This is a genomic window from Soonwooa sp. T0.1_25, assembly GCF_057652215.1.
Window position 1 is genome coordinate 1 of sequence record NZ_JBYFBZ010000004.1, and the last position, 57671, is coordinate 57671.

Sequence of the window (57671 nt, forward strand, 5' to 3'; positions counted from 1 at the left end):
CGATCATAACTGTATAATGTTTAAAAATAGTAAAAAGTTATTTGGCTTCGCCGAACCACTTCGTTAGGTTTCCGAAATTTTTTTTTTGAGCTTTGAGGGCTCAAAATTTTTCAGAATAACTTTTCAACTTACACAGTTAGTGAGATACTACCCATAAAAAAATCCGATTCAGTTGAATCGGATTTTTTTATCTTGTAAACTAGAGAATATTAACTTCCTACTTTTACTAATTCTACATCGAAAATCAACCAAGCATTAGCCGGAATTACCCCACCAGCGCCTCTTTCGCCGTAACCAAGGCTTGCAGGAATCAACAACGTTGCTGCTTCGCCCTCTTTAAGCAATTGTATACCTTCGTCCCAACCTTTGATTACTTGTCCAACACCAATCGGAATTTGGATAGGTTCGCCTCTTTTGAAAGAGTTATCGAATTCTTCTCCATCAACCAATTTACCAGCGTAATGTACAGAAACTACATCGCCAGTTTTGGGCGATTTTCCAGAAGGATTTTGCTTTGTTATTTTGTAGAATAAACCTGACGGCGTTGACTGCATACCAGCTTTCAACTCATTAACCAATTTATCTTGATTTGCTTGGAATTCTTGTAACTTTTTAAGACGATCAGCTTCTTCTTTAGCAGCGAAAGCTTTGTTTTTTTCTTCGATTTTAGCTTTTCCTTCTTCGAAAGTTTTTGCAGGATCGTATTTTTTATATTGATCTCCTTTGCTGAAAACTGTTAATTTTTGAAGAACGATATCTTCTTTTGGCTTGTCGTTAGGACCTTTTTCAACATTTGCGATGGTGTCGATAACGTCTTCACCTTTCACTACTTTCCCGAAGATTGTATGTCTACCATCCAACCATGGCGTCGCAACTTCTGTAATGAAGAACTGAGAGCCGTTGGTATTAGGACCAGAATTAGCCATAGAAAGGATTCCTTTTCCTGTATGTTTTAGGTCGTTTTTTTCATCAGCAAATTTATAGCCTGGATCGCCCATTCCCGTCCCTTGTGGATCTCCACCTTGGATCATGAAATCTTTGATAACACGGTGAAAAATTGTCCCATCATAAAATGGTACTTTATCCGCTTTAGCTTTATTTGGGATTTTACCTTCCGCTAATCCTACGAAGTTAGCCACTGTAACTGGTGCTTTTTCGTCTTCTAATTTGATTAGCATTTCACCTTTTGATGTTTGCATTTTCGCATACAAACCATCCGAAAGACTGTTGTAAGTTTCTTTGTCTATTTCCAATGTTTTACAATTTAATAATGTTAATACTACCGGTACAAATAGTAATTTTTTCATATATATCTTTTAATTAAAGTGTCTTTATTTTAACAATAATCGGCATATCACTGCTTATCTTATCATTATCACCATAGGATCCAAAAGCTAATGCTGATGGGATAAGAAGTGTTGCTTCCGATCCTTTCTTCATGTGTCGAACTGCATCCTCTACAGGTCTTAGTTCATCAAACTTTCCTAATTCTTGATCTTTAATTTGTTTGGCGTTTTCGTATAATTTAACCATATCAAAATCATAGATATCGTAAGTATAACTAACTTTTTCACCATCATTTTTCTTCGGTTCCGAAGCTAGGTTTTCGATATCCACCCAATAGTTCATGCCCATTGGATAGTATTTTTTATCCTGACTTTTAATCCATTCTTGTATCTGATGGCGCTCTTCATTATTCAAGTTTTTATTTCTTGTTTTTGAAGCTTCCATCTCGTCATGGCTAACTTCATTTGTCGTGGAGTCGTAGATTGGACTTTGCTTTGCGCAAGAACCCAACATTGCAATACTGATAAGAATTATTTTTTTCATAAATACTGTGCGAAAATAAGAAATTATTAGTCATTTCTTCACATATATGGACACAAAAAAAGTCGGTTAAAACCGACTTTATGATATTTTAAGAGATATTTTAGTATTTTCTATCAACCTTAACTCTCCATCCGAATGGATCTTCAGCGTGGTTTGTTTGGATATCAACCAAAGCTTTTTTAAGGATGAAAGCAAAACTATCTTCGTCTGCCAATGTAGGAAGCGCAAACTTCTCATCACCATAACCAATAGCTTCGAATCTAGTTGTTACAACTGCTGTACCAACGCCCCAAGCTTCTTTTAGACTACCATCTTTAAGTGCTGCAACAACATCAGCAACTTTAACGTCACCAACAACTACGTCGATACCATTACGCTCTGCTAATTGTAAGAAACTATCTCTTGTAACACCATCCAAGATCTTTTCAGAAGTTTTTGGTGTGTAGATTGTATCGTTGATACGTACAAAAACGTTCATCGTACCACTTTCTTCGAAATATTCGTGTGTTGCGTCATCTGTCCAGATTACTTGGTCATAACCTTCATCAATTGCTAATTGCGTTGGATAAAAAGATGCTGCATAATTACCAGCTGCTTTTGCAAAACCAACACCTCCGTTAGCTGAACGAGAATAATAATCTGAAATCTTTACAGATACTGGCGCAGAATAATAACTCTTAGCCGGCGTTGCAACAATCGCAAACATATATTTGTTAGACACTCTAGCTTTTAAAACTTCTTCCGTTGCAAAAACTACTGGACGAATGTATAATGACATCCCTTCTCCTTTCGGGATCCATTCTCTATCGATATCAACCAAAGCATTAAGCCCGTCGATAAAAGCTTCTCTTGGAATTTCTGGAATCGCAAGACGCTTTGCTGACTTATTAATTCTTTCAAAATTCTTTTCAGGACGGAATAAGAAGACATCATCGTTTTCGTCTTTGTAAGCCTTCATCCCTTCGAAACAAGCTTGCCCGTAGTTAACTCCCATCATCGCTGGCGTGAAAGGAAGTGGTCCGTAAGGAACTAATTTAACATCACCCCATTTTCCGTTTTCGTACTCACAAATAATCATGTGATCGATAAAAGTATCTCCGAACGAAAAGTTATTAGGATCAAAAGTAGGTAGCTTAGAATTTTCTGTCTTTTGAATTATCATTTTTGAAATTTTTTATGTAGTCTTACAAATATATAATAATTTTTTAAATCTCAAAAATTAAGTTTATATTTGAAAAAAAAGAATATGAATCGCGAAATTATCACGACTCTAGATGGAAGTAAAACACTATATATCAAAGATTTAAACGAAACCTACCATTCGCACAACGGGGCTTTACAAGAAGCAGAACATGTATTTATCAAAAATGGATTAATAAAAATAAATCGTTACCAATTTAACATTCTTGAACTAGGATTTGGGACAGGTCTTAACGTTTTAGTAACAATTAATGCATTATTACGAAATGACAAAAATCATATAATTCACTACTTTGGTATCGAAAAATATCCCATTTCCAATGACGAACTTCTTGCCTTAGATTATGCAAAACTTTTTGACAATCTCGAAATTTCTGAAATTGAAAAAAAAATTCATGCGGCTAATTGGGGTGAAGCAACGGAAATTATCCCAAACTTTTTTTTAACAAAGATAAAAGCAGATTTCTTCGATATTAAAAACTTGGAACTACCAAAAATTGACTTGGTATACTTCGATTGTTTTGGTGCGAAAGTGCAACCAGATCTTTGGGAAAAACCTCTTATCGAAATCGTTGCTAACACCATGAATCCAGATGGACTTCTAACAACATATTCTTCTAAAGGTAGTCTGAAACGCGCTTTAAAAGAATTAAACTTTGATGTAGAAAAACTAGCCGGCCCTCCCGGAAAGCGCGAAATGATCAATGCTAGAAAACTTTAGTCAATTATTTAATTCAAATTTTCAAAATTTTATTTTAAATAAAAGACCTATATTTATAAAAGAAAAATTTAACAATGATAGATAAGATTAACCTTCGCGTGTACGGAATCTGTATAAAAAATCAATCGGTATTGGCTCTACATGAAGAATATGCTGGCGAACATCTTCTTAAACTTCCTGGCGGTGGATTAGAATTCGGTGAAAGTGTTATCGAATGTTTAAAAAGAGAATTCAATGAAGAATTAAATCTTGAAATCAAGGTTGTAAGTCACTTTTACACACAAGAAGATTTTTTAGTATCGAGATTTCGAGATAATGAGCAATTAATGACTATATATTATCTGTGCGAAATCATCAATGAGGAAGATATGTTGATTATTGACCCTTGCATCGAGACAGCAGAATGGGTTCCCTTTGACCAAGAAAACCCATTTCCATTACCAATCGACAATATTGTTTTTGAAAAATTAAAACAACAATATCTATAAATAACTAATTACTATTTTCCTATTTTAAAATCTTGATAACCTGGATAAGGTTCTAGATAACCATAATTCCAATTACTTATCAAAAGGCTTTCAATAAAATTATCTTCACGATATTTATGCGGATCATAAGGGGTTTTTAAACTTACATCTGCCATATTTCCCTTAACATTCCACCAAAAAGCACTCCAACCACCGCGTAGCTCACGGATAATTTCGTATACCGTTTTGCCAGTAGCACGATTCATCAATTTTGCAAAAACCTGACCTTCTGTTGTTGTCAAATCGCGTAATTGCTTTTCATATTCGTTCGCCAATTCTTCTTGACGTTTTTTAATATACTTAGCTTTCGACCTTTCGTCCATTGTAGCCGTTTCATTCACTAAGCCTCGATATTGTTCAAGTGCATGTACAAATAAAGGATATACCCGGTTTAACTTTTTATTTAGAAAAAAATAAAAATTACGATCTAACTGGTTATTAAATTTTGGATTAGCTCTTATCAACAACTCATCCATTACAATCACTTGCTCCCCATTGATATCATAGATTTTAGCTTTTTGAACTTCATCATAATAATACCAATTCCCGAACTCATCTTTTTTTAGTTTGTCTTTTGGCATTTCGCTTAGCGCTTTAGGAACCTGATTAAGATCAGAATCATTTTGAGCCATTGCAAAAGCGCCTACAAAGATGCTTAAAACTAAAAATAACTTATAAAATTTCATTACTTTTACCTCACAATTGGAGTTTGTCAATTATCAAAAATCATTCCTATTATGAAATTTGAAAAAAAATCATTAAAATTTTTACAAGAATATCTTAATGTAGCCTCTCCTACTGGCTACGAACACGCTGGACAAAAAATCTGGACAGACTATATCAAGAACTATGTCGATAAGATAGAATACGATCATTACGGAACCGCTTATGGCATTATAAATCCCGAAGCCGACTTCAAAGTAGTGATTGAAGCGCATGCCGACGAAATCAGCTGGTATGTTAATTATATTACAGATGATGGTTTAATATATGTTATCAGAAATGGTGGATCAGACCAAACCATCGCTCCTTCCAAAGTGGTAAATATCCATGGTGAAAAGGGCTTAGTGAAAGGCGTTTTCGGTTGGCCAGCAATCCATACCAGAAGTGCTAATCAAAACGAACCAACACCAAAAATCGAAAATATCTTTATCGATTGCGGCGCAACAACCAAACAAGAAGTTGAAGATTTGGGAATATATGTTGGTTGTATGATCACTTATCCAGATGAGTTTTTTGAATTAAATGACCGTTATTTTGTTTGTCGTGCTTTAGACAACAGAATCGGTGGTTTTATGATTGCCGAAGTTGCACGTCTTTTAAAAGAGAACAAAAAGAAACTTCCTTTTGGACTTTACATCACCAATTCGGTGCAAGAAGAAGTTGGTCTTTATGGTGCACAAATGATTGCCGACACCATCAAACCAAATATCGCGATTGTCACAGATGTTACGCACGATACGACCACACCGATGATCGATAAGAAAAAAGAGGGTGACCAAAAATGTGGCGATGGACCTGTTGTTTTCTTTGCGCCAAGTGTTCATCACACGATTAGAGAATTGATTGTTGACGCAGCAAAAAGCAAGAAAATCCCTTTCCAACGCGCAGCAGCAAGTCGTGCAACAGGAACAGATACTGATGCTTTCGCACATTCTAATGGTGGCGTACCAAGCGCATTAATTTCTTTGCCTTTGCGTTATATGCACACGACGGTAGAAATGGTTTCTAAAGAAGATGTTAGCAATGTTATTAAATTAATATACGAAAGCCTTCTGAAAATAAAACCAGACATGAATCTAAAATATCATTAAATAAAATCTAAAACTTAAAAAGTAAATCTAATTTGTAAAAATGAAAAATAAATTAATCGCACCATCGCTTTTATCAGCAGATTTTGGAAACCTGCAACGCGACATCGAAATGCTAAATGAAAGCCAAGCAGATTGGTTACACGTTGACGTGATGGATGGTCGCTTTGTACCAAACATTTCTTTTGGTTTTCCTGTGATGAAAACCGTGCAAGCACACGCAAAGAAATTTGTTGACGTTCATTTAATGATTGTTGAACCAGAAAAATATGTGGACGAGTTCATCAACATGGGCGCAGACTTGGTTTCTGTACATTTGGAAGCTTGCACGCATCTTCATCGCGTGATTAATCAAATCCAAGATAAAGGCGCAAAAGCGGGAGTTGTACTTAATCCAGCTACGCCAGTTATTTTGTTGGAAGACATTATCAAAGAAGTTGATTTGGTTTTAATAATGAGTGTAAACCCAGGCTTTGGAGGACAAAAATTCATTGAAAACACTTATAAAAAAGTGAAAGAAACCAAAGACATGATTTTGGATAACAACTCAACAGCATTAATCCAAGTTGATGGCGGTGTTAATCTAGACAACGCTTCTAAGTTATTTGACGCTGGCGCAGATGTTTTGGTTGCGGGTAACGCCGTTTTCGCTTCCGAAAATCCAGCAAAAACCATCGAACTTTTAAAACTTTAATTTTAATTAAAGTTCTAAACAATAAAAAGCGACATCCAAAAGGTGTCGCTTTTATTTTTCTTTAAAAAATTTCTTAGAAAATTTCTCTTCCAGAAAAATGGAATTGCGCTTCGATTAAAGCATTCTCATCAGAGTCTGAACCGTGTACAGCATTTTCTCCAACGCTTCTTGCAAACATTTTTCTGATCGTACCTTCCGCAGCATCAGCAGGGTTAGTAGCACCGATTAATGTTCTGAAATCTTCCACAGCATTATCTTTTTCCAAAACTGCAGCAACGATTGGTCCAGAAGACATAAAATCTACCAACTCACCGTAGAAAGGTCTTTCTGAGTGAACTTCGTAGAATTTCTTAGCGTCAGCTATTGTAAGCTGAGTAAGTTTTAAAGCTTTGATCTTGAATCCTGCTTCTGCAATTTTCCCTAAAATAGCACCAATATGTCCATCTGCAACCGCATCTGGCTTAATCATGGTGAATGTAATTTTTCCTGACATTGATTTTTTAATTATATACTATGCAAATTTACAATTTTTTATATATATTTGTCACTGAATTTCTCAATAAGAGATAGTAATAATTTTTGGCACACAGTTTGCTACTATTATTATGATTCTCATGTTTAATTTGAGTTTTCATGGTTATTAGTTTTTACCCAGCTTCGGCTGGGTTTTTTGTTTTATAATAATTAGCCTGGAAAACCGCATCAACACGACAAAAATTCTTTGGGCGCCATTTCCAGCTGTCACTAGTCGCTTTTTTTAGTATGGCTAATTCTAGGAGGCTACTGAGCGGAGTCGAAGTACCAAAGCCATCTCAAAAAGGAGCTCCAACATGCCGTTCCATCTGGGCCGCAACAATCTGCTGGTTTTATTGCGTTTTACTTCATAATAAAAAAAGGCTTTCAGGGTTTTAAACCCTGAAAGCCTTTTCCAATTTTCTTCTCAACAGAAAAAAATGTTATAAAATTTATTTTACTTGTTGTTCTTCCGCTTCTTCCATCAATTTTAGATAATTGATATAGCGACTGCCTTCGATTACGTCATTTTCGACGGCATCTAGAACAGCGCATTTAGGTTCATTAATATGTAGACAGTTATGAAACTTACAATTCTGCGACATTCTAAAAATCTCTGGAAAATAATGTTGAATCTCCTCTTTTTCAACATCAATAAGTGCAAACTCTCTAACGCCAGGCGTGTCAATCACACTTCCTCCAAAATTCCAAAAGTGCATTTGTGCAAAAGTTGTCGTGTGTTTTCCTTTAAGATGAACATCCGATATTTCGCCCGTTTTAATGTTAAGGTCAGGTTGTAAGGCATTCACCAAAGTTGACTTTCCACTTCCCGAATGACCGAAAAACAAAGACGTTTTACCTTTAATAAAGTCTTTTAAAGCTTCAAGATTAAGATGTGCATAAGAAGAAATTTCAAGGCTATCATAACCAATTTCAGCATAGATTGCTTGCATCTCGTTTAAGATTTCCAACTCCTCATCAGAAAGAACATCGACTTTATTAAATAAAATTAACGGTTTTATATCATAGGATTCACAACACGCCAAAAAGCGATCTAAGAATCCTAAAGAAGTCTCAGGACGTTTTAGTGTAAAAATAATACAAGCTAAATCCATATTAGAAGCGATAATATGCGCTTCCTTAGAAAGATTAACCGACTTTCGGATGATATAGTTCTTGCGAGGAAAAATTTTAGTAATCCACGCAATATCGTCTTGCTCCAAATTAAATTCCACAGAATCGCCCACTGCCAAAGGATTTGTCAATCTAGTTTTAATCAATTTGAATTTTCCTCTGATGCGTGCTTCATAGATTTTTTTCTCAGATTCCTCCAAAACCTGATACCAACTTCCCGTGGATTTAATGACGATTCCTTGCATTAATTTTAAATAAAAAACTTCACTTTTAGAACGTTGACAAAGCTAAGGATTTCTAATCGCTCTCGCAAAATCAACATCATAGAAGTGAAGTTTAAAAATTGACGTCAAAAACGTTTATTTATTAATCATAATTTTATTCTGAACTTCAATCGATTCTTCATGTATCGCTTTGAAAACTTTTTCGATAAACTCGTGACTCATACCAGATTCATTGGCTTTTTGTGCGGCGTAATCTGCAATAATTCTCCAACGTTCTGGCTGGAAAATCGCAATGTTATTTTCTTTTTTCAAAGTTCCAATTTTCTCAGAAATCTTCATACGTTGCGACAACAGCTCAATCAATTGAAAATCCAAATCGCTAATCAAAGTTCTATGTTTTCCCATCTCGTCTTCGTAACCAGAAATATCAGATTTACGAATCTGGATACTGTTAATCATATCCGCCAAAACTTCTGGTGTAATCTGTTGTGACGCATCACTCCACGCTTCATCAGGATTACAATGACTTTCAATAATCGCACCTTCGTAACCAACATTGAAAGCTTCCTGCGTAACGCCCGCCAAACCTGTTCTGTTTCCGCAAATATGGGACGGATCGATAAACATTGGAATATTAGGGAATTGATGCTTGAAATCTAAAGCAATCTGCCAGTTCGGGATATTACGATATTTGGTCTTTTGGTAAGTTGAGAAACCTCGGTGAATAACACCTAAATTCTTAACATCTTGACCTAAAAGTCTTTCTAAAGCGCCAATCCACAAAGTCAAATCTGGATTCACTGGGTTTTTAACCAAAACGGGCTTATCAATACCACGAAGCGCCTGCGCAATCTCCTGAACCGTGAAGGGATTAACCGTCGAACGTGCGCCAATCCACAATACATCGACATCCGCTTCCAAAGCTGCAAAAACATGGTGTGCATTTGCCACTTCCGTTGCAGTTTTGAAACCATATTCTTCTTTCACTTTTTTAAGCCAATTAAGACCAATAACGCCAACACCTTCAAAGCCGTTTGGCTTAGTTCGAGGTTTCCAAATCCCTGCACGGAATACAGAAACGTCGGCATCACTTTCTTTAAGTCTTTTAGCGGTTTCTAACATCTGGCTTTCGCTTTCCGCAGAGCATGGGCCTGCAATAATGACAGGTTTTTCGAAGCCTTTTATCCACTTATTTTCTAGTTGGTTTAAGTTCATTTTATCTAAATATTTGCTGAGTTACTACACGTGTTAATCTGTTATAAATAAAGATTTATAATTCTTTTCCAAAAAAATGTCGTTTAAAAAATATCTTAAAAGATTATTGAAATGCGAAAAACGCACTTTTTTTGAGAAAGAAATTTAGTTAGCTGTACCAATAATATCGGTAAGAACTTCCAAAATTTCTATAATAAGAAGCACCAAAAAAGCTAACCAATCCACCAAAATTAACGGCAGATCCTAAAGTTATTGAATATGGAAATTGGTTTAATTCCATTGATAATTCCTTTATCAGAAAGGTTTTATTAGCTATTTTTGATTAAATAATCTACCACACTTAGGCAGAAATACAATACAAAGGTAAAATTTTATCGCAAATACAAAGTATCTTTTTTCATTTTTTTAAAATAAATGAAATCTAGATAAAAATCTTAAGTCAAATCAAAACGCATCAAATCGTTAAGATCCTTTAGAACAGGATTAATCTCAGCAAATTTCTCGAATAATTTTTTCTTCGTCATCACTTCTTGTACAATCGTTTTGTCTTCTTTAAAGTGAAGTTTTATTCCATAATTTTTTACTTTATGTTTAAAATGATTCACAAATTCTCCGGCAACTTTATCGAATTCTGCTTTCGCAGTTGATGACGAAAACAATACTTCAATTTGATCTTCGTGGGTTTTTGTCAGTCTAAAATTGTTAATGGCGTTGTAAGCCACAGAATCTATTTTAGATAACTTTAAAAGGAAAGCTTTCCACTCTCTTTCGACATCAGGTTGAGAAAAATGCTCTTTTGGTAAATCTTCTTCCGCAGGTGCAAAAAGTTCTTCCGTCTCTTCTTTTTTGTTCATAAATGCATTAATGCTGAACTCCGAAGATCTCGCTTGTTGTTGCAAAGGTTTCGATGCTTTTTCAACTTTTGGACGTTCTTCAGGAAAAGTAGGCGCAGATTTCTTAACCTCAGTTTGTACTTTATTTTGAGGCACTTGTGGCGTTGAAGTAGTTGGTGTTTTAAGATTAGCTTGAAGAAGTGGCGCTAATATTAAGAACTTTTTTTTTTAGCTTCCAAGCCAGCAGTAAGACTCGAAAGTTGCATTAAAGCAATCTCGACTGTCAAACGTGGATTTTTTGAATTTTTATAATTAATGTCCGCAAAGTTGCAAATTTCGATGGCGTCAATTAACTGTTGTGCCGTCCATTTTTGACTTTGGTCAAAGAATTTTTGTTTAGTCTTCTCCCCAACTTCGATTAATGCTAAAGTTTGAGGATTTTGTGACATCATCAAATCACGGAAATGACTTCCCAATCCCGCAATAAAAACATGCGGATCGAATCCTTTTTTAACAATGCTATCAAAAGCGGTTAACACTTCTGGAATTTTATTTTCTTTTGCTAAGTCAACAATGTTAAGATATTGGTCATAGTCTAGGATATTAAGAACTTCCGCCGCTTTTTCTAAAGTAATATTCTTTTGGGAAAAGGTTGATAATCTATCAAAAATCGATAAAGCGTCACGCAAAGCGCCATCCGCTTTTTGTGCAACCATATAAAGTGCGTCGTCTTCATAAGTTACCCCTTCTTTGTCAGCGATTTTTCTAAGATGATCTTGGATGTCCTCAATGGTGATTCTTTTGAAGTCGTAAATCTGACAACGTGACAAAATCGTCGGAATAATCTTGTGTTTTTCCGTTGTTGCTAAAATGAATATGGCATGCGCAGGTGGTTCTTCCAATGTTTTAAGAAAAGCATTAAAAGCAGCCGTTGACAACATGTGAACCTCGTCAATAATATAGACTTTAAACTTCCCGACTTGTGGTGCAAATCGCACCTGATCCGTTAATTCTCGGATATCATCAACTGAGTTATTAGATGCGGCATCCAGCTCATAGATATTTAAAGCAAATCCATCGTCATCGCTTGCGCCAGATTTTTCGTTAATTTTTCTTGCTAAAATTCTCGCACAAGTCGTTTTACCAACACCACGAGGTCCACAAAACAATAATGCCTGTGCCAACTGATTTTCATCAATTGCATGCTCCAATGTATCTGTAATGTGAGATTGACCAACAACGGTATCAAACTCCTGCGGACGGTATTTTCTAGCTGAAACAACGAAATTTTCCATTGCTCAAAAATAGGGAATATATTTGAATTTTAAAATCTTTATCCAATTTTTAGCGCAAACAAAAAAGTCGACTTTCGTCGACTTTCACTTCCAAAACTACTAACTATAATGTTGTCACGCGGACATCAATTCTTCGATTTTTAGCTTTACAATCTGGCGTATCATTCGCTTCGCATACAGGGTGCTCTTGTCCATAACCTTCAGTTTCAATACGATCGGCAGCAATTCCGGACTCTGTCATCTTTAGTTTTGCAGCATTTGCTCTTTCTAGAGATAATTTTTTATTTCCCTCAACATCACCTGTATTGTCGGTATAACCACCAAGTTTTACATTTACATCCGGAAAATCCTTCATAATCGAAATTAGGTTATTAAGTTGCGATGCAGATGAAGCTTTCAAATTGCTTTTTCCAGATTCAAAATAAAGATTTTCAATTGTAAACCAAGCCGTTTTATCAACTAAACTCGCATCTTTTACTTTAAGTTTTTTATACAAATCATAAAGTTGACTATTGGCACCAAGCTTAATGTCTTGACCAGAATTTAATGTAACTTTTTCAAGATCACCAAGTTCATAAACAAAGTCTCCATCGGCATTTATCGTTCCTAAAACAACTGGCTTTTCTTCAATAATTTCAATCTTTTTGTTAGAACCAGAAATTATTTTAGAATTGAGATTTTCAATTTTTTCTAAACGTTCTTTAATAATTTTGTCTCCGAACATATTTGCCAATGTTGGTGCAATTACCAAAGAAACAATAGACATTAATTTAATTAAAATATTCATAGATGGTCCAGAAGTATCTTTAAATGGATCACCAACTGTATCGCCCGTCACTGAGGCTTTATGCAAATCCGAACCTTTATAATAAGTTACGCCATTAACGACAACACCTTTTTCAAAAGACTTTTTAGCATTATCCCACGCACCACCAGCATTATTTTGGAACATTCCTAACAGAACGCCACTCACAGTTGCACCTGCTAAAAATCCGCCCAAAACTTCGGGACCAAAAGCAAAACCAATAATTAAAGGTGATAAAATTGCAATTGCACCTGGCGGCATCATTTTTTTAATAGAAGCATCTGTAGAAATGGCAACGCATTTTTCGTATTCGGGTTTTGCTTTGCCTTCCAGAATACCTGGAATTTCTCGGAATTGTCGTCGAACTTCCTCAACCATGGCCATGGCAGCTTTACCAACTGCTGTAATCGCCAAAGACGAAAATATAAATGGAATCATCGCACCAACAAATAATCCAGCCAAAACATCAGCGCGATAAATATCAATGCCATCAATACCTGCTATTCCAACAAAAGCCGCAAACAGCGCCAAAGCCGTCAACGCAGCCGAAGCAATTGCAAAACCTTTACCTGTCGCAGCAGTCGTATTACCAACTGCATCTAGAATATCAGTTTTCTCACGAACTTCGCTAGGCAGCTCGCTCATTTCTGCAATGCCGCCTGCGTTATCAGCGATTGGTCCAAAGGCATCAATCGCCAATTGCATCGCCGTCGTCGCCATCATCCCCGCTGCGGCAATCGCAACACCATAAAGTCCAGCGCACAAATAGGATCCATAAATTCCTCCAGCTAAAACTAAAATCGGAAGCATCGTAGATTCCATACCGACAGAAATTCCGCCAATAATATTAGTTGCGTGACCTGTACTTGATTGTCGAACAATGCTTTTAACAGGACGTTTGTCCATTGCTGTATAATATTCTGTAATGATACTCATAAGTGTACCGACAACCAAACCAACGATAATTGCTCCGAAAACGCCATTTCGAGTAAACTCAAAACCGCGAAGTATCATTTTTTCTGGTAAAATATATTGAACTAAAAAGTAGCAAGCAATTGCTGTGATAACAATACTTCCCCAGTTACCCAAGTTAAGCGCATTCTGAACTTTAGAAGGATTAAGCCCTGCAGAATCACTTATTTTAACAAAGAAAGTTCCGAAGATTGAGAAAAGAATACCAAGACCTGCAATTAACATTGGTAAAAGAATTGGCGCAAAACCACCAAACTGATCGACAGATAAAGTTTCTCTTCCCAAAACCATTGTCGCTAAAACCGTTGCGACATAAGACCCAAACAAATCGGCTCCCATCCCAGCAACATCACCAACATTATCACCAACATTATCGGCAATAGTCGCAGGATTTCGAGGATCATCTTCAGGAATACCCGCTTCTACTTTACCCACCAAATCGGCACCAACATCGGCAGCTTTTGTATAAATACCGCCACCAACACGAGCAAACAACGCAATAGATTCTGCTCCCAACGAAAAACCAGTAAGCACTTCGATAGCGCGTTCCATCTCGTGAGAATTGACCAGTGCATCTGGCGCAATCAAATGTTTAATAATAAGATACAATGAACCAAGACCTAAAACCGCTAAACCAGCAACGCCCATTCCCATGACCGAACCGCCTGTGAAAGAAACTTTTAGTGCTTTAGAAAGACTTGTTTTAGCAGCTTCCGCTGTTCTAACATTGGCTTTGGTTGCGATTTTCATACCGATAAAACCAGCTAAAGCGCTGAAAACCGCACCAATAACGAAAGCTAAACCGATTGACCAATGCGAATTAGAATTCGAAAAACCCATAAAGCCAAGTAATAAGGCGACAATAATGACAAAATAAGTGAGAACTTTGTATTCTGCGGTTAAAAAAGCCATCGCACCGTCGGCGATGTAACCACTAATTTCTTTCATTCGGTCATTGCCTGCAGGTTGCCTGCTAACCCAATTACTCTGAAAAAAAGTATACAATAAGCCGACTACTCCAAATAGAGGAACTAAATAAAATAAATCCATAGTTTATTGTTTTAATATTAAAAATATGATTGGTTTGATAAATATATAAAAAATACCAAATACTAAAGCAAAAACAATAATTTGGAAATTTATTTAAAATCTTATTGAATTTTAAAAATGAATCTGTATTAAAATTTAATCAAAATCCATTAAAAACAAAAAGAGCAGACAAAATGCCTACTCTTCTATAAATATTGAAATTTTATTTTAAAAATTATCCACCGTAATTTTTAGCATAATCTTTTTGAGAAGCTACAATAACTTCTTTTGCATGATCTGCACCGTAGATCTCATCGATTCTACAATTTGCAGGTTCGAAAGGTAAGTTTTTGTAAGTCAAAAAGTAATGTTGTAATCTAGAAACTTCAGCTTTCGGAAGTTCAGAAATGTCACGAATATGACCATATACTTGATCGTCAACTAAGACAGAAATAATCTTGTCATCAGCTTCTCCTTTGTCAATCATCTTGAAACCTCCGATTGGAATAGCATCCATCAAAAGTCCACCTGAATGAATGTTATGTGAGCTCAACACCAAAATATCTAGCGGATCGTGATCACCTTCTGTAACATCTGTAGAACCTCTCTCGATAGCCAGTTTTTTTACCTCTTCATCACAATAAGTTCTTGGTACAAAACCGTAAACCGCTGGGATAATATTTGAAAATTTTTGAGGACGGTCCACTTTAAGGAAACCAGTTTCTTTATCTACTTCGTATTTGATCGTGTCAGAAGGTACGATTTCTACAAAAACCGTTACTACATTTGGTGCATCTGGTCCAACAGCAATTCCGTGCCAAGGATGCGATTTAAAATTTGGAATCATAATTTTATTAAACTATTTATCTTTAAATTAATTTATTAACATCATTTCTTAAGCCGTCAATGCTTTCGCTGATATAGTCTTCATCATTGACGTAATTCATTAAGAAAACCGTTTTAAAATCCTGGAGTTTTGAGTCCTCGCTGAGATTTTCGTAAGTCTTATGAAGTAGCTGTATGACATTATTTTTAGACGTTACAATGTTATCCCATGAAGTTTGGCTAACGTACAATTGTTGTGATGCGTTGTACTCAAACTCTTCGTTAATACTTTTTTCAACTAAAAATAAAAACTCATGAACGGCTAGGTTTTTATCAAATTTCATCACAAGATTCGAAGGTTTTAGACGTTCTAAAAACAGTGTCATTCTTTCGTAAGCTTGTAATTTAATATCGTTATTAGACTTCCCTGAGATTAGTTGTAACTCCTTCTTCTTAAGGTTAAGAAAGCCATAGACAAACTGTTTTGCAAACACCAAAAAAGGTATGGCAATCAAGATTGTTACGGCATAAGGAAAATAATCTGAGTCGAACATTTTATTTTAAATAAGGTGGCAAAATTAATAATAATTATGCTTGTTTTTACTAAAACATTTAATAAAAGTTATTTGCTTTACAAAAGCTTAATATAGATAGGAGATTTTTAGAAAAATAATTTGAAAAAAGCCTTTTGGATCACTTTAGATTTAGGATTCGAAAAACTATGGTAAGGCTTTAGTTCTGGGCGAAATCCACGGAAAAACTCTTCAACATTTGGAAGTTCGCTCCCTTCAAAATCAAATATTCTATGTTCCACATTTAATCTTATGGCGTCGTCTATTAAAACACAAGCACCACTAAGTTTGACAAATTCTTTATCATTAAACGTCCCCAAAAGTATCGCCGAAAAGGCATCTTCGTACATGGCGATCATATTAATCCATTTGTTATGGTATTTAAAACCATAAAACTTAACGAAATTTAATTTATGAAATTCCTCAAAACGTAAAATAAAATTATCCAAATCTTGACCTTCAACACCAGTACTATTATTTTGAATAAAATTTTTGATTTCGGAAAAATCAGTGACCAAAATACGTTCAGAATTATCCAAAACCTCTTGATCTAATCTTAATTTACGTTTTCTTTTTGGTGAATATTTTTGTCGAATTCCTTCATAATTTCCAACAGGAATCAAGAAGTTCTTCCTTGAAACTAAATCGGTTTTTAAAACATTAACATCATTAAAAGCATAATACCAAACCGCATAATGCTTACGCAGAGCCTCATAAAACTCTTGATTAACATCAGCATCATCAATCTTTGAAAATACACCAAGTTGTTGACAAAGTTTAGGAAGAATCACGAATTGCAATCCCATTTTTTTTTGTAGCGGCACTGGCATAACTGCTTCGTAATCACCTTTTACAAGGATTTCCCAGTTGCCTTTACCAGCTACGACATCAAGATAATGTGGATAAGCATAACTTTTCCGTTGTACTGAAGTGTTTAAACATTTTTTATAGTTTTCAAAATCAATATCTTGATATTTTACTTTTCTAATCATATCTACAGCATATTTTCGTCCGCAAAACTGAAATAAGATTTTTGCGAAAGAATCAAATGATCTAGCAGTTCAATTTTTAATAATTTTCCTGCTTCTTTTATTTCTTTGGTTATTTTAATATCCTCGGCACTAGGTTTTAGACTTCCTGACGGATGATTGTGCGCTACAATAATACTGGTTGCAACGTGTTCTAATGCTGAACGAAACAACAATCGAATATCGACAACAGCTTGCGCGATGCCACCTTGCGACAAGCAAGATTTATGTATAATTTTATTACTTTGATTTAAAAATAAAACCCAAAACTCCTCATGTCTTAATTCCGAAAGAAAGACTTTAAAAACTTTGTAGGCATCATTACTAGAACCAATTTGTATTTTATCAGGAACTTCTTGCAAAGTTTTACGATTTCCGATTTCTAAAGCTGTTGCAATAGAAATTGCTTTTGCTTCGCCAACACCTTTAAATTTCATCAAATCCTGAATAGATAAAAGACTCAATTGATGCCAATTGTTATCGACAGTTTCCAAAATACGTCGCGCTAATTCTACAGCAGATTCCTCACGGTTGCCACTTCCCATAATAATGGCAAGCAACTCCGAGTCCGACAACGCATTTTTACCTTTTAGTAAAAATTTTTCGCGCGGACGATCATCTTCAGCTAAGAATTTGATACTCATTTTTTGAATTAATTATAAGCTAACAGAATAATTCTCTTCGACGAATTGTCAATATACTTTTCTACTAATTTAAAAAAATTATCAGACAACATCGGACATCCCACAATAAGACAAATTGGATCAGTTTGTTCTTTATCTGGCACACATTTTAATTTGTGCAAAACAATAGCACGATCAAATGCATTGCTGTTAGAATCGTCCAAACCATACAATCTGTAAGACTTTCCACAATCGCCTACATAACTTTCGCCAACAACATTTTTACCAAGTGACGAACGATAAAAACCTTCTACATCACTGAATTTCAGAGACTTTTTTGTTTTTCCTTTGTCTGAACCAGAACCGTGAGCTACCAATCCTTTTTCAAGGATTTGATCATTTTTAAAATCGTAAACAAAAAAACGAAATTCTCCCGAAGCTTTAGTAAAATCAATTAAAAAAGCTAAATCTTGGTTGTAATTTGATGATTTTAGAAAGTTTTTTAATTCAATTACATTTTTGCTAGATGCTAAATCTGCGTTCGTTTGCCCTTTGCTTAAACCCGAACAAGAAAGCAATAACAGAAATACAAAAAATGTAAAAAAGGAACGCATGTTTTAATCTTAAACAATTAATCCATCCTTCATCACCAACTTTCTGTCGGTACTTTCAGCCAAAATCGTGTTATGGGTTACAATCACAAAAGTCTGATTGTATTTATCTCTTAAATCAAAAAATAATTGATGTAAATCGTCTGCATTTTTCGAGTCCAAATTACCAGTCGGCTCATCCGCATAGATGATTTTTGGAGAGTTAATCAAAGCTCTTGCAACCGCAGCTCTTTGCGCTTCTCCACCCGACAATTGTCCTGGTTTGTGATGCATTCTACTTTCGATATTAAGATCTTCAAAAATTGAAATCGCTTTATCTGTCGCTTCTTTCAAGTTTTTGTTTGCAATTCTCGCAGGAATCAAAACATTTTCTAAAGCTGTAAATTCTGGAAGCAATTGGTGAAACTGAAATACAAATCCAATATTTTGATTTCGGAATTTTGACAATTCTTTATCTTTCATATTTAAAAAAGATTGCCCATCCAAATCAATTGAAGTATCAAATTTATTGGGTGTAGAAGGCGTATCCAAAGTACCCAAAATCTGTAACAACGTCGATTTACCAGCACCTGATTCTCCAACAATAGAAACCACTTCACCGTGTTTGATATGGATATCTACACCGCGAAGTACCTCTAAACTTCCATAAAATTTATGAATATTTTTAGCTTTAATCATATTGCAATATAGGAATTAAATCTTCGTAAGTTTTGCGAATTTTAAAATTAAATTTTTCTCGCCCTCGTTCGCGAAATGAACTTTAGCTTTTATATTATTAGGATCTGTTCCGTCTAAGAAAATGACTTCTCCAACACCAAATCTATCATGTCTTACATGATCTCCAACTTCGATATCTTGCGACGATTGTCCTGATGGATTAATGATTCTGGCAGTTGCAACAGGTTTTAGATTTTTCGGAACCGCCTCCTCTTTTGGTGCAGAACCAATCGTACGTTTTGCTTCTTTCTTTTTAAAGAACGGTTTTTCGGAAGTTGGTGATTCATCAAAAATTGAAGAACTAAGTCCCGAACGGTTAATTGTACGGCGCTCCATCGCAGGATTAATAAATTCTAAAAACTCCGAATCGATTTCACTTAAGAAACGCGAAGGCTCAGCATCTGTAATTTTTCCCCATTGGAAACGCGAAATTGCATATGTGAAAAAGGCTTGCTTTTCGGCTCTTGTTAAAGCCACATAAAAAAGACGTCTCTCCTCCTCCAATTCTTCTCGTGAAGAACTACTCATAAAGCTTGGGAAAAGATTTTCTTCCAAACCAACCAAATGTACAACAGGGAATTCCAAACCTTTGGAAAGGTGAATCGTCATCAACGACACCATATCTTCCTCGTCATCGTTGCGTTGCGTATCTGCGGAAAGTGCAATGTTTTCTAGAAAATTAGACAAACTAGCATCACCATCTTCCAATTGCTGTTGCTCTTCCAAAAAACCCTGCATAGAGTTTAACAATTCTTGTACGTTTTCAACCCTCGAAATGCCTTCTGGCGTTTGGTCGTCTTTTAGAAGTTTGATTAATCCACTTCGTTTCGAAACTTCCATCGCAACATTATAAACATTATCTTGTTTTAACATCACTTGGAAAGCTTTAATCATCGACCAAAACTCTCCCAATTTATTAAGAACACCATTATTAAGTCCTAATCTTGGCGCATAAAAACCTAAATTACTCAGCAGTTCCGCAATCGAAATATTATTTTGATCAGCAAAAACAATCAATTTATTTTGTGTCGTTTCGCCGATGCCTCTTGCAGGATAATTGATAACCCGCAACAAAGCTTCGCTGTCATTTTCGTTAACTAAAAGTCGTAAATATCCAATTAAATCTTTAACCTCTTTACGTTGATAGAACGACAATCCGCCATACACACGATACGGAATATTTCGTTTTCTCAAAGCATCTTCGAAAGCACGTGTCTGCGAATTGGTACGATACAAAATCGCAAATTCTTCAAACTTTCGTTGCTCACGATTGCGGATTTCCCAAATATTAGATGCCACGAAATTCGCTTCATCAGCATCAGAAAGACTTCGATAGATTTTTATCTTTTCACCTTCTTCATTTTCACTAAAAACGTTTTTCTTAAACTGTTGTAAGTTTTTAGAAATAACAACATTAGCAGCGTTGACGATATTTTGCGTCGAGCGGTAATTTTGTTCCAAAGAAACGGTATGCGCGTCAGGATAATCTTTTTTGAAATTTAAAATATTGTAAATATTCGCACCACGGAAAGAGTAAATCGACTGTGCATCATCACCAACAACACAAATATTTTCAAATTTTGAAGCTAATGCTTTGACAATCAAATACTGAGAATGGTTGGTATCTTGATACTCATCAACCAAAATATAACGAAAACGATCTTGATATTTAGCTAAAACTTCTGGAAATCTCGTCAACAACTCGTTGGTTCTTAACAACAAATCATCAAAATCCATCGCACCCGATCGGAAACAAGTGTCGACATATTTGCGATAAATTTCGCCCATCAATTTCATATTCGCACGTTCGTCAGCCTCGATTATTTCGGGATTATTGAAATATGCGTTAACTGTAATCAGGTTATTTTTGTATTGTGAAATTCGTCCCAGAACTTTTTTAGGTTTATAAATATCGGAGTCGATATTCATCTCTTTTAAAACCTTTTTCAGAACGTTAAGACTATCTTGTGTATCGTAAATCGTAAAGTTGGACGGAAAACCAAGATAATGCGCTTCACTACGTAACAATCTTGCAAAAACCGAGTGAAAAGTTCCCATCCAGAGCGACCTTGCATCACTTTCGCCGACAACTTTTGCGATACGTTCTTTCATCTCGCGCGCCGCTTTGTTGGTAAAAGTCAAAGCTAAAATATTGAAAGGGTCAACACCATTTGTAATGAGGTGCGCGATGCGCATCGTCAGCACACGCGTCTTGCCAGAACCAGCGCCCGCCAAAACCATCAACGGCCCTTCTAATGTTGTAACTGCTTCGTATTGAGACTCATTTAATCCTTTCAAATAATCCATGTCGTATCCAAAATTTCGGATAACAAAATTAGGGAATTTTTATGGGATTAGTAAGTGACTGATTGGCTAATTCTTAAACTTAAAAACATAGGTTCTAGTTTTAAGATTTTTAAGATTTTGAAAATTTAAAAATCGAAGAATAAAGAATTATTTTATCAAATTTAATAAAGTTCGTTCAGCTTCTGCTCGAACTTTTTCTTTTGAAAAATCAGAAAATAGATTTTTTTTATGACGTTTTAATTCTTCAAATTGGGACCAAACATCTTCTTTTTCGTTATAAATAAAATCTAAATCTGTTTGATAATACGACGGAAAAACAGCTTGTTTTCCATATTTTATGGCGTCGCCGATATTACCCGTCATTTTGGAAATTCCATAAAACTCTGAAATGCCTAAAAATTCAGTTTCTTTTTGAATAGGACACCATAGTACATCTGCTTTTTGCATCCAAACATCAAAATCAGTTTGCGAAACTTTCTCTTTAAAACTGATAATTTCAACTTTCGAATCTAAAACAGGCTTTTCATTATGGATCGCTTGTTGAATCTCAAAACTAGCTTTTCCGAGAAAAACAACTATTATTTTACAAGTCGGATTTTTAATATTTTTCAAATTTTCTAAAATGTGAAAATAATCGCGACGACTTTGTGAAGCAGCTCCAGGAACGACAATTCTCAAAACCTCATCTTTATTTTCATCATTAAAATATTGATTGAAAAATAAACCCAAATATCGAAATCTCTCATTAGAAAATGTTTTATCCAAAACCAAAAGACTTTGATCTTTCCGGTACAAAGCTGGTGCAGATAACAGACTTTCTTTGATGAGAAGTTTTAACCGATAACGAAGATCCTTCAGAAAAACAGATTTTAACAATTGAGCTATCGAAGCTTTAGTAAAATTAAGATTGTGACAAATAATCGCTGAATTATACTTCGACCGAATCGCTAAAAATGTATTAAAATAACGGTGCGCCGTCCCAATAATCACCAAATCATAATTTTGTTTTGATAATTGATTCAAAATAATACTCGGTTCCGAAAGTTTAACATGATTCGCTTTAACATCAAACATTTTGTAAACTCTCTCCGACAAATAAAAATCAACTTCAAAAATTTCGGAATCTTTAAAAAGTTGGTAAAAATTCTTTGCAATTTCGGCGTGCGTATCAAGCTCAATATAAGCGATTTTTTTCATCTTACTTTGATTTTAGATACTTTTTAAACATCGATTGCCAGCGAAGTTGACGAATATAAAAGATTTCGTCGTTTGTCAAAACACGCTCTTGATTTTGTTTAAAATAAGATTTAATTGTAATAAAAAATTCAGAAAAAGACTTGGATTTCATCGCGGATTTTGCGGATGAAATCATCGCCAAAGGAATATCTAAACCGATATTGTAAAAATATTCGCCAAGTTTTTCAGCTTTTTGTTTTTTATATTTATAAGCAGTTGGACGTAGATGCTTCACCCATAAGTCTTTGATTGTTGCAACCTCCCAACCTGCCTTTTGTGCCAACATTACATCAATATTATCCCAACCCAAAATAGCGCGAAGTCCCTTCATTGCTTCAAAACATTCTTTTCGATAGGCTTTAATTGGGCCGCGAACATGATCTTTTGACGACAAATTTTCAAAAACCCAATCGCCTTTTTCGTTTTGAATGTAAACCAAACCGCTTAACATTCCCAATTTGGGATTTTGTTCGAAACCTTGACTTATTTTTGACAGATAATCTTGTGGAAAAATAATATCTGCATCGTACTTACAAATAATATCAACATCGGACAAATCTTCATATTGAAGACCTTTTTCAAAAGTTTGAACCACTTTTGCGCCAGGGTGATGCTCGGATTTGGGAAGATTTTTAATCCAAAAATTAGAGTGTTTTAGTAAAAACTTTTCAACCAATTCTTGCGTTGAATCTGCCGAACCATCATTAACCACAACACAACGAAAATCCTGAAAACTTTGCTGAGCCAAAGACTCCAAACACTGCAAGATACAAGCTTCCTCGTTGTGTGCGGGAATTATGATAAGAAATTTCAAAATTTATTTTATTAAAATGAATTCTGTTTAACCGAAATTTTAAACAATGATTCTGGCGTTTTTGGACTTTCAAAAGTTTTGGTTTTAAAATTTCCTTTTACAAAAACTGCGCACATTGTATTTTCGACATGATATAGATGTTGATGACACTCTGCGGGTAAGGCGTCCAAAATAGCTTTAAAAACCTCATATCTAACTTTCTCAGGATTGTAAGCGTAATCGTGCCAAACAACAACGGTATTCTCGTGCATTAGATTCTCAAACACCTTTTCTGTATCGTGTTTTACCATGTCGTACGAATGATCGCCATCGATAAAAATAAGGTCAAATTTTTGATCCAAAGATTTAAAATCAAAAGTCTTGGTATTTGATTCTAGATGCTTAATGTTTGGGTTCTTTTTCGACAAAACACCATGCAATTCTGCATACTTGGGATTCCAAACTAAATCCATCATTTCCTTTTTAGAAAGGTTTAGCGTATAGCAATTGTGTATATTCTTGGCAACATTCCAAACACTTTCGCCACGCCAAGTTCCGATCTCAAAATAGTTTTTCTTATTTTGAGACAAAGACTTTAGAAGTGCAATGTCTGTTGGTAAAGAACCTCCATCTAGCACAAACAAATCAACATCCGCATCCAAAGGAGCACCTAACAACTCGTCAAAAGATAATTGTGGTAAGGTCTTTAGATTAGGATATTTTTGAAAATGCTCTTGTTCGCGAACAGAGTTTTCATCTAGTACAAGATTGAGTAAACTTGGTTCACTAATAATATTTTGGGTAGCTTTTACTAACTTTTTTAGTTTAGACATTATAATAAATTATGAGGCGACAACATATTGGCAGGATCAAGAATAGCATCTAGTTTTTCTTGTGTTAAAATCTGATATTCTAACACCAAATCGTAAACACTTTTACCAGTTTCTAAAGCTTCTTGCGCAATTTTAGTTGAATTTTTGTAGCCAATATACGGATTTAAAGCGGTAACAATACCAATACTGTTTTTAACCATATTAAGACAAACTTCTTTATTTGCAGTAATACCAACAATACATTTCTCACGAAGTGTATCTAAAGCGTTGCACATAAAGTTATTACTTTCCATAATCGCATGGCAAAGCACAGGCTCCATCACGTTAAGTTGCAACTGTCCGGCTTCTGCGGCAAATGTTACTGTTAAATCGTTACCAATAACTTTATAACATACTTGGTTAACAACCTCCGGAATAACTGGGTTAACCTTCCCTGGCATAATTGAAGATCCGGGTTGCATTGGTGGTAAATTAATCTCAAAAAATCCTGCTCGTGGTCCAGAAGCTAGCAAACGTATATCGTTACAAATTTTTGACATCTTAACTGCTAGACGCTTCATCGCCGAAGAATAAATAACGTAAGACCCAGTATCAGGCGTAGCTTCCACCAAGTTAGGCGCAGTTACCATCGGCATCCCTGTAATCTCGGCTAAGTTAAGAGCACAACGTTTTGCATACATTGGTGGCGCATTAAGGCCTGTACCAATCGCTGTTGCACCCATATTAATTTCAACAAAGAGAAGTGCATTATTATTTAGTTTAGAAATATCTTCCTCAAGATTAGCTGCATAAGCTTCAAACTCCTGTCCCAAAGTCATCGGAACAGCATCTTGAAGTTGCGTTCTTCCCATTTTGATAACATCGTTAAACGCTACACCTTTTGCACGGAATGCATCAATGGTTTTGATTAATTTTTCAACTAAAATAGCATTCATATTATACAAAGCTATCTTAATAGCGGTAGGATAAGCGTCGTTAGTAGATTGCGACAAATTGATATGATCATTTGGCGAACAGAATTGATAATCGCCACGCTCTTTCCCCATCATTTCTAAAACACGGTTAGCGATAACTTCGTTAGCATTCATGTTAACAGATGTACCTGCGCCACCTTGGATCATGTCGATTGGGAATTGATCATCAAATTTACCTTCAACAACCTCATCACAAGCTTTAACAATATATTGATAAAGTTCTTCATCAAGCAAACCTAGCTCATAATTAGTCCTAGCAGCACCTTTTTTAACATATCCTAAAGCTTTAATAAACTCAGGAAATTGCGACAAGGTCTGTCCAGAAATTTTGAAATTGTTAATAGCTCTTTGGGTCTGCACACCATAATAAGCCTGCGCTGGGACTTGTAATTCTCCTAATAAATCACTTTCTATTCTATAGTCTGTCATACGATCAAATTAATGTGGAAAGTTAAAATATTTTTGAAGAAAGGGAAAATTTTAAACTTTCTTTTTACAGATTTTTTTTGAACGAAATTTTAAAGAAAAATGAACAAAAATTAATTCCACCAAAAAGACAATAAAAAAGCCACTTCAACTACGAAGTGGCTTTTCCGTCGGGGCGGCAGGATTCGAACCTGCGACCTCCTGGTCCCAAACCAGGCGCGATGACCGGACTACGCTACGCCCCGAGGTCAACGAAACTTTAATAAAAAAACTCACAAACAAGTTGTGAGTTTTTTGTGAGCGCGACAGGATTCGAACCTGTGACCGTCTGCTTAGAAGGCAGATGCTCTATCCAGCTGAGCTACGCACCCTTCGAGAGATTACTCTCATTATTTTTAAAAAGTCGGGGCGGCAGGATTCGAACCTGCGACCTCCTGGTCCCAAACCAGGCGCGATGACCGGACTACGCTACGCCCCGAAATATAATATAAGTGCGGAGGGTGTGGGATTCGAACCCACGCGACCCTTTCGGGTCGACAGTTTAGCAAACTGCTCCGTTAACCACTCCGGCAACCCTCCTTACTTTTATTTAATTTTAATGATCGTTTAACTGCTGAATTGCGAGTGCAAATATAGAACACTTTTTAATATCTACCAAATTATTTTTGTAATTTTTTTTCATATTTTTGACCAAGTAAAACACAATAAAAGCCCCGTGTATGCGTAATTCATTATATGTCATAGGATTAGGAATCACTTTAGTTTCTTGTGGTTCTCAAAATAATTCTAAAAAAGTTGCAGCAACGCCAAAGCCAGTTGCTAAAACTCAACCAACAACTCCAACTACACCAGTTGTAAAGCCACCTGTTAAACAAGAAGAAGCCGACTTCTACAAAGTGAACATTGCTGACATTACAAAGAATGACAATACCATTAGTTATGGATCAATTGTTGCTGCAAAACCTAATAATTATAAAGTTGTAAAGACATATTTTCCTGCAGTTGCACAAAATTTTCGTCAACGATATGTCATTTTACACTACACTGCTTTGGACAATGATAAGTCTGTATCTGTACTGACGCAACAATCTGTAAGTGCACATTATCTTGTAAACTCTTACGATGATAACGAAATTTATCTTTTAGTTGATGAAAATAAACGTGCTTATCACGCTGGTGTTAGCAATTGGAGAAATGATCAAAATCTTAACGACACCTCAATTGGTATTGAAATCGTAAATGGAGGCTGGGCAACGGATGCAACAGGAACAAAAAGTTTCCCTGGTTTTCCGGAAGAGCAAGTAAAAAAAGTTGCTAGCCTTGTTAAAGATATTGCAACACGTTACAACATCCCTCCTACTAACATCCTTGCACACTCCGACATTGCGCCAACTAGAAAACAAGATCCAGGACCTATGTTCCCTTGGAAAAAGTTGTATGATGAATACCAAGTTGGTATGTGGTATGATGATGCAACAAAAGCTACATTTTTGTCAACGATTACAGAAGAAGATTTTTTAGCACAATATAGCACACCGCAATTTATTTATAAAATACAAACAGCGTTAAATAAGTTCGGATACAAACTTGACAATACAACTGCTTGGGACAAGCAAACAAAGCAAACGATAGAAGCTTTTCAGTATCATTTTCGACCTGAAAAATCAGACGGAGTCTTAGACATGGAGACTTGGGCTATCTTACAAGCTTTAATGCAAAAATACCCTTCTAAATAAGTTTTAAAAGATAGCGTTTCGTTTCGAAATTTTGTTATTTTGTTATTTTTAAATAAAATAAGTCCAAATCAGGTTTGGGCTACGGATATTACGTATGTCCCGGTTCGGGGAGGCTACCTGTACCTGTGCGCCGTGATCGATCTTTACAGCAGATTCGTACTGTCCTGGAGTTTGAGTAACACGATGACTTCGGAATGGTGCAGGGACCCGCTGAACGAGGCCATAGAAAAGTATGGAAAACCCGAAATCATCAACACCGATCAAGGTGCGCAGTTCACCTCGGAGTTGTATACCACCTATGTGGAAAAATTGAAAACGGTGCACCTAAGCATGGACGGAAAGGACGCGCGCTGGACAATATCTTCATCGAAAGGCTTTTGCGCAGTGTGAAATACGAAAACATCTATCTTTACGCCTACAGCGATGGCCGAGAATGCTACCGGGGACTGGCAAGATACTTCAGCTATTACAACCATAACAGGCGGCATCAAAGTTTAGAATATAGATTCCCGGCAGAAGTTAATCTCAAAGAAAACGGCTCAACACCTCAAGAAATATAAAGTTTTCATTTCTTTATAGTTTGTTTGTTCGTCCGGGAAGCAATTTCCGGACGTTTTTTTGACAAATGTCAAAAGATATAAAAACCTGCGGTCGTACCTTTGAGTCATCATTAATCAAAAAAAAATTAATTATGAACACAACCGAAAATCACAGAAAAGTAAATCATCAACCTGATGCAAGCCAAACGCGGCTACAGAATTTACCCACCAACACAATGCCTTTTCCCGATCAGATTGGAAATTACCAAAGAAATATCGGACTTCCGGATGGCAAATTTAAGGACAGCAAAGTTTACATTGTCGGCAGCGGAATCGCCGGACTTTCTTCTGCCTATTATTTCATTCGCGACGGGCAAATTCCTGCCGAAAATATTACTTTTTTAGAGCAGCTCAATATTGAAGGCGGTTCTTTGGACGGCTCGGGAAATGCGGAAACAGGATACATTATTCGCGGTGGACGTGAAATGGATTTTACCTACGAAAATTTCTGGGATATGTTTCAGGACATTCCCGCTTTGGAACTTCCGAAACCGTATTCCGTGCTCGATGAATACCGTATTGTAAACGACAACGACCGCAACCATTCCAAAGCAAGGCTCATTCACAACAAAGGCGAAATAAAAGATTTCAGCAAATTCGGGCTCAATAAAAAAGATCAGTTGGCGGTGATGAAACTTTTGCTCGCGAAAAAAGAAGATTTGGACGATTTAACGATTGAAGATTGGTTTTCCGAAACCTTTTTGGAAAGTAATTTCTGGTGGTTTTGGCGCACTATGTTTGCTTTTGAAAACTGGCAAAGTTTACTGGAACTGAAACTCTATTTTCACCGTTTCCTTCACGCTATCGATGGTTTGAATGACCTTTCGTCGCTGGTTTTCCCAAAATACAACCAGTATGACACATTCGTAGTGCCTTTACGAAAACATTTACAGGAACTTGGGGTTAAAATTCAGTTTGGAACCGTGGTGAAAGATTTGGATATTGAAATAAATGCTGACAAAAAAATCGTCAGAAACATTATCACGGAACAGAACGGTTCTGAAGTAAAAATTGCCGTACGCGAAAATGATTTTGTGATCGTCACTACTGGATCTATGACGGAAGATACACGCTACGGCGACAATGTTACGGCGCCATTGGTAGATTTTACCAAAGAAAATTCCGGCAAATCAAAAGGATGGACTGTTTGGAATAATCTGGCAAAAAAATCTAAAGTGTTTGGCAAACCTGAAAAATTCAATTCGGATGTTTCCAAATCGGCGTGGATGTCGGCAACGCTCACCTGCAAACCGTCTGCTTTTGTAGAAAAACTGAAAGAGTATTCGGTGAACGACCCGTATTCCGGCAAAACCGTTACAGGCGGTATTATTTCGATTACCGACAGCAATTGGGTGATGAGTTTTACCTGCAACAGACAGCCCCATTTCCCGAATCAGCCGGATGATGTTTTGGTAATCTGGGTGTATGCTTTACTGATGGACGAAAAGGGAAATTACGTTCAGAAAACAATGCCGGAATGCACCGGTAACGAGATTTTGGCAGAGTTGGCCTATCATTTAGGTATTGAAAATCAACTGGACAATATCATACAGAATACGATTGTGAAAACCTCTTATATGCCGTATATCACCTCGATGTTTTTACCGCGTGCCAAAGGTGACCGTCCACAGGTGGTTCCCGATGGTTGCGTGAATCTCGGACTGGTCGGACAGTTTGTGGAAACCAATAACGATGTGGTTTTTACAATGGAAAGTTCGGTGAGAACGGCGAGAATTGCGGTTTATGAACTTCTTGACAGCAATAAACAGGTCCCTGATATCAATCCGTTGCAATACGACATCCGTCATTTGTTGAAAGCTGCCAACACTTTGAACGACGGCAAAGGTTTTCCGGGAAGCGGAATTCTGAACAAAGTTTTGAAGAATACCTATTTTGAGCATATTCTGCCGGAAATTTCGCACGACGAACACGATGGTTTTTTCGCGCAGCAATGGGACAAACTGAAAGGTCTCTTTGAGCATAAGCAAGAAGGGGAGTAATTATTTAACCTGAAAAACCTGAGAGGTCTTAAATACCTGTAAGGTTTTCTAAAATTTAAAAAAAATGACAACAATAAAAAAAATCACCGTAGCCGGAAGCGGCGTTTTGGGTTCGCAGATTGCTTTTCAATCCGCACTGCACGGCTATGACGTGACCATTTACGACATCAACGCTGAGGCAATTGAAAAATCCAAAAAACTGATTGATACTTTTCTGCCCCGATACAAATCGGACCTTCAGATTTCATCTGAAAAACTGGAAGAAGCCTATCAAAAATTGCAGTTTTCCATCAGCCTTCAGGAAGCGGTTTCCCAAGCGGATCTTCTGATTGAAGCCATTCCGGAAAGTATCGGGATTAAAAAGGAATTTTACCGAAATTTATCCAAAATAGCTCCCGAAAAAACCATTTTTGCCACCAATACTTCCACACTCTTGCCGAGTTTATTGATGGATGAAACCGGAAGGCCGGAAAAATTTCTCGCTTTGCATTTCGCCAACGAAATCTGGAAACACAACACGGCGGAAATTATGGGCACTGAAAAGACCAATCCGGAAGTATTTGCAACACTCGTGGAATTCGCCAAATCAATCGGAATGATTGCGCTGCCACTGAAAAAAGAACAGCCGGGCTACATTCTCAATACGCTTTTGGTGCCGCTGTTGAGTTCAGGAATCACTTTATATGCGAAAGGCGTTGCGGACATTGAAACCATCGACAAAACCTGGATGCTCGGAACCGGTTCGCCAATAGGACCGTTCGGTATTTTGGATGTGGTTGGTTTGGGAACCGTATACCACATTTTTAAAACCGAAGCGGAACGCTCAGGAAATGAGGAAAAAATGAAATTTGTTAACGTGCTGAAAAATCAGTTTATAGATGCCGGAAAACTCGGCGTTTCAAGCGGCGAAGGCTTTTATAAATATCCCAACCCGACTTTTCAGGGTAAAGACTTTTTGAAATAGAAGTTTTCATTATTATAGAAAGAGCGTCCGGAAATTTCCGGGCGTTTTTTTGATTAATGTCAAAGCCAAATTTAAAAAGAAGCCGGAACTTTGCGATAACTAACAACTGGACAATGAAAAAGAACTTTTTACTGCTGCTGATTTTCCTTTCGGGGTTGTTCTTCTCGCAGGAATATTTTCCGGATATTTTGGGAAACGGTTTCGAGCAGAAAACATTGGATTTTCCGAACGATTATGAAGGGACAGTTACCGCAACTATCATCCGGAAGAAGGCGGCAAGTGCTACCCATAAAGCAGTGTTGTATATTCACGGGTTTAACGATTATTTCTTTCAGGCGGAAATGGCTGAAAAATTCAATGAAAAAGGGTTTGACTTTTATGCTTTGGATTTAAGAAAATATGGGCGTTCATATTTGCCGCATCAAACTTTTAATAATGTCAGAAACCTGGACGAATACAATGCCGAAATCGATGAAGCCTTAAAAGTCATTACTGCCGAAAATCATAACAAAATTCTGCTGGCAGGACATTCAACCGGCGGGCTGATTACGACAAGATATCTAAAAGATCACACTGAAAATCCGAACATTGCCGGACTTTGGGTGAACAGTCCGTTTTATGATTTCAATATGGGATTTCTAGCGCAAAAAATTGGGGTTCCCATCGTCAGTGGTTTGGGAAAACACCATCCTGACACGAAAATTGGCGGTGGATTTTCTCCTTTTTACGGCGAAAGTCTGCATAAAGATTTCAAAGGCGAATGGAATTATGATTTAAAACTGAAACCCAATGCGAATTGGAAAGTGAATTTCGGATTTATCCGTGCTATTCATAGGGGACAGAAAGACATCCGCAACGCAGAACTCAAGGTGCCGGTATTGGTGATGCATTCTGAAAAATCGGGCTATCCAAAAGTCTGGAATGAGGAAGTGACTTCCAGCGATATCATCCTGAACGTGAAGGATATTCATAAAAATGCTGAAAATTTTAAGGGGAATGTCACTATAATTCCTATAAAGGGCGGCATTCACGATTTAGTGCTTTCCAAAAAACCGGTGCGCGAAAAAGTATATGACGAACTTTTCAGTTGGCTGCAGAAAATTAATTTTTAATAGTTTATTTTTAATGTTTAGTTTATGAATAATGCCTCATTTCTGGGGCATTATTTTTATTTTTGTACAAATTGAATCCTGATGACTTTTCCCGAAATCCTTGCCACATATATTACGATCGACGATGATATCCGCAGTTTTCTGAACATGCAAACCGAAAATATTTCTGTGAAAAAGGGAACCATCATCAGCGATCAAAACACGCTAAACCGCAAGGTGTATTTTGTAGAAAAAGGGCTTCTGCGCTCGTTTTATTTTGAAAAAGGAAAAGATATCACCACCAATTTTTACCCCGAAAACAGCATCCTCGCCAATATAGACACCATTTTTGAGAAAATTCCGGCGCGGCATTCCATTGAAGCTTTGGAAGACAGTGAGATTGTCTTTTTCCGTTACTCGAAAATGGAAGAACTCTGCGAGACTTCGCTTACCATCGCCAACTTCAGCCGCCGTGCGTTGGGACTTTTGATGTCGAATATGGAAAGGCGCATCAATTCTTTGCAGTATATGACGGCAAAGGAAAAATATATTCAGCTTTTAGAACAAAATTCTGATATACTTTTGCGTGCGCCGCTTGGGATGATAGCTTCTTATCTTGGCATTTCTCAGGAAACACTTAGCAGGATAAGAAGTGAGATTTAGAAAATATATAAAACTACAGACAGAGATTCTGCTTGAGTGGCGGTGCGAAAAATAATTGTGCATTTTATAAAGATTTTATTCTTGCGTCTAAAGAATGCGAAGTTCCTTAAAAAATGTATATTTACATTGCAGTCAATGAAACAATCGAGGCTTAGCGGCTGTTGTCTGTATTGAGCGCTTTGCAGTTAAGTGCTTTTCGAAACAGGTTTGCAAACATCATAGCCTTAAAACGGTTAATTTTATTAGATAAATTTTTCAAACTCAACACGTATCAATAAATTTAAAACTAGAATATATGAGTAGGGGATTTGTGAAAGAAGGTGATCAGGAAGATATTCCGATGATTCCGCCGCGTGCCGATTTACCGCCCTGTACGGTAAACTTTGTTACCGAGTTCGGATACGCTCAGTTACTCGCCGAACGTGATCAAATGATTCACGAGCGCGACAATACCTTGATTTCGGATGAAAATGAAAATCGCATTACCGTAAATTTAATCAATGCGAAACTGCAGTTGTTACTCGATCGAATTTCGTCTGCGAAAATTGTTAACCTTACCAAACAACCAAAAAATATAGTGAAGTTCGGTGCTGAAGTGTACTTTAAAGTTGATTCCGATCCCAAAATCCAGCATTATCAGATCGTCGGCGTCGATGAGGCAAATGTTGCAGAAGGAAAAATAGCGTTTACCTCTCCGATTGCGAAAATCTTTATGGATAGAAAGGTCGGCGACCGCGTGACATTGAAATTGGGAAAAGCGGAAAAGCAATTTGAAATTCAGTCGATAAAATACTGAGGGATTTGTAAAGTTTATTGAAAACGGATGAAACCCACTCAAAAAAAGAGACTTTTCTATAAGTTTCTTGAATATCTTTAAAATTTTCCGTCGATAATAAACTGAAACTCAAGAAAAGCCACCGGAGCTTCCGTTCAACGGGCTTTCATCTTCTGTCCTGCGGACAAGACGACCCGAACGAAGTGAACAGAGCGAAGCTAAAGCTTAGTTATTACACATAATTGGATTTGCATTTCCTTTTTTGAAATAATCTTCAACGGATTTGTATTTATATTTGGCTCGAATTGTTTCAGATGCAATGTTTCCAATAAATTCAACTCTATCATCAATAGTTTTAATTTTACCACGAACAGTCATAGACTCGCCTGCTTTAAGCCAAGTTTTTATTTCATATACTTCTTGAATAATTCCGTTGTAAATAGCAAATGCATATTTTGCATTCTTTGCTCGTTTAGAACTTATTTTCCAATATCCTCTTGTAAAGTCATACAATTCCATCTCGGTCGTTGAATATCTAAAATGTTGATTAATTCTAATTAGCAATGAAGGTTCATCTATTGGAATTTTTTGTTTTGAGTATACTGAAATAATTTGTTTTACCGTCATTCTTCCAAATTCAGCACTTTTAAATACAACTTGTTTATTTGTTAAGTTTTTAATTCCGAGTAAATCTATAATTGCTGATTCAATTCTTAAAACAGAATCATTTTAGAATCCATGAATTAATATTTCAATTTTCGGTTGTAACCCTTTTTCAAGCAATTCATTTAGGTAAGTAACTTTTTCGCATTCTTTTTTGTCTTTTAAATGGTCGAAAACTCTATTCCCTTTTCCTTTTCCTACATAAAACATTTTTTCAGTAATTGGATCCGAATAAATGTAAACATAATTTTTTAAGTTTTCAATTACATTTTTTGGAAATTGGTTCATAGACGCTGTTTTGATAGGTGGTCTCAAATTGCCGATAACGGTTCGGAGCTTGGCGCAGTGGCGGTATTTTAGCACTACCGTTGATACGAAGCCGAAAGTTCAAATTTAGCAAAAAAGTTGATACGAAGCACTTCATCCGCCATTATGCCAAGCCCTTGTTAGCGGATCGCCCATATTTTGACAATGGTATTTGTATATTCTAAAGTCCAATTACCAACTATTTTGAATTTTAATTTGTGTGTAAGTAAGTACAAATTTCAAGTGTTCCATTAAGATAAATGAAAAAAGTTGAAACCAACTAAAACACCAAATGCGTAAATAAATCCCGATGTGCATTCAAATACTGAAAATTGATTTTCTTATTTTGCAAACGCTGTTCGATTAAGTCCAAATCCCTTTTGCATTTCAACTCAATTCCAACCACTGCCGGACCTTCTTCACGGTTATTCTTCTTGGTAAATTGGAAATAAGTGATGTCATCATCTTTGCCCAAAACATCATTGACAAACTCTTTCAATGCACCCGGACGTTGTGAAAAATTGACCAAGAAATAATGTTTCAATCCTTCATACAATAAGGAGCGTTCCTTGATTTCCTCCGTGCGGGTAATGTCGTTGTTGCTGCCGCTTACGATGCAAACAACCGACTTTCCGACGATTTTATCTTTCATCAAATCCAACGCAGCGATGCTCAATGCACCTGCCGGTTCTACCACGATGGCTTCTTCATTATACAACTGCAAAATGGTGGTACAAACTTTCCCTTCGGGAACGACAAGGATATCATCTAAAAAATCTTTGCAGATTTCAAACGTTTTGTCGCCAACACGTTTTACCGCAGCACCGTCCACAAATTTGTCGATGTGTTCCAAGGTGGTATTCTCACCATTTTTTATAGATGTTTTCATCGAAGCCGCACCTTCGGGTTCTACACCAATTAATTTGGTATGCGGACTCAACTGTTTGAAAACCAAAGCTACACCCGAAGCCAATCCGCCGCCACCGACTGGGAAAAACAGATAATCAATTGCTTGTTGGGTTTGTTGCAATACTTCTAATCCAACCGTTCCTTGTCCGGCAATGACTTTTTCATCATCAAAAGGATGAATAAAGGTTGCGTTATGTTCAGCGCAAAAAAGTTGCGATTCGGCAAAAGCATCGTCAAACGTATCGCCTTTCAGCAAAACTTCTACCCATTCTTTGCCAAACAATTTCACTTGTTTTATTTTTTGTGCAGGTGTCGTAAGTGGCATAAAAATCGTTGCTTTCAGTTGGAGTTTTTTACAGGCATACGCTACACCTTGTGCATGATTTCCTGCACTTGCACACACGATACCGTTAGAAGTTTCTATATTTGAGAGCGAAATTATTTTGTGATATGCTCCACGCAGTTTGTAGGAACGTACAGGCTGCAAATCTTCTCGTTTTAAAAAAACCTGAGCAGTGAAATGCTCGCTCAGATTTTCGTTTTTCATTAAAGGTGTTTCCGCAGCAACACCTTTTAAATTCAAGGAAGCTTCTTGTATTTGCTTTAAATTTATCATTATTTTGAAGGTCTTAATTTTCGTACTTGCGCACCGGTTGCCCAAAGTTCACTTTCTTGGATTTCCTTTAATTTATCGGTTAATTTTTCTCTATAATCGGGTTTAGAATTAGCTGTGATGACCACTTCGGCTTCTTTGCCCGAAACCACATTATCGTACAATTCATTGAAAACAGGTTCTGTTGCTTCTCTAAATCTTCCTTTCCAATCCAACGCACCTCTCTGTGCGGTAGTGGAACAGTTGGCAAACATCCAATCCATACCGTTTTCAGCTACCAAAGGCATTAAACTTTGAGTGAGTTCTTCCACCGTTTCGTTGAATGCTTCACTGGGTGAATGCCCTCGCTGACGAAGAACGTTGTACTGTGCTTCAAAAACGCCTGCGATAGCACCCATCAAAACACCTCTTTCGCCTGTTAAATCGCTATATACTTCCTTTTGAAAAGAAGTTTCAAACAAATAGCCCGAACCAATTCCGATGCCCAATGCCAATACTTTTTCCAATGCTTTTCCGCTCGCATCTTGCTCTACCGCATAGCTGGAATTAAGTCCGCTGCCTTCTTTAAAAAGTGTTCGCAACGATGTGCCAGAACCTTTGGGTGCAACCAACACCACATCAACATCTTTGGGTGGAACAATGCCTGTTTTTTCGTGAAAAGTAACGCCAAAACCGTGAGAGAAATACAAAGTTTTTCCTTTGGTCAAATGCTTTTCTACCGTTGGCCAAGCCTGTATTTGTCCGGCATCAGAAAGTAAATTCATCATTACCGTGCCTTTTTCGCAGGCTTCTTCTAAATCAAACAATGTTTTTCCTTCTTCCCAACCATCGTTCAATGCTTTTTGCCAAGTAGCACTTCCTTTTCTCTGACCCACGATTACGTTGAAGCCATTGTCTTTTAAATTTAATGCTTGTCCCGGACCTTGAACGCCATAACCCAAAACCGCAAGTGTTTCATTTTTTAATACTTCTTTTGCTTTATTTAAGTCGAATTCTTCGCGGGTAACCACATTTTCTACTACGCCGCCGAAATTTAATTTTGCCATCTTTTTTTACTTTTTATAGTTGTTTGTTTAATTCTAATTCTTTTAAATAGGTACTCAATTCTTTCATCGGTTTGGTTACTGCCACTCTTCCCGAACGGGCAAATTCCAACACACCGAAAGGTTTTAATTTGTCGAACAATGCTTGTGTTTCTGATTTGTGTCCGGTCTTTTCGATGACGATAAATTGCGGATCTACCGAAAGCACTTTTGCATAATTTTCCCGAATGACCTGCTCCACATCGGCATTGGAAAGATTGCTTGTTCTGATTTTGTACAAGGCAATTTCCTGATGAACAACGTCCTTGTCTTCGTGTACGAATGCTTTCAGTACATCGATTAATTTTTCGATTTGTCCCACAACCTTGTCTATTTGTTCTTTGGTCGTTCGCAAAACAATGGTGTAGCGATGCACGTTTTTCACTTCTGTTTCCGATGCTGTGATGCTGTCGATATTCAAATGCCTTTTCGTAAAAATGATAGTGATGCGGTTGAGCATTCCGATTGTGTTTTCGGTGAATATGGATACTGTAAATGTTTTTTCTAAATTTTCCATTTTTTCTATTTTTATAATTATTGTAAACGGACTTCTGAAACCGAAGCACCTGTGGGCACCATCGGGAAAACATTGTCTTCTTTGGCAACTTTCACTTCCAAGAGATAAGCAGAATCACTATTCAACAGTTCTTCCAATGCTGATTTTAAATCTGTTTTCTGCGAAACTTCCTGACCTTTTATTCCGTAAGAATTGGCAAGTGCTACAAAATCCGGGCTTTGTATTTCGGTAAAAGAATAGCGTTTTTCAAAGAATAGTTGTTGCCATTGACGCACCATTCCCAAAAATCCATTGTTCAAGATGATGATTTTTACACCGATATTATTTTGCATAATCGTTCCCAACTCCTGCAACGTCATTTGAAAACCGCCATCGCCAATCACCGCTACCACTTGCTTTTTTGGGTTCGCCATTTTTGCACCCATTGCTGCTGGTAAAGCAAATCCCATAGTTCCTAAACCACCCGAAGTAACATTGCTTTTGGTTTGATTGTATTCGTAATATTGTGCAGCCATCATTTGATGCTGTCCGACATCCGTTACTACAATCGCTTCACCTTTGGTCAAATCAGAAAGTAAACTCAGCACTTCGTGCATTGTCATTTTCTCGGAAAATTCTTGTGCTCTGTTTTCTTTTAACACCTGATTTTCTTTCGCTTTCGCTTCTTTAAATTCATTCAGCCAAGTGTCATATTTTTTTGCTTCAACCAATGTTGTCAAGGCTTCCAAGGCTTCTTTAGCATCTGCCCAAACCGGCACATCGGCTTTGATGATTTTATTGATTTCCGCAGCATCTAATTCTACGTGGATAATTTTTGCTTGTCGGGCATATTTTGAAACATCGCCTGTTACACGGTCGTCAAAACGCATTCCTACGGTCATCAGCACATCACATTCGTTGGTTTTTACATTGGGTGCATAATTTCCGTGCATACCAACCATTCCTACAAACTGATGATGATTTCCGGGAAAAACGCCTAATCCCAAAAGCGTAGATGCTACTGGAACTCCTGTTTTTTTAGCAAATTTCAAAAGCTCTTTTTCTGCTCCGGAAAGCATCACACCTTGACCCACAATCAACATTGGTTTTTTTGCCTTGTTCAACAATTCTGCCGCTGCTTTTACTTGTTCCAAATTGAGTTGTGGTTTTGGCTGATAACTTCGTATTGCTTTACATTTTTCGTAATTAAAATCCACCAACTCAAATTGTGCATCTTTGGTAATGTCCACCACCACAGGTCCGGGGCGACCCGATTGTGCAATGAAAAACGCTTTTGCCAAGGTTTCTGCGATATTTTCTGCTTTCGTAACCTGACAATTCCATTTCGTAACCGGCATAGAAATTCCGATGACATCAGTTTCCTGAAAAGCATCTGTTCCCAACAATGGCGATGCAACCTGACCTGTGATGCACACCAAAGGCGTGGAATCTATCATCGCATCTGCCAAACCGGTGATGAGATTAGTTGCTCCCGGCCCCGAAGTTGCAAAAACAACTCCCACTTTTTTTGAAGTACGAGCAAAACCTTGTGCAGCGTGGATTGCACCTTGTTCGTGGCGAGTTAATATATGATTGACTTTATCCAAATAATCATACAAAGCATCATAAATTGGCATAATCGCTCCACCCGGATAGCCGAAAATAGTTTCGACTTTTTCCTGCAATAAACATTGGATAACTGCCTCTGAACCTGTCATAGTGCGTGTTTCCGGCATTTTTGTTTTTAATTCTTCTTTTACTAATGTTGTTGTCATACTAATTTATTTATCGGTTACACAACCTGTTGATGCACTGGACACACTTTTGGCATATTTGTACAATACACCTCGTTGCACTTTTAGTGGTGGTTGTTTCCACTGTTGTTGGCGTTTTTCTAATTCTTCGTTACTCACTTTCATATTGATACTGTTGTTTTTCACGTCAATCGTGATAACATCTCCATTTTGAACCAAGGCGATATTTCCACCCGATTGCGCTTCAGGACAGATGTGTCCAACCACGAAACCGTGGGTTCCGCCTGAAAATCTTCCATCGGTAATTAAAGCGACATCATTTCCCAAACCTGCACCCATAATTTCGGAAGTTGGTTTCAGCATTTCGGGCATTCCCGGACCACCTTTCGGACCACAATAACGGATAACAACCACATCGCCTTTTTTCACTTCACCCGATTCGATGGCGTGATTAACGGACTGCTCATCGTCAAAAACTTTTGCTGAACCTTCAAAGAAATCACCTTCCTTTCCGCTGATTTTGGCTACACTTCCTTCGGTGGCGAGATTTCCGTATAAGATTTGTAAATGTCCGTTTTTCTTGATTGGATTTTCCAAAGGAAGAAATACTTTTTGTCCTTCTGTTAAACTGGGAACATCTTGCAGATTTTCAGCAACTGTTTTTCCAGTAACGGTCAAACAATCACCGTGAAGCAGCTCTTTTTCCAACAGGTATTTCATCACAGCAGGAGTTCCACCTACCTTGTGTAAATCTTCCATCAGGTATTTTCCGCTCGGTTTTAAATCAGCCAAAACAGGCAGTTTATCGCTCATTTTCTGAAAATCTTCTAAAGATAATTCCACATTTACCGCATCTGCCATCGCAATTAAATGCAACACCGCATTGGTTGATCCACCTAAAACTACTACCATTGTCAGTGCATTTTCAAAGGCTTTGCGTGTCATAATGTCGGTTGGTTTGATATCCTTTTCCAAAAGTGTTCGGATGGCTTTTCCTGTATCCAAACATTCTTTTTGTTTCACTTCATCAACCGCAGGATTGGACGAACTGTAAGGTAAACTCATTCCCAACGCTTCTATTGCCGAAGATAAAGTATTGGCTGTGTACATTCCGCCACAGGCACCAGCACCAGGGCAAGCGCAACGAACCACGCCATTGTAATCTTCGTCAGAGATGTTGTTGCTTATTTTTTGCCCCAATGCTTCAAAAGCAGAAACGATGTTCAGTTTTTGATTTTTGTAATTTCCTGAATGGATAGAACCTCCATAAACCATGATGGACGGACGATTTAATCTTCCCAAAGCGATGATAGAACCCGGCATATTTTTGTCGCAACCCACCACAGCCAACACCGCATCGTAATGTTGTGCCTCTACAACTGTTTCTATGGAATCAGCGATGATGTCTCGTGAAACCAAGGAATAACGCATTCCGTCTGTACCATTTGCCATACCATCACTCACGCCGATTGTATGGAAGATTAATCCCACCAAATTGGCATCAACAACGCCTTGTTTCACGGTTTTTGCCAAATCGTTGAGGTGCATATTGCAAGTGTTTCCTTCGTAACCTGTGCTGACGATACCTACTTGTGCTTTGTCCATATCTTCATCGGTCAGACCTATGCCGTACAACATCGCTTTGGAAGCTGGTTGTGTTGGATTTTGGGTAAAAGTTTGGCTGTATTTATTCAGTTTTTGCATTAGAATTCGGCTTTTAAAACGTTTAATGGTTGACGAACCGCTTTGCTGTACGCTTCTTGTAATTTTTTTCCTAACGATTTTTCCCAAGGAAGTGGAAAATGATAATCGTTCACCGATTGTATTCCGACTACTTCAGCAGCAGTACCGCAATAAAAAGCAGCATCGGCTTGTAATAAATCATCTAAAGAAAATTGACCTTGTTGCACTTTCAGATTTAATTCTTCTGCCAATTCCAAAACGGTAGCTCTTGTTATTCCAGGTAGGATATGACCCAATTGCGGTGTGAACAAAATGCCATCTTTCTCAAAAAATAGATTCGCACCCGGACCTTCGGCTAAATTTCCTTCACAATCCAAAAGCAAGGCTTCATCAAATCCGTTGTCTTTTGCTTCGCGGGTTGCCAAGATAGAATTAACGTAATGACCGCAAACTTTGGCTTCTATGTGCAAGGATTTTGGGTGAGGACGACAATAAGAAGAAACGTTTAATCGAAGCAAATTATCGCCCAAATAAGCACCCCATTCCCAAGCGGCTATCATCACGGAAACGCTACTCGGAGCGGATAAACTCATATTTTGTCCGCAATAGACTAAAGGACGAACATACGCATCTTGCAGCTTGTTTTTTTCGAGCAATTCGTAGGTGAATGCCATCAATTCTTCTACTGAATATGGAACAGGGATTTTTACTAATTCGCAAGATTTTAGTAAGCGTTCGTAATGTTCTTTTGCTTTAAAAACGACTGTTCCCGATTCGGTTTTGTAAGCACGGATTCCCTCAAATGCGCCATAACCGTAGTGTAAAGTTTGACTGTAAAGGTCGGTGTTGGCGTTTGTTGCCTTGGTAAATTTGCCGTCTAAAAATAAGACTGTTTGATTGTTGAAATACATATTAATTGATTTTTAAAATTAAATTTTGGACATAAAAAAAGCCTTTCCCGAAATGAGAAAGGCTTGTTGACTTATAGACATATCAGCTTTCCTCACGGTGGCGAGTAAATAATAATGCTGATAATAATGTTGCTGTTATATAATTTCATTTTGTTTATTTCTAATTTGAATTCAAAAAAAAAAGCCCTCCAAAATTTTGGAAGGCTTACGTGTATATTTTTTTTGAATCTATACAATTATTCCTTCCCAGAATGTGAAATCACACCCGCAATAATAATAGAAGAAATAATGAATTGATTGTACATATTTTTTGTTTTCGGGTGCAAATGTAAATACAAAGTTTTTAATTATCCAAATTTTTTGATATTTTTTAATGTAAAGTTTCTATGTGCCAGAGATGTTGAGAGAAATACCTTCTTGTAAGGTGTATGCAAATTGATATGATGTGACATACAAAACGCTAAGTTTTAACAGATTTAATTTTTTTTAATTCAATATCTATTTTTATAAGTGTTTAGGATTTACACGATTAATTGGCACTTATATCTTTGAAGTGTTAATGCTGTATTTCAACAAAAAACAAATGTGCCAAATTTGGGGTGGCTAAAATTTTTTCTTGTCGGTGTTTGTCTTGAAGATATTTCTGTCATGTCTTTTTAGATTGCCCATCTATTGAATCAAATGTCGCATGTTTGGGTCATTCTTGATACGCTCCATTTCGTTTTCTACAATACTCAAAATGTCTGATTTTATTTGACGGTAATTGCTTTCAATTTCTTGTTTCATTTTAACCTCGCCGTGTTCATCCGCAAAAGATAGGATTTGTGGTATTTTCTGATAGGCTTTGGTTTTGGAAGCAACCTTTTCATTATCGACAACTATTTCAGCGTATAATATCTTTTGCTCGATACGTTCGTCAAAGTTATCAGAGACAGAACCAACAAACATACCCTGTGTAGATATTCTTGCTAAATTGACACCCTATTCCTAATTAAATTGACCACCAAAAATGAAGTCAAAAAAAGGTGTTTTGAGATGGGTTAAAAATATAAAATTTTAAATTACTCAGTGGCAGATTTTGGATCTGTTTTTTTTCTTCTTAGTGATTCTCCCTTAAGGTCTATTCTTACGGAGTTATGTACCATTCGATCAAGGATTGCATCTGCAATGGTTTGCTCACCAATAACTTCATGCCAAGCACTTACTGGAAGCTGTGATGCAATAATTGTTGATCTCTTACCATGTCTGTACTCAATGATTTCCATAAAATCTTGGCGTTTTAGATTATCTAAGGTTTGCAAGCCAAAATCGTCTAAGATGATCAAATCTTGCTTCTCAATACGGTCTATTTCTTTGAGGTAAGAACCGTCTGCTTTTTCCATTTTTAGTTTTGAGAAGAGCTTGTTAATGCTAAAGTACATGACCTTGTAACCAATTGTACAGGCTTTATAGCCTATAGCTGTTGCAATAAAGCTCTTTCCCACACCTGTACTTCCCGTTACCAAAATATTTTGTTATTGATTGATAAAATCGCAAAACGCGAGCCTTCCAATAGTGTTTTTATCAATATTTCTGGAGTTGCTTGCAGTAATTTCTTCCATAAATGCTCGGTAGCGGAACTTTGCTGTAGTAATCAGTCTTTCGACCTTACGACTTTCCCTATCGTCGTATTCGGATTCGGGGTCGATTAGATAAGCGATAAGCTCATCGTTGGTGTAACTCTGGCTGTTAACTTCCATAGCATTTGTAAAGGCTCTGTGCATACCATAAAGCTTTAAATGCTTCATTTTGTCTAAAGTGGATTGATTCACTTTTTAAAATTTAATGATTTTTGATTTTTTTATTCTTCATTCCTCTCTCTTGTCTCTACTGATATTACTTGGCACCACGGATGTTTTTATGTTTTGGAAGCTTCTTTTCCTGGAAAAACTCATCATCGTTGCTAAGGTTGTCCAAACCTCTTTCCAGGATACTTTTAATAATGGCAAGATTGTATCTTTCGTAGTCCATTGCTCTTTTGCAAGCGTTGTCAAGGCGGTGATTTCCGGTCTTTTTAGACAAGGTTAATATACCCAAACAGGTTTTATAAGATTGCTCGGGATACTGTTTCTTTTCTAATATTTTCTCAATGTATTTTTCACAAGATTCGCCAAGACTTCGTCCCCACGACAAAAACCTCGAAGGATTCCATTCTGTCATAAATTGATGTGAGGAAGGCATATGTTCTTTAACCGTGGTATAGCCATACTTCAGTAAAACCCGATGATGAAAAGCGATTCTGCGCTGCTCAAAGTAAATTTCGACAGTGTTTTTATTAAAAATAATATTCATCTTTTTACCAATATAACTGAAGGGAACACTGTAATAATGCTTGTCTTTATTGAGATAAACATGGCTCGTTTTATGAAGTGTTGCCCTGGTGATATATTTTAGCTGATACATCAATGATGGAAGTGGTGATAAAACAGGTTTTTGTACTTCCAAGAAAACATCTTCTCGGGAATACTTTTTGCGTTGTAAAGGTGCTTTGTTATGCTGTTCTAAAAGAAGAGCTATGGCTTTATTAAGCTCTTCCAAGCTAAAAAACTGCGTCTTTCGAAGGGGCGCAAATATTCTTGTATAAACGATTCTAACAGCATTTTCAACCAAGGATTTATCTTTGGAATGATAAGCTCGTGTGGGCAAAATAGTGGTGCTGTAATAGGAAGCAAAGTCGAGTAAAGAGTCTGTGATTATGGGTTCATATTTATGACTTTTCTTTACTGCTGTACGCAGATTATCCGTGACTATGGCTGCTGGAACACCACAGTAATAATGCAAGGTTTTTGTAAGATTTGACAAAAAGTCTTCCTTGGTCTGGGTGGAGGTTGCCTCGACAAAGGTCATCTCGCTTGCTCCCAGTACGCTTACAAAGACTTCTACATCTTTTATTTCCCCTGTTTCTTTATTGATGACTTGAAGCTTTTTACCCGTGTAATCAACGAACATTTTGTCTCCAGCTTTGTGATCGATGTGCATGGAGGGATTAACCCTCTTGCACCAAGTTCGGTAATTAAAGCAAAAGCGTGAATAACTATAATCTGAGGGGTGTTTGTCGATATACTCTTCCCAAAGTAGGTATCGGGTAACACCGACACGTTTTAGTTCTTTAGAAAAATATGGAAAAAAGCTTTCTAATTGTTTATGAACGTTATCTTGATCCCGTACGTCAGCTGGTGCTGCTCCGAAAAGATCATCCAGATCTTCATCGTTAAGTGCCTGTAATTCGTCAAAAGTAAACTGATGCTCGTGGTAAAGATGAATGTACTTCTTGACGTTGTTCATCGATACGCCCAGCTGTTTGCTGATCTGCAATTTGCTAACGCCAGAGGTGTAAAGTCGTAAGAATTGTCTTAAATGTAACATGCCTATTTTTTTATTAGCCATAACTCGCTTTTTTGCGAAGTTATTTCTAAGACACATTGATCGACTTTTTTAAGTGGTCAATTTCGCAGGAATGCCCTGGTCAATTTGCCCAGGAAACAACTGATCACTTTGACAGGAATGATATGGTCAGTTTTGCAGGATTCTTCACGTAATACCAATTTTCGAACAAATCGAAGCTATTGATTATGTATTTTTCTAATTATCCCGCATCTGCGTGAGGGCGAAGCGCATTGTTGGAGCTCGTGATGTGAGGCGACGGAGCGCAGCGGAGCCGACCGAGCATCACAGCGACTGCGCGTAGACCGACCGACAAAACAAAAAACGCGGACGACAATGTCGTCCGCGTTTTTTTTGTTTTGAGGGCACGCCCAAATTAAAAATATGCTATGGATTAAAACCTTCGATAATTTTTGAAAAATCTTCGATTTTTAGCGCTGCCCCACCGATAAGTCCACCGTCGATATCTGGCTGCGAGAAGATCTCTTTTGCGTTGTCCGGCTTAACAGAACCACCGTACAAAATCGAAATTTCGTCCGCAACTTCTTGACCATACTTAGCTGCAATAAGACTTCTGATGTGCGCGTGAATCTCCTGCGCTTGCTCTGGCGTCGCAGTCTCACCCGTACCGATCGCCCAAACAGGCTCGTAAGCGATAACCACTTTTTTGATTTCGTCCGCAGAAAGCGTGAAAAGAGCAACTTCAGTCTGGTTTTTTACGACTTCGAAGTGTTGACCAGCTTTACGTTGTTCCAAAGTTTCGCCGTTGCAATAGATCGGCGTAAGACCAGCATCCAACAAAGCTTTTACTTTTCTATTCGCATGACTGTCGGTCTCACCATGGTATTGACGACGCTCTGAGTGCGACACCAAACTCCCGTCAATGCCAATAGAATTGATCATCTGAACGGAAATTTCGCCTGTGTAAGCACCACTTTGATATTCTGAAACGTCTTGTGCAAAAACCTCAACTTCTCCATTTTTAAAAATATCTTTAGCCATTGTTAAATACAAAGCTGGCGGTGCGATATAGACTTCGCAATTGGTTGTATTGTTTTTTTTGTATTCTAAAAGTTGGATCATTAAAGCCTCTGCATCTGCAAAGTTTTTGTTCATTTTCCAGTTGCCTGCAACGATGTTTTTTCTCATTTTATTTTTATTAAATTTAATATTAATCCATTTTCCATATGGTCTTCATCATCGTGTAATATTGGTGTTCTACACGTGACACATCTTGATCTGCCTTGATCAATTTCTTCGCAAAAGCACGGAATTCCTCACGCTCTGCTGGTGTCGAATCGTCATAAAAACATCTCGCATGAAACTCGAAATGATCCTTCCAATCGCTTGGCTGAAGACTCGCAATAACATCCAACTCATTGTCCAGATTTAAACGAAAAGGAAATTCTTCCGCCAGATATTCTAAAATAACTTTTTCTTCTTCTGGACTAAATTTGTAATCGACAGCTGACAACAACATCAACATGTGATATCCTGCGATTGATTTATTTGATTTTTGCATTATTCTTATTTTTTATATTCTTTTAAATAATCTTTAGCTCCCAATTTTTCAACGATTTTTCCTTTTTCTAAAACCATAACAAAAGGATTACTTCTTGCAATTGTTTTAATCGCGATCTCGTCCATCATAAGATTCGGAATTTTATTGAAAAAATCTGGTTGCGTCGACACACCGTAGACTTTTACCGCACGCTCATGCATCATCATATTCTGAATCTCAGCAACCAATTGCGTTGACGCTTCTTTTGGTTTATAAACGAATACTAAAATTGCTTTTGGTTCATTAAGAATTTCGGTGGTTTTATCTTCACCAGTCGGCGTTTCTAACTTTAATTTTTTGATTTCGGAATCGTAACCTCGCTTAACAATTTCGGATGTGGTTTTACCTTCTTCAATCTGCCAAGTTTCGTCCTTCCAATAATTTTTGTTGATGTATTCGTCTTGATCAACCTTCTTCACTTCTCCCGTTTTAGAATTTTTAAGTGAATAAAAAGTCTTGTAAATCGATGGATCTTGTTCAATTTTTTGACGCTCGGCATTAAGGTCTGTTCCGATTTTATAAGCTCTAAAATCGATTAAAGGCTCATGTGTAATCCCACGATACATTACATAAATCATCAATAAAACAAAAATACCAAGAGCAGGCATTTTGACACAACCTATATCTGTTTTTTCTTGATAATTTTTATTCAATAACCATAAAATTAATAAGCCTACAAGAAGTGCAATATCCTTCCAAAAGGATTGCCACGGCGTCATCTTCATCGCATCGCCAAAGCATCCACAATCTGTTACAACATTATAAAACGCCGAATAAAATGTTAAAAATCCAAAGAATACGCACAGCGCAATTAATGCAATAAGCGTCGCTTTTAGTTTAATCTTCATTAAAAGCATAAAACCTAAAGCCAATTCTAAAACCACAACAATGGTCGCCAGCTCTAAGGCATATTTTTCAAAAAAAGGCAAGTTGAAAACAGAAGGAGAAAAATATTCCTCCAGCTTAAAAGAAAAACCTTTTAAATCAACGGCTTTTACAAAACCCGATGCAATAAAAATTACCGCAATAATATAACGTAAAAGTCTTCTGATCATATCTTATTGAATTTTATGATGCGTATTTTATCAAGCAAAAAACGGCATAATTGAGCATATCAAAATAGTTAGCATCCAAACCTTCGGACACCAAAGTCTTCCCTTGATTGTCTTCAATCTGTTTGGTTCTCAAGACTTTTTGATAAATTAAATCTGTAATTGAACTAATTCTCATTTCGCGCCAAGCTTCGCCGTAATCGTGATTTTTCCGTTCCATTAAAGCTTTGGCTTCGTTTGCGTATTTGTCATACAAACTCATAATTTCGGTCTCGTCGGCATTCAATTCATCCGAAAAACCTTTTTCTAACTGGATTAAACCAATGATGGAATAATTGACAATCGCCACGAATTCGTCTTTTTCATCCTCGTCCACCATTTTGACATCCGTCATCTGCAGCGTACGGATACGATTGACTTTGATGTAAATTTGATCCGTAATCGAACTCGGTCTCAAAACACGCCAAGCCGAACCATAATCGCTAAGTTTTTTCTGAAAAAGATTTCGGCAGCTTTTGATAACTTCCTCAAACTGCATCGATGTATTCGTCATAAAAATGAGTTATTGGTCAAAGATACAAATTTTAGCCAATCGCGGAGGATGACAATTATCGCAAAAAATAAAGGAATTTTAATAATTGGTTGGCGTTCCGCATCTTGTTTTATAAATTTGTGAAATGAAGTTTTCCAATTCAGCATTTTCCACAGATAAACAATTCAGTATCAATTGCAATGGCAGATTAATCGATCTGAGCCAACCCAAGATTATGGGGATTCTAAACCTCACGCCAGACTCTTTTTCTGATGGCGGAAAGTTTAATTCTGAAAAAAATGCATTACTTCACACCGAACAATTATTAAAAGATGGCGCACATATTATTGACATCGGCGCACAATCGACGCGACCAAACGCCGAACATATTTCTGCACAAGAAGAAATCAAACGAATCGGCAACATTATTTCTTTAATTAAAAAAGAATTTCCTGAAGTTTTAATTTCTTTGGATACATTTTATGGTGAAGTAGTGAAATTCGGTCACAACGAAGGCATCGACATTGTTAATGATATTTCGGCGGGACAATTTGATGACCAGATGTTAACCGAAGTTGCGAAAACTGGACTTCCATACGTTTTGATGCATATTAATTCGAGTTACGACAATATGCATAATAAACCAAATTCTGACGATATTATTCTTGAATTAAATAAATTCTTTTCGAAAAAAATTGATGAAATTAACCAACTTGGAATAAAAGATATTATTCTCGATCCGGGTTTTGGATTTTCGAAAACACAAGACAATCAATTACAAATCATTAACGAATTAGAATACATTGGTTTTGGCGACTTCCCTATTTTAATAGGAATTTCAAGAAAATCTTTTATTTATAAACCTTTAGGAAAAAGTCCTCTAGAAATCCAACATGAAGTTGAAAAAATCCATCAACAACTTTTCGAAAAAGGTGCAAAAATTTTCAGAGTTCACGAACCAGCCTTGCTAAAATTTTAAAACATGAAAAAGATGCTTAACACCCTTCGCCTCATGTTAAAACGTTCTTTCGACAACATCCGCAACGAACAACTAAAAAATAATCTTTTGCAGGCAATTCCTTTTTGGATTGGATCGGTTATTACGGGATTTTTCGCAGTGATGTATGCCAAAATTTTTGCGTGGGGCGAAAAACTTCTCGAACTCATCATGAACTGGCATGACTGGATGATTTTTATTATCGCACCAATCGGTTTTGTATTGTCATGGTGGCTGGTTAAAGCATTTGCGCCCTATTCCAAAGGATCTGGAATTCCGCAAGTTATGGCTGCAGTCGAAATGGCAAATCCTAAAGAGCACAACAAGATCAAACACTTGTTAAGCATTAAAATTTTAATATTAAAAATTATCTCATCCGTCGTATTAGTCATTGGTGGTGGCGCCATCGGGCGCGAAGGTCCGACCATCCAAATTGCTGGTTCTATTTTTAGAAAAGTTAATGAATATCTTCCTTCTTGGTATCCGAAAATTTCTAAAAAAAACATGATTATGACTGGCGCAGCAGCAGGTCTTGCAGCAGCATTCAACACACCTTTGGGCGGAATTGTATTTGCAGTTGAAGAGTTGACAAAGACGCACATCAACTATTTTAAAACAGCTTTATTCACAGCTGTAATTATAGCAGGTCTAACCGCTCAAACCTTAGCTGGTTCATATTTGTATTTAGGTTATCCAAAAACAAGCAACATATCATTGAGTGTTATTTTCCCTGTGATATTGGTAGCGTGTATTTCAGGAATTTTTGCTAGTCAACTCTCTGTGATTATGTTAAAAATAAGTGCTTGGAAAAAAAGATTAAAAACCGACGTTTCTAATATCATTTTTCTAGTTATTAGCGCCTTGATTATTGCGAGTATTGCTTATTTTATTAATCGTGAAATTTTAGGATCTGGGAAAGAAATTATGGAACGCGTCCTATTTACTGACAACAAACACGAAGAATGGTACGTCCCTCTTCTTAGGATGATTGGTCCTGCATTAGCTTTCACATCTGGTGGCGCAGGTGGAATTTTTGCACCAGCACTTTCTGCGGGAGCAAGTGTAGGATCGGTAATTTCTGGTTTAATTCATCTATCTCCGCACGAGACCAATGTCGTTATCCTTGCAGGGATGGTTGCATTTTTAACTGGAATAACACGAGCACCCTTTACTGCTGCTATTATTGTTTTGGAAATGACCGATCGCCATTCTTTGATATTTTATTTGATGTTGGCAGGTATGATGTCTTCTATTGCATCGATTTTGGTAAGTCGTCACTCTTTATATGAAGAACTAAAAATCAGTTTCTTGAAAGATTTAAGAAGTAAAAACCACATTAATGATTAATTTTATTCTTAAATAAACTATACATAGGAAATAAAAGTCAAAACAACAGCATTAATAAGAGATTTTAAATCACAATAGATATCATTGAAATTATTTTAACTTTTACATTACAAAATTGTAATTTTTTTTCATAGTTTTAAAACCAAAACAAAACAATTTTAAATAATATAACAAAAAATTTACTTAAGCTAGACTTTTGCACTCTTCCACTACTAAGCTACATTCATATTTTTCAATAAAATTTTGATGGCAACGGCTCTGGAATTGGTGCTTGGACGGTAATTGACGCTGATGGCAACGTACCTGCTCAACATGTTTCCTTCATTAACGCGTGTACCGTGTATGACAGATCAGGTCCAGATGGAGAATTTCAAGAACCAGTAGTCAATAATGCTGCGATGAGCACATCTTGATATGACCCAGCGAACAGCTCTAAGGATTGGCTAATCTCGCCAAGTGTAGCAATTTCTGGAAGCAATCCATCATTAGTATGACAAGCTAAAGCTGAAGATCCGCAGTTCCCAGATGGTTACAAAGTAATGCTTGCGCCAAATAGAGGCAACACCATCGCACACTTCACCGTTGAACTATTCAGTAAATTTGCAGAAAATGCTAGCTGGACAACGCGATATACGGATCTTACACCTTATCTTGGTAAAAAAAGTATTCGTTTTGCATTTATTAACACCTCTAACAACATGTACGTTTTAGCAATTGACAACATAAAATTTGTTAATGATTTTGTACCACCGATTTTACCTACTTATGTAAATCTTTTAACGCCAACCAACAACCAACAAAATGTACTACTTATAATAATCAATTTAGTTGGGAAGCTCCTCCATCCACTCAAAATGTAAGTGCTTACAATTTCCATTTAGGAAATTCGGCAAACGACCTGCAATTTATTGGCTATACACCAGGAACTAGCATCACTCTAAGTAATTTAGAATATAAAAAAACGTATTATTGGACCATTAGACCTGTTAACGATGCAGGAGAAGCGGCTGGATGTACTGTACAATCCTTCAAAACAGAAGATAGTCCATTTAACCCGTATTGCGGTCCACTTTAATTTGGTTTTGAAATTTTCGGAACACAAATAAATGCTGTCGAACCAATTACAAAAGTGGAGTTGACTGACCTGTCTAACACTTCACCTGCGGAGATTGGACAAAACAATGCCCACGAAACATTCGTTGATAAAATTGCTCATGTTAACAAAGGACAATCTTATGATATTAAATTATTTGGAAATACAAATGGTCCTTACAAAGCAAAATTCGCAGTATATTTTGACTAGAACCAAAACGGCAGTTTCAATGATGCAGGCGAAGTATATTTAATAGATAACCCGCTAACCGACTCAAACGGAGAAGACGAAAAATTTGTAAGTCAATCTATCACTGTACCTGCATCGGCATTGTTGGGTAATAAAAAAATGCGTGTTAAAAAAATATTTAATGATAATGCAACAGATCTTGGAGCATTAAGCGACCCTTGTGCAAACGCACGATTTGGGCAAGCGGAAGACTACACTGTTAATGTAGGTAATTTAGCGGTTAGCGATTTACAAAAAAACAAGTCAGTTATCTATCCAAATCCTGTTAAGGACGTAGTAACAATAAACTCAGCATCGAAAATTGAAAATATCAAGATTTTGAATTTACTGGAAAATTAGTTTACAGCATAGATGTCAATGCAAGTAAAAAAGAAATTAATCTTTCTAAATTACAAACTGGCACATACACAGTGAACATAAAATCTGAAGACGGTATCGAAACCACTAACATTATCAAAAAATAATAAACTAAAATAATTAAGGGAAAAGACCAGCATATTCTGTTGGTCATTTTTTATGAAAAATAAAATAACATACTAATAAAACAATAAATAATTTACCTACTAAATAACTTTAATATAAATTAAAAATCTATTAAAATGTAAAATAACGAATTTTATCAATTAGTTTAATTAACAATTAATACAATATAGATTCATTAATAAATTTAAAATAAAATCACCAAACAATCATAAATATTATTTTTTTCATATCAAATTTGCATTTTAATTTTTTTTTAATATATTTGAAAATCTCAAAATCAAAAAATAAATTATTATGAAAAAAGTTTTACTATCATGCTTTGTAGCATTGGGCGTGAGCGCATCCGCGCAAACGGTACTTTTCCAAGACAGTTTCGAAAGTTACACCGACTTCGCAATTGCAAATGTCGGAAGTTGGACCCTTACAGATGTGGATCAGTCTGCAACATACGGCTTCCAAGGAATCCAATTTGCGAACTCAGGAGCAAAAAAGTCCTTCCAAGTTTTCAACTCCACAACCACAACACCTCCAATAACACCAGGTGCTACTTCAGATTGGACCGCTAGAACAGGTAATAAAATGATGGCGGCATTTGCATCAGTCACTCCAAAAAATAACGACTGGATGATCTCACCACAAATCCAATTAAACAATGGCACTCTAGAACTTAGCTTCTGGGGAAAATCGTGTGATGGTCAATATGGTAATGAAAAATTCAAAGTACATATTTCAACAACAGGTACTGCAGTAAGTAATTTTACAGCTATCACACCTAACGAAGTATCTTCCCCTGCTGACATTACGTGGCACAAATACACGTATGACTTAAGCCAATACGCTGGTCAAAATGTATATATTGCAATTCAATGTGTATCAGATGATCAATTTGGATTTGCGATAGATGATTTCATGGTAACTAGTTCTGCAGCGCAGACAGAAGCACCTGGCTGTGCAACTCTAACTGCTCCAGCAAATGGAAATCAAGCTGTGGGCGTTAATCCTGCCCCAACCTTATCTTGGACAGCGCCTACAACTGGAGGTACTGCTAGTAGCTACGATGTATACTTAGGAACATCTCCTAACCCAACAACATTATTAGGCAACTATACTTCTACATCAACAACTGCTGCTGGACTAAGTCCTTTAACTACGTATTATTGGAAAGTTGTACCTAAAAACACTATCGGATCAGCTACTGGATGTACAGAGTTTTCATTCAAAACTTTAGATACAAATCCACCTGGATGTATTACGAACGTAACACCAGCAGACGGTGCAACAGGAGTTCCTGGAGGAACAACACCATTATCTTGGGCAGCTCCTACAACAGGAGGTACGCCAGTATCATATGATGTATATTGGGGAACAGATGCTGCATCTTTAACAAAACTAGGCAATACAACTAATACAGCCGTTAATATTACTAACACACAATATAGCACAACATATTATTGGAAAGTTGTAGGAGTAAACACTGATGGTACAAGTGCTGCAAGTTGTCCTTCTTACAAATTAACAACAGGCCCTAGTCCATACGAGCCATATTGCGGTCCACTTGCTTTTGGTTATGTTGAACCTATTACTAAAGTAACTTTTGCTGATTTAACAAATGCAACTTCAGCTGCAACAACAGCACCTGCACACGAAACATTCCTTGATAAAGTTGCAACAATTACTAAAGGAGAATCTTACACAATGACTCTTGAAGGTAATACGGGAGGTAATTATAAAAACAGATTCGTTGTTTTTGCTGACTGGAATCAAGATGGAACTTTTGATCCAACCGCTGAAACTTACGTTGTAGAAGGCATTCTAGAAGCTTCAACTGGATTGGATGGCAAAACTGTATCTGTAAGCATCCCAGTACCAGCTGATGCTGCAACAGGTGAAACAAGGTTAAGAATTAAGAAAACTTATGGCGCAAATCCATACGTTGATCCTTGTGTTGTAGGAACATCTTTTGGTCAAGCTGAAGACTATACATTAAAAGTTAACTCTTCTACGCCGCCAGTAACTTATTGTGAAGTAGCACTTAACTGTGAAGATGGTGATCTTATCACAAATGTAACGTTTGCTGGTATCAATAACAACTCAGCTTGTGGAACAGACGGATACAGTGATTATACTTCTTCAGTAGCACCTGCAAATGTGATGGCTGGTCAAACTTACCCTATGTCGGTAACTGTAGGAGATGGTTGGTACGAAAGAGTATCTGCTTGGATCGATTATAACAACAACGGTGTATTTGAAGCAAGTGAGTACTTAGGAGAAATTGGTGATGGAGGAACAGGCGTCGTAACAACTGGCGACATCACAATCCCAGCTACAACAGCTGCTGGTACTTACAGAATGCGCGTTCAAGTTCTAGCAGCAGGTAGTACCAACCCAGCTTCTGAAGACCCTTGTATGAATGATTTAGACAAATTTGGAGAATACGAAGACTATAGCGTTAAAGTTGGAACATTAGCAGTTAGCGATATTAACAAAGCAAAAGTTCAGGTATTCCCTAACCCAGTTGTAGATGTATTAAAAGTTACAAGTGCTTCTAATGCTAAATCTATCAAGGTATTTGATATGAATGGTAAATTAGTAACTAACCAAGCTGCAAAAACAACAGCTAACGAAGTTAATATGTCAAGAATGACACCTGGAGCTTACGTAGTAGTTGTTGAAACAGATAACGGTTCTGAAACTATTAAGGTTATCAAAAAATAATCAATTATAATTTAACTTTACAAGAGCTGCTTCAGAAATGAAGCAGCTTTTTTCATTTAATACTTTCTATTTTAAAAAATAATTATATCTTTGCAACTCGAAATAATTAACCAATTAATTAATCATTATGAACAATTACGAAACTGTTTTCATTTTAACTCCCGTTCTATCTGATGCGCAGGTGGAGGAAGCAGTGCAAAAATTTGAAGGCCTTTTAAAAGAAAAAGGTTGTGAAATCGTTGCTAAAGAAAAATGGGGTCTTAAGAAATTAGCTTACCCTATCCAATTGAAAAAGAATGGATTCTACACTTTAATCGAATTTAAAGGTGAAGGTGACGTTGTAGCTGAGTTAGAATTAGCTTTCAAACGTGACGAAAGAGTTATCCGTTATTTAACAACTAAATTGGACAAGCACGCTGTTGACTACGCTGTAACTAGAAGAGCTAAAGTTAAAGCTGCTAAAGCTTAATTATTAATCCCTAAAACAAAAAAGACATGGCAATAGATGATATGGCTAAACAAGCCTCTGCTGGTGGAGAATCTGAAGTAAAATTCTTAACACCACTTGATATCAATACAAAATCTGAAAAGAAATATTGTAGATTCAAAAAATTCGGAATTAAGCATGTAGATTATAAAGATGCTGATTTCTTATTACAATTCGTGAACGAGCAAGGTAAAATCTTACCAAGACGTTACACAGGAACTTCTCTTAAATATCAAAGAAAAGTATCTGCAGCTATCAAAAGAGCTAGACATTTAGCTTTGATGCCTTACGTAGCAGACCTTTTAAAATAAGACAAAAAGCAAAACGCTATAAGCTTTAAGTATTATACCTAAAGCTTATAGCTATTTTTAGTTGCTGAATAAATAATTAATTCTAACTGTTTTAGATAAAAGACAAAAGATAAGAGATGAAAGACTTAAATCTTTTTTCTTTGCTCTTTCTTCTTTCCTCTAAAATCTAAACAAGACAACAACATGGAAATTATCCTTAAAAAAGACGTTGAAAACTTAGGACTTGAGTTCGATACAGTAAACGTAAAACCAGGTTACGCTCGTAACTTCCTAATGCCTCAAGGTATCGCAGTATTAGCAACGCCTAAAAACAAAGCTATCCTTGCAGAAACTCTAGAAGCTAGAAAAGAAGAAGAAGCAAAATTAATCGCTGCTGCTAACGCTATCGTTGACAAATTGAAAAAAACAACGACTACTATCGCTGCGAAAGTTGGTACAGGAGACAAATTGTTTGGTTCTATCAACAACATTAACCTTTCTGAAGCTTTGGCTAAAGCAGGTGTTGAAGTAGATAAAAAATACATCAAAATCCCTGGTAACACTATCAAAAGAACAGGTAAGTTCGAAGCGCTTATCAGACTTCACAGAAATGTTGAGTACAACTACGAATTCGACGTTGTATCTGATGCTCCTGTTGAAGCTGCTCCTAAAGCTGCTCCAGCTCCTAAAAAAGAAGAAGAAACTCCAGCTGAAGAAGCTTAATATTTTTTCTTTAATAAATATAAAACCTCCGACTTCGGAGGTTTTTTTGTTATTTTACGTCAGTTTGGGATAAAGTACTTTTATTTATACGAGTCCGTCACTTCCGGTAAAAATCTGAAAGTTTTTGTATCGAGAAGCTTTAATGATAAGAAAATTCACTTGTTTTCGATACAGTTTTCTTCGAAAACCACTCAAACTGACGTTAATTTTCTTATCGCGAACTCAGGTTATTTTGATTTCAACCGCTGTTGATAATCCGTTGGCGAAATGCCCGTCACACGCTTGAAAATATTACTGAAAGACGATAAAGAATTGTAACCAACCAGCATCGCAATTTCATACATATTGTACTTCTCCTCTCCCATTAATTCTAAAGATTTTGTAATACGCAAGGCACGAAGAAAACGCACATAATTCATTCCCAATTGTTCTTTAAATTTTCTGGATAAGGTTCGACTACTCACACCAAAATTCTTCGCGACTTCTTCTAAGCCAAGATTTTTATCTAAATTGGTGTTCAAGAATTTTGCAATTCTTAAAAGCATTTCGTATTTCGGGAAAGGATGTTGCACAGGAAAAGCCAACTTACGATCCCGACTTGTTGGCAAAATATACTTCATGGCTTTTAGAAAAAAATATTTCTGTTAATCGGCTTCTGTCGCCTTTCCGCTGCAGTTTTTGGTAAAAAGAATCATTTCGCGCATAAGAAAACTCACGGAATAAATA

At 36.8% G+C, this 57671-nt stretch carries 56 protein-coding genes, 4 tRNA genes and 3 pseudogenes; 21 read left to right on the forward strand and 42 right to left on the reverse strand.

Annotated features, from left to right (window positions below):
* Positions 1 to 209: 209 nt before the first annotated feature.
* The 3 genes from AC23MB_RS06765 to AC23MB_RS06775 all read right to left on the reverse strand — a co-directional run bounded on the left by AC23MB_RS06765 (position 210) and on the right by AC23MB_RS06775 (position 2992).
* Positions 210 to 1307 (reverse strand): peptidylprolyl isomerase, encoded by a 1098-nt coding sequence (locus tag AC23MB_RS06765; RefSeq protein ID WP_487786839.1) that lies wholly within the window; start codon positions 1305 to 1307, stop codon positions 210 to 212.
* Between the two features lie 13 nt (positions 1308 to 1320).
* Entirely contained in the window at positions 1321 to 1830 is a 510-nt protein-coding gene (locus AC23MB_RS06770; RefSeq protein ID WP_312323469.1) for an FKBP-type peptidyl-prolyl cis-trans isomerase, read from the reverse strand.
* Between the two features lie 100 nt (positions 1831 to 1930).
* Entirely contained in the window at positions 1931 to 2992 is a 1062-nt protein-coding gene (locus AC23MB_RS06775; protein WP_312323468.1) for a branched-chain amino acid aminotransferase, read from the reverse strand.
* A gap of 84 nt (positions 2993 to 3076) precedes the next feature.
* Here AC23MB_RS06775 and mnmC2 point away from each other — a divergent pair, with 84 nt between their 5' ends.
* A complete protein-coding gene (mnmC2, locus tag AC23MB_RS06780) occupies positions 3077 to 3751 on the forward strand; it encodes a tRNA (5-methylaminomethyl-2-thiouridine)(34)-methyltransferase MnmC2 (RefSeq protein WP_313031646.1) in 675 nt (224 codons plus the stop codon).
* Between the two features lie 74 nt (positions 3752 to 3825).
* Positions 3826 to 4239, forward strand: a complete 414-nt coding sequence (locus AC23MB_RS06785; RefSeq protein WP_374330635.1) for an NUDIX domain-containing protein — start codon at positions 3826 to 3828, stop codon at positions 4237 to 4239.
* A gap of 11 nt (positions 4240 to 4250) precedes the next feature.
* On the opposite strand, the gene AC23MB_RS06790 is transcribed toward AC23MB_RS06785, so the two are convergent.
* Positions 4251 to 4964, reverse strand: coding sequence for a DUF4294 domain-containing protein (locus tag AC23MB_RS06790; RefSeq protein ID WP_312323464.1), 714 nt, complete (start codon positions 4962 to 4964; stop codon positions 4251 to 4253).
* 51 nt (positions 4965 to 5015) lie between these two features.
* Between AC23MB_RS06790 and AC23MB_RS06795 the strand changes: the two genes are divergently transcribed.
* Both AC23MB_RS06795 and rpe read left to right on the forward strand, forming a co-directional pair.
* On the forward strand, positions 5016 to 6092 hold the full coding sequence (locus tag AC23MB_RS06795; protein ID WP_312323463.1) for a M28 family peptidase: 1077 nt from the start codon (positions 5016 to 5018) through the stop codon (positions 6090 to 6092).
* 40 nt (positions 6093 to 6132) lie between these two features.
* Entirely contained in the window at positions 6133 to 6783 is a 651-nt protein-coding gene (gene rpe / locus AC23MB_RS06800; RefSeq protein WP_313031637.1) for a ribulose-phosphate 3-epimerase, read from the forward strand.
* A 73-nt stretch (positions 6784 to 6856) separates the two neighbouring features.
* Here the strand turns inward: rpe and AC23MB_RS06805 are convergent, their stop codons facing one another.
* The 22 genes from AC23MB_RS06805 to AC23MB_RS06910 all read right to left on the reverse strand — a co-directional run bounded on the left by AC23MB_RS06805 (position 6857) and on the right by AC23MB_RS06910 (position 26327).
* Entirely contained in the window at positions 6857 to 7276 is a 420-nt protein-coding gene (locus AC23MB_RS06805; protein WP_079665896.1) for a nucleoside-diphosphate kinase, read from the reverse strand.
* A gap of 472 nt (positions 7277 to 7748) precedes the next feature.
* On the reverse strand, positions 7749 to 8675 hold the full coding sequence (gene rsgA, locus AC23MB_RS06810; RefSeq protein WP_374330629.1) for a ribosome small subunit-dependent GTPase A: 927 nt from the start codon (positions 8673 to 8675) through the stop codon (positions 7749 to 7751).
* A gap of 114 nt (positions 8676 to 8789) precedes the next feature.
* Positions 8790 to 9869 carry a chorismate mutase gene (locus AC23MB_RS06815; RefSeq protein WP_487786840.1) on the reverse strand — a complete coding sequence of 360 codons (1080 nt, stop codon included), beginning with the start codon at positions 9867 to 9869 and terminating at the stop codon, positions 8790 to 8792.
* Positions 9870 to 10017: 148 nt separating this feature from the next.
* Entirely contained in the window at positions 10018 to 10149 is a 132-nt protein-coding gene (locus AC23MB_RS06820) for a hypothetical protein (protein ID WP_487786841.1), read from the reverse strand.
* A 154-nt stretch (positions 10150 to 10303) separates the two neighbouring features.
* Positions 10304 to 10858, reverse strand: coding sequence for a hypothetical protein (locus AC23MB_RS06825; RefSeq protein WP_409508251.1), 555 nt, complete (start codon positions 10856 to 10858; stop codon positions 10304 to 10306).
* 56 nt (positions 10859 to 10914) lie between these two features.
* Positions 10915 to 11997, reverse strand: coding sequence for a DNA polymerase III subunit gamma/tau (gene dnaX, locus AC23MB_RS06830; protein ID WP_313215755.1), 1083 nt, complete (start codon positions 11995 to 11997; stop codon positions 10915 to 10917).
* Between the two features lie 103 nt (positions 11998 to 12100).
* Positions 12101 to 14824, reverse strand: a complete 2724-nt coding sequence (locus AC23MB_RS06835; protein ID WP_487786842.1) for a sodium-translocating pyrophosphatase — start codon at positions 14822 to 14824, stop codon at positions 12101 to 12103.
* A gap of 214 nt (positions 14825 to 15038) precedes the next feature.
* The gene (locus AC23MB_RS06840) at positions 15039 to 15650 is read right to left on the reverse strand and encodes an inorganic pyrophosphatase (protein ID WP_079666985.1); all 612 of its coding nucleotides are present in this window, start codon (positions 15648 to 15650) and stop codon (positions 15039 to 15041) included.
* Between the two features lie 22 nt (positions 15651 to 15672).
* Complete coding sequence (locus tag AC23MB_RS06845; RefSeq protein WP_374330619.1) at positions 15673 to 16182, reverse strand: DUF7935 family protein; 510 nt, start codon at positions 16180 to 16182, stop codon at positions 15673 to 15675.
* A gap of 107 nt (positions 16183 to 16289) precedes the next feature.
* Complete coding sequence (locus tag AC23MB_RS06850; RefSeq protein ID WP_374330617.1) at positions 16290 to 17192, reverse strand: hypothetical protein; 903 nt, start codon at positions 17190 to 17192, stop codon at positions 16290 to 16292.
* Between the two features lie 2 nt (positions 17193 to 17194).
* A complete protein-coding gene (gene radC / locus AC23MB_RS06855) occupies positions 17195 to 17872 on the reverse strand; it encodes a RadC family protein (protein WP_313031608.1) in 678 nt (225 codons plus the stop codon).
* 8 nt (positions 17873 to 17880) lie between these two features.
* On the reverse strand, positions 17881 to 18465 hold the full coding sequence (locus tag AC23MB_RS06860) for a murein L,D-transpeptidase catalytic domain-containing protein (protein ID WP_313031603.1): 585 nt from the start codon (positions 18463 to 18465) through the stop codon (positions 17881 to 17883).
* Between the two features lie 9 nt (positions 18466 to 18474).
* On the reverse strand, positions 18475 to 19140 hold the full coding sequence (locus AC23MB_RS06865) for an ABC transporter ATP-binding protein (RefSeq protein WP_312324472.1): 666 nt from the start codon (positions 19138 to 19140) through the stop codon (positions 18475 to 18477).
* A 15-nt stretch (positions 19141 to 19155) separates the two neighbouring features.
* Entirely contained in the window at positions 19156 to 21486 is a 2331-nt protein-coding gene (locus tag AC23MB_RS06870) for an ATP-dependent helicase (protein WP_374330614.1), read from the reverse strand.
* Positions 21487 to 21633: 147 nt separating this feature from the next.
* On the reverse strand, positions 21634 to 22683 hold the full coding sequence (locus tag AC23MB_RS06875; protein WP_374330612.1) for a hypothetical protein: 1050 nt from the start codon (positions 22681 to 22683) through the stop codon (positions 21634 to 21636).
* 1 nt (position 22684) lies between these two features.
* Positions 22685 to 23536 carry a glycosyltransferase family 2 protein gene (locus tag AC23MB_RS06880; protein WP_487786843.1) on the reverse strand — a complete coding sequence of 284 codons (852 nt, stop codon included), beginning with the start codon at positions 23534 to 23536 and terminating at the stop codon, positions 22685 to 22687.
* An 11-nt stretch (positions 23537 to 23547) separates the two neighbouring features.
* A complete protein-coding gene (locus AC23MB_RS06885; RefSeq protein ID WP_487786844.1) occupies positions 23548 to 24348 on the reverse strand; it encodes a class I SAM-dependent methyltransferase in 801 nt (266 codons plus the stop codon).
* Entirely contained in the window at positions 24348 to 25751 is a 1404-nt protein-coding gene (gene aspA, locus AC23MB_RS06890) for an aspartate ammonia-lyase (protein WP_487786845.1), read from the reverse strand. The genes AC23MB_RS06885 and aspA overlap by 1 nt, the downstream gene beginning before the upstream one ends.
* Before the next feature lie 167 nt (positions 25752 to 25918).
* A tRNA-Pro gene (locus AC23MB_RS06895) sits at positions 25919 to 25993 on the reverse strand.
* A 52-nt stretch (positions 25994 to 26045) separates the two neighbouring features.
* A tRNA-Arg gene (locus AC23MB_RS06900) sits at positions 26046 to 26119 on the reverse strand.
* A gap of 32 nt (positions 26120 to 26151) precedes the next feature.
* Positions 26152 to 26226, reverse strand: a tRNA-Pro gene (locus tag AC23MB_RS06905).
* Between the two features lie 16 nt (positions 26227 to 26242).
* Positions 26243 to 26327, reverse strand: a tRNA-Ser gene (locus AC23MB_RS06910).
* A gap of 140 nt (positions 26328 to 26467) precedes the next feature.
* On the opposite strand from AC23MB_RS06910, the gene AC23MB_RS06915 reads away from it, so the two are divergent.
* The 8 genes from AC23MB_RS06915 to AC23MB_RS06950 all read left to right on the forward strand — a co-directional run bounded on the left by AC23MB_RS06915 (position 26468) and on the right by AC23MB_RS06950 (position 33597).
* A complete protein-coding gene (locus tag AC23MB_RS06915; protein ID WP_487786846.1) occupies positions 26468 to 27484 on the forward strand; it encodes an N-acetylmuramoyl-L-alanine amidase in 1017 nt (338 codons plus the stop codon).
* Between the two features lie 39 nt (positions 27485 to 27523).
* Complete coding sequence (locus AC23MB_RS06920; protein WP_374328990.1) at positions 27524 to 27874, forward strand: DDE-type integrase/transposase/recombinase; 351 nt, start codon at positions 27524 to 27526, stop codon at positions 27872 to 27874.
* Complete coding sequence (locus AC23MB_RS06925; RefSeq protein ID WP_374329021.1) at positions 27793 to 28044, forward strand: integrase core domain-containing protein; 252 nt, start codon at positions 27793 to 27795, stop codon at positions 28042 to 28044. Before AC23MB_RS06920 ends, AC23MB_RS06925 begins: the two co-directional genes overlap by 82 nt.
* A 131-nt stretch (positions 28045 to 28175) precedes the next feature.
* Entirely contained in the window at positions 28176 to 30083 is a 1908-nt protein-coding gene (locus AC23MB_RS06930; RefSeq protein WP_487786971.1) for an oleate hydratase, read from the forward strand.
* 64 nt (positions 30084 to 30147) lie between these two features.
* Positions 30148 to 31047, forward strand: coding sequence for a 3-hydroxyacyl-CoA dehydrogenase (locus AC23MB_RS06935; RefSeq protein WP_374328991.1), 900 nt, complete (start codon positions 30148 to 30150; stop codon positions 31045 to 31047).
* 113 nt (positions 31048 to 31160) lie between these two features.
* Positions 31161 to 32159 (forward strand): alpha/beta hydrolase, encoded by a 999-nt coding sequence (locus AC23MB_RS06940; RefSeq protein WP_487786847.1) that lies wholly within the window; start codon positions 31161 to 31163, stop codon positions 32157 to 32159.
* Between the two features lie 81 nt (positions 32160 to 32240).
* Positions 32241 to 32801, forward strand: a complete 561-nt coding sequence (locus AC23MB_RS06945) for a Crp/Fnr family transcriptional regulator (protein WP_487786848.1) — start codon at positions 32241 to 32243, stop codon at positions 32799 to 32801.
* 295 nt (positions 32802 to 33096) lie between these two features.
* Positions 33097 to 33597, forward strand: a complete 501-nt coding sequence (locus AC23MB_RS06950) for a GreA/GreB family elongation factor (protein ID WP_487786849.1) — start codon at positions 33097 to 33099, stop codon at positions 33595 to 33597.
* Between the two features lie 204 nt (positions 33598 to 33801).
* Here the strand turns inward: AC23MB_RS06950 and AC23MB_RS06955 are convergent, their stop codons facing one another.
* The 15 genes and pseudogenes from AC23MB_RS06955 to AC23MB_RS07025 all read right to left on the reverse strand — a co-directional run bounded on the left by AC23MB_RS06955 (position 33802) and on the right by AC23MB_RS07025 (position 48582).
* Positions 33802 to 34203, reverse strand: a complete 402-nt coding sequence (locus AC23MB_RS06955) for a hypothetical protein (protein ID WP_313030790.1) — start codon at positions 34201 to 34203, stop codon at positions 33802 to 33804.
* Positions 34204 to 34305: 102 nt separating this feature from the next.
* Positions 34306 to 34527, reverse strand: coding sequence for a GIY-YIG nuclease family protein (locus tag AC23MB_RS06960; protein ID WP_313030786.1), 222 nt, complete (start codon positions 34525 to 34527; stop codon positions 34306 to 34308).
* Between the two features lie 298 nt (positions 34528 to 34825).
* Complete coding sequence (gene ilvA / locus AC23MB_RS06965; RefSeq protein ID WP_374329023.1) at positions 34826 to 36070, reverse strand: threonine ammonia-lyase IlvA; 1245 nt, start codon at positions 36068 to 36070, stop codon at positions 34826 to 34828.
* Positions 36070 to 37113: a ketol-acid reductoisomerase gene (gene ilvC, locus AC23MB_RS06970; protein ID WP_487786850.1), complete on the reverse strand. Its 1044-nt coding sequence runs from the start codon at positions 37111 to 37113 to the stop codon at positions 36070 to 36072. The genes ilvA and ilvC overlap by 1 nt, the downstream gene beginning before the upstream one ends.
* A gap of 13 nt (positions 37114 to 37126) precedes the next feature.
* Positions 37127 to 37666, reverse strand: a complete 540-nt coding sequence (ilvN, locus tag AC23MB_RS06975) for an acetolactate synthase small subunit (protein ID WP_487786851.1) — start codon at positions 37664 to 37666, stop codon at positions 37127 to 37129.
* Positions 37667 to 37683: 17 nt separating this feature from the next.
* Positions 37684 to 39420, reverse strand: a complete 1737-nt coding sequence (gene ilvB, locus AC23MB_RS06980; protein ID WP_487786852.1) for a biosynthetic-type acetolactate synthase large subunit — start codon at positions 39418 to 39420, stop codon at positions 37684 to 37686.
* 6 nt (positions 39421 to 39426) lie between these two features.
* A complete protein-coding gene (gene ilvD / locus AC23MB_RS06985) occupies positions 39427 to 41103 on the reverse strand; it encodes a dihydroxy-acid dehydratase (protein ID WP_374328998.1) in 1677 nt (558 codons plus the stop codon).
* Entirely contained in the window at positions 41103 to 41993 is an 891-nt protein-coding gene (locus AC23MB_RS06990; RefSeq protein ID WP_313030772.1) for a branched-chain amino acid transaminase, read from the reverse strand. Before AC23MB_RS06990 ends, ilvD begins: the two co-directional genes overlap by 1 nt.
* A 669-nt stretch (positions 41994 to 42662) precedes the next feature.
* Positions 42663 to 42950: pseudogene (locus AC23MB_RS06995) on the reverse strand (conjugal transfer protein TraG); the annotation flags it as partial.
* Between the two features lie 104 nt (positions 42951 to 43054).
* Positions 43055 to 43804: pseudogene (gene istB / locus AC23MB_RS07000) on the reverse strand (IS21-like element helper ATPase IstB).
* Positions 43805 to 43868: 64 nt separating this feature from the next.
* Entirely contained in the window at positions 43869 to 45419 is a 1551-nt protein-coding gene (gene istA / locus AC23MB_RS07005) for an IS21 family transposase (RefSeq protein ID WP_487786853.1), read from the reverse strand.
* Positions 45420 to 45803: 384 nt separating this feature from the next.
* On the reverse strand, positions 45804 to 46565 hold the full coding sequence (tpiA, locus tag AC23MB_RS07010; protein ID WP_312321945.1) for a triose-phosphate isomerase: 762 nt from the start codon (positions 46563 to 46565) through the stop codon (positions 45804 to 45806).
* 22 nt (positions 46566 to 46587) lie between these two features.
* Positions 46588 to 46938 carry a tellurite resistance TerB family protein gene (locus tag AC23MB_RS07015; RefSeq protein ID WP_079665849.1) on the reverse strand — a complete coding sequence of 117 codons (351 nt, stop codon included), beginning with the start codon at positions 46936 to 46938 and terminating at the stop codon, positions 46588 to 46590.
* Between the two features lie 5 nt (positions 46939 to 46943).
* Positions 46944 to 48032 carry a BT_3928 family protein gene (locus tag AC23MB_RS07020; protein WP_487786854.1) on the reverse strand — a complete coding sequence of 363 codons (1089 nt, stop codon included), beginning with the start codon at positions 48030 to 48032 and terminating at the stop codon, positions 46944 to 46946.
* A 13-nt stretch (positions 48033 to 48045) separates the two neighbouring features.
* Positions 48046 to 48582 (reverse strand): DUF1599 domain-containing protein, encoded by a 537-nt coding sequence (locus AC23MB_RS07025; RefSeq protein WP_487786855.1) that lies wholly within the window; start codon positions 48580 to 48582, stop codon positions 48046 to 48048.
* 124 nt (positions 48583 to 48706) lie between these two features.
* Between AC23MB_RS07025 and folP the strand changes: the two genes are divergently transcribed.
* The 9 genes and pseudogenes from folP (at position 48707) to rplI (ending at position 56945) form a co-directional block, all read left to right on the forward strand.
* Complete coding sequence (gene folP, locus AC23MB_RS07030) at positions 48707 to 49540, forward strand: dihydropteroate synthase (RefSeq protein ID WP_374329004.1); 834 nt, start codon at positions 48707 to 48709, stop codon at positions 49538 to 49540.
* Positions 49541 to 49543: 3 nt separating this feature from the next.
* The gene (locus AC23MB_RS07035; RefSeq protein ID WP_487786856.1) at positions 49544 to 50905 is read left to right on the forward strand and encodes a chloride channel protein; all 1362 of its coding nucleotides are present in this window, start codon (positions 49544 to 49546) and stop codon (positions 50903 to 50905) included.
* A 539-nt stretch (positions 50906 to 51444) separates the two neighbouring features.
* Positions 51445 to 51765: a hypothetical protein gene (locus AC23MB_RS07040; RefSeq protein ID WP_313030756.1), complete on the forward strand. Its 321-nt coding sequence runs from the start codon at positions 51445 to 51447 to the stop codon at positions 51763 to 51765.
* A gap of 269 nt (positions 51766 to 52034) precedes the next feature.
* Entirely contained in the window at positions 52035 to 52208 is a 174-nt protein-coding gene (locus AC23MB_RS07045; RefSeq protein ID WP_487786857.1) for a hypothetical protein, read from the forward strand.
* Positions 52209 to 52220: 12 nt separating this feature from the next.
* Positions 52221 to 52711, forward strand: a pseudogene (locus AC23MB_RS07050) (T9SS type A sorting domain-containing protein); the annotation flags it as partial.
* A gap of 313 nt (positions 52712 to 53024) precedes the next feature.
* Positions 53025 to 55445, forward strand: a complete 2421-nt coding sequence (locus tag AC23MB_RS07055; RefSeq protein WP_487786858.1) for a GEVED domain-containing protein — start codon at positions 53025 to 53027, stop codon at positions 55443 to 55445.
* A 127-nt stretch (positions 55446 to 55572) separates the two neighbouring features.
* Complete coding sequence (gene rpsF, locus AC23MB_RS07060; RefSeq protein WP_300668990.1) at positions 55573 to 55914, forward strand: 30S ribosomal protein S6; 342 nt, start codon at positions 55573 to 55575, stop codon at positions 55912 to 55914.
* A 26-nt stretch (positions 55915 to 55940) separates the two neighbouring features.
* A complete protein-coding gene (gene rpsR / locus AC23MB_RS07065) occupies positions 55941 to 56243 on the forward strand; it encodes a 30S ribosomal protein S18 (protein WP_027382072.1) in 303 nt (100 codons plus the stop codon).
* A gap of 183 nt (positions 56244 to 56426) precedes the next feature.
* Positions 56427 to 56945, forward strand: a complete 519-nt coding sequence (gene rplI / locus AC23MB_RS07070; RefSeq protein ID WP_079665856.1) for a 50S ribosomal protein L9 — start codon at positions 56427 to 56429, stop codon at positions 56943 to 56945.
* 227 nt (positions 56946 to 57172) lie between these two features.
* On the opposite strand, the gene AC23MB_RS07075 is transcribed toward rplI, so the two are convergent.
* Positions 57173 to 57565 carry a helix-turn-helix domain-containing protein gene (locus AC23MB_RS07075; RefSeq protein ID WP_487786859.1) on the reverse strand — a complete coding sequence of 131 codons (393 nt, stop codon included), beginning with the start codon at positions 57563 to 57565 and terminating at the stop codon, positions 57173 to 57175.
* Between the last annotated feature and the right edge of the window lie 106 nt (positions 57566 to 57671).

What these genes read in the sequence shown, in the direction of transcription:
- AC23MB_RS06765 (WP_487786839.1), bottom strand. Translation starts at nt 1,307, where the DNA reads ATGAAAAAATTACTATTTGTACCGGTAGTATTAACATTATTAAATTGT.
- AC23MB_RS06770 (WP_312323469.1), bottom strand. Translation starts at nt 1,830, where the DNA reads ATGAAAAAAATAATTCTTATCAGTATTGCAATGTTGGGTTCTTGCGCA.
- AC23MB_RS06775 (WP_312323468.1), bottom strand. Translation starts at nt 2,992, where the DNA reads ATGATAATTCAAAAGACAGAAAATTCTAAGCTACCTACTTTTGATCCT.
- mnmC2 (WP_313031646.1), top strand. Translation starts at nt 3,077, where the DNA reads ATGAATCGCGAAATTATCACGACTCTAGATGGAAGTAAAACACTATAT.
- AC23MB_RS06785 (WP_374330635.1), top strand. Translation starts at nt 3,826, where the DNA reads ATGATAGATAAGATTAACCTTCGCGTGTACGGAATCTGTATAAAAAAT.
- AC23MB_RS06790 (WP_312323464.1), bottom strand. Translation starts at nt 4,964, where the DNA reads ATGAAATTTTATAAGTTATTTTTAGTTTTAAGCATCTTTGTAGGCGCT.
- AC23MB_RS06795 (WP_312323463.1), top strand. Translation starts at nt 5,016, where the DNA reads ATGAAATTTGAAAAAAAATCATTAAAATTTTTACAAGAATATCTTAAT.
- rpe (WP_313031637.1), top strand. Translation starts at nt 6,133, where the DNA reads ATGAAAAATAAATTAATCGCACCATCGCTTTTATCAGCAGATTTTGGA.
- AC23MB_RS06805 (WP_079665896.1), bottom strand. Translation starts at nt 7,276, where the DNA reads ATGTCAGGAAAAATTACATTCACCATGATTAAGCCAGATGCGGTTGCA.
- rsgA (WP_374330629.1), bottom strand. Translation starts at nt 8,675, where the DNA reads ATGCAAGGAATCGTCATTAAATCCACGGGAAGTTGGTATCAGGTTTTG.
- AC23MB_RS06815 (WP_487786840.1), bottom strand. Translation starts at nt 9,869, where the DNA reads ATGAACTTAAACCAACTAGAAAATAAGTGGATAAAAGGCTTCGAAAAA.
- AC23MB_RS06820 (WP_487786841.1), bottom strand. Translation starts at nt 10,149, where the DNA reads ATGGAATTAAACCAATTTCCATATTCAATAACTTTAGGATCTGCCGTT.
- dnaX (WP_313215755.1), bottom strand. Translation starts at nt 11,997, where the DNA reads ATGGAAAATTTCGTTGTTTCAGCTAGAAAATACCGTCCGCAGGAGTTT.
- AC23MB_RS06835 (WP_487786842.1), bottom strand. Translation starts at nt 14,824, where the DNA reads ATGGATTTATTTTATTTAGTTCCTCTATTTGGAGTAGTCGGCTTATTG.
- AC23MB_RS06840 (WP_079666985.1), bottom strand. Translation starts at nt 15,650, where the DNA reads ATGATTCCAAATTTTAAATCGCATCCTTGGCACGGAATTGCTGTTGGA.
- AC23MB_RS06845 (WP_374330619.1), bottom strand. Translation starts at nt 16,182, where the DNA reads ATGTTCGACTCAGATTATTTTCCTTATGCCGTAACAATCTTGATTGCC.
- AC23MB_RS06850 (WP_374330617.1), bottom strand. Translation starts at nt 17,192, where the DNA reads ATGATTAGAAAAGTAAAATATCAAGATATTGATTTTGAAAACTATAAA.
- radC (WP_313031608.1), bottom strand. Translation starts at nt 17,872, where the DNA reads ATGAGTATCAAATTCTTAGCTGAAGATGATCGTCCGCGCGAAAAATTT.
- AC23MB_RS06860 (WP_313031603.1), bottom strand. Translation starts at nt 18,465, where the DNA reads ATGCGTTCCTTTTTTACATTTTTTGTATTTCTGTTATTGCTTTCTTGT.
- AC23MB_RS06865 (WP_312324472.1), bottom strand. Translation starts at nt 19,140, where the DNA reads ATGATTAAAGCTAAAAATATTCATAAATTTTATGGAAGTTTAGAGGTA.
- AC23MB_RS06870 (WP_374330614.1), bottom strand. Translation starts at nt 21,486, where the DNA reads ATGGATTATTTGAAAGGATTAAATGAGTCTCAATACGAAGCAGTTACA.
- AC23MB_RS06875 (WP_374330612.1), bottom strand. Translation starts at nt 22,683, where the DNA reads ATGAAAAAAATCGCTTATATTGAGCTTGATACGCACGCCGAAATTGCA.
- AC23MB_RS06885 (WP_487786844.1), bottom strand. Translation starts at nt 24,348, where the DNA reads ATGTCTAAACTAAAAAAGTTAGTAAAAGCTACCCAAAATATTATTAGT.
- aspA (WP_487786845.1), bottom strand. Translation starts at nt 25,751, where the DNA reads ATGACAGACTATAGAATAGAAAGTGATTTATTAGGAGAATTACAAGTC.
- AC23MB_RS06915 (WP_487786846.1), top strand. Translation starts at nt 26,468, where the DNA reads ATGCGTAATTCATTATATGTCATAGGATTAGGAATCACTTTAGTTTCT.
- AC23MB_RS06930 (WP_487786971.1), top strand. Translation starts at nt 28,176, where the DNA reads ATGAACACAACCGAAAATCACAGAAAAGTAAATCATCAACCTGATGCA.
- AC23MB_RS06935 (WP_374328991.1), top strand. Translation starts at nt 30,148, where the DNA reads ATGACAACAATAAAAAAAATCACCGTAGCCGGAAGCGGCGTTTTGGGT.
- AC23MB_RS06940 (WP_487786847.1), top strand. Translation starts at nt 31,161, where the DNA reads ATGAAAAAGAACTTTTTACTGCTGCTGATTTTCCTTTCGGGGTTGTTC.
- AC23MB_RS06945 (WP_487786848.1), top strand. Translation starts at nt 32,241, where the DNA reads ATGACTTTTCCCGAAATCCTTGCCACATATATTACGATCGACGATGAT.
- AC23MB_RS06950 (WP_487786849.1), top strand. Translation starts at nt 33,097, where the DNA reads ATGAGTAGGGGATTTGTGAAAGAAGGTGATCAGGAAGATATTCCGATG.
- AC23MB_RS06955 (WP_313030790.1), bottom strand. Translation starts at nt 34,203, where the DNA reads ATGACGGTAAAACAAATTATTTCAGTATACTCAAAACAAAAAATTCCA.
- AC23MB_RS06960 (WP_313030786.1), bottom strand. Translation starts at nt 34,527, where the DNA reads ATGAACCAATTTCCAAAAAATGTAATTGAAAACTTAAAAAATTATGTT.
- ilvA (WP_374329023.1), bottom strand. Translation starts at nt 36,070, where the DNA reads ATGATAAATTTAAAGCAAATACAAGAAGCTTCCTTGAATTTAAAAGGT.
- ilvC (WP_487786850.1), bottom strand. Translation starts at nt 37,113, where the DNA reads ATGGCAAAATTAAATTTCGGCGGCGTAGTAGAAAATGTGGTTACCCGC.
- ilvN (WP_487786851.1), bottom strand. Translation starts at nt 37,666, where the DNA reads ATGGAAAATTTAGAAAAAACATTTACAGTATCCATATTCACCGAAAAC.
- ilvB (WP_487786852.1), bottom strand. Translation starts at nt 39,420, where the DNA reads ATGACAACAACATTAGTAAAAGAAGAATTAAAAACAAAAATGCCGGAA.
- ilvD (WP_374328998.1), bottom strand. Translation starts at nt 41,103, where the DNA reads ATGCAAAAACTGAATAAATACAGCCAAACTTTTACCCAAAATCCAACA.
- AC23MB_RS06990 (WP_313030772.1), bottom strand. Translation starts at nt 41,993, where the DNA reads ATGTATTTCAACAATCAAACAGTCTTATTTTTAGACGGCAAATTTACC.
- istA (WP_487786853.1), bottom strand. Translation starts at nt 45,419, where the DNA reads ATGGCTAATAAAAAAATAGGCATGTTACATTTAAGACAATTCTTACGA.
- tpiA (WP_312321945.1), bottom strand. Translation starts at nt 46,565, where the DNA reads ATGAGAAAAAACATCGTTGCAGGCAACTGGAAAATGAACAAAAACTTT.
- AC23MB_RS07015 (WP_079665849.1), bottom strand. Translation starts at nt 46,938, where the DNA reads ATGCAAAAATCAAATAAATCAATCGCAGGATATCACATGTTGATGTTG.
- AC23MB_RS07020 (WP_487786854.1), bottom strand. Translation starts at nt 48,032, where the DNA reads ATGATCAGAAGACTTTTACGTTATATTATTGCGGTAATTTTTATTGCA.
- AC23MB_RS07025 (WP_487786855.1), bottom strand. Translation starts at nt 48,582, where the DNA reads ATGACGAATACATCGATGCAGTTTGAGGAAGTTATCAAAAGCTGCCGA.
- folP (WP_374329004.1), top strand. Translation starts at nt 48,707, where the DNA reads ATGAAGTTTTCCAATTCAGCATTTTCCACAGATAAACAATTCAGTATC.
- AC23MB_RS07035 (WP_487786856.1), top strand. Translation starts at nt 49,544, where the DNA reads ATGAAAAAGATGCTTAACACCCTTCGCCTCATGTTAAAACGTTCTTTC.
- AC23MB_RS07040 (WP_313030756.1), top strand. Translation starts at nt 51,445, where the DNA reads ATGCTTGCGCCAAATAGAGGCAACACCATCGCACACTTCACCGTTGAA.
- AC23MB_RS07055 (WP_487786858.1), top strand. Translation starts at nt 53,025, where the DNA reads ATGAAAAAAGTTTTACTATCATGCTTTGTAGCATTGGGCGTGAGCGCA.
- rpsF (WP_300668990.1), top strand. Translation starts at nt 55,573, where the DNA reads ATGAACAATTACGAAACTGTTTTCATTTTAACTCCCGTTCTATCTGAT.
- rpsR (WP_027382072.1), top strand. Translation starts at nt 55,941, where the DNA reads ATGGCAATAGATGATATGGCTAAACAAGCCTCTGCTGGTGGAGAATCT.
- rplI (WP_079665856.1), top strand. Translation starts at nt 56,427, where the DNA reads ATGGAAATTATCCTTAAAAAAGACGTTGAAAACTTAGGACTTGAGTTC.
- AC23MB_RS07075 (WP_487786859.1), bottom strand. Translation starts at nt 57,565, where the DNA reads ATGAAGTATATTTTGCCAACAAGTCGGGATCGTAAGTTGGCTTTTCCT.